This window comes from Bartonella taylorii 8TBB, assembly GCF_902825155.1.
Taxonomy (GTDB): Bacteria; Pseudomonadota; Alphaproteobacteria; order Rhizobiales; family Rhizobiaceae; genus Bartonella; species Bartonella taylorii_A.
In genome coordinates, this window is sequence record NZ_CADEAG010000001.1 from 115344 (window position 1) to 173014 (window position 57671).

Here is a 57671-nt window from a genome sequence, read left to right on the forward strand (position 1 = left end):
GGAAAGAAAGCCCTAAAACTGGAAAGAAAACTATGGCAGGCCATTCACAATTTAAAAATATTATGCACCGTAAAGGGCGCCAAGATGCGATGCGCTCGAAAATATTTTCTAAGCTTGCGCGCGAAATTACAGTTGCAGCCAAACAAGGTGCTCCTGATCCAGCCATGAATCCGCGCCTAAGGCTCGCTGTCCAAAATGCGAAAGCGCAATCGATGCCGAAGGACAACATTGAACGCGCAATTAAGAAAGCTTCAGGGGGTGATGTCGAACATTATGATGAAGTACGCTATGAAGGATATGGTCCAGGCGGTGTTGCAGTTATTGTCGAAGCTTTAACAGATAACCGCAACCGCACCGCTTCAAACGTGCGCGCTGCTTTTACCAAATCTGGTGGTGCATTAGGGGAAACAGGTTCTGTAAGCTTCATGTTTAATCGAATTGGTGAAATAATCTATAAGCCAGAAGCAGGAACAGCAGACAGCATCATGGATGCAGCAATTGAAGCCGGTGCTGAAGATGTACAATCAGAAGAGACTGGACACCATATTACTTGTGCATTTGAAGATATTGGCGAAGTTTCTAAAATGCTCGAAGCAAAACTTGGCGAAGCAGAATCCATCAAAACAGTTTGGAAAGCCGCTACCCTGGCACCAATAGATGAAGAAAAAGCTTTATCCGTTTTACGGCTTATTTCAACATTAGAAGAAGATGATGACGTGCAAAATGTTTATGCCAATTTTGATGTCAGTGATGAAATTTTGGCGAAACTATCTGGTTAATCTCCACGCAGTCATTCCTCTGTGCGCTTTGTTTTCCATGAAAGCTTACTCCCGACACAACAAGGTAATCACCTCTGATTTTACCACAATAGATACAAAGCCCCGCTTCAAGAGCGGGGCATCTCGTAAAGGCTCTAAAATATTTTCAATAAAAAGCACAAAAGATTTCTGTCAATTTTTTTTTCAAAGAGTTCGTGTCGCAAAGAAATCTCACCACCCACAAACCATAAAAAATGCAGTGTAAAATTTTAAAACACATTCAGAAAAATCGAATGCAAATAGAGTAAACCACCGCTCTTAATCCGCAAAAAACATTGTCGTTTCACAAATTTCATGGACTTTCGCACGTTTTTTATCCAGCAACACATTTTACTGTAGAGTAAGTAAGGGCGACCATGCTGGATCAGAGGCATCATTGGGTGTAGGCAACTGGCGTTCATTGCGTCCAGTAATGTCAATTGTATAAATTTTGGGACCCATGCCTGGATCTTTACGAAAGAACATCAACACGCGACCATTGGGCGCCCAAGTCGGCCCTTCATTATGAAAACCCGTAGTTAAAATTCGTTCTCCTTTTCCATCAGGGCGCATAACACCGATAGAAAATTGTCCCTCCGATTGTTTTGTAAAGGCGATATAATCACCACGTGGAGACCAAATGGGTGTAGAATAACTTCCTTCGTTTGAAGAAATACGTTGGACATTGCTACCATCTGCATTCATCGTATAGATTTGTGGTTTTCCGCTGCGGTCTGATGAAAAGACGATTTGTGTTCCATCAGGCGAATAAGAAGCGGATGTATCAATAGCTGAAGTTGTTGTAAGCCTAGTCATTGTACGGGTGCGTAAATCCATGGTGTAAAGGTTTGCACTTCCATCATTTTGCAACAAACTCATGATAACTTTTTGTCCATCGGAAGAAAAACGCGGGGCAATTGTCATATTGTTAAAAGTTCCTATCAACTCCCTTTGCCCCATTTCAATTTGTTGAAGATAAACGTGGGGCACTTGCTTGTACTCGTAAGCCATATAGGTAATTTCTTGTCGTTTGGGTGAAAAGCGAGGTGTTAGAACCAACTCACTGCCATCAGACATATAGATCAAATTTGCTCCATCTTGATCCATAATTGCTAAGCGTTTGATACGTGCATTTTGGGGACCTGTTTCATCGATAAAAACAATCCGTGTATCAAAATACCCACTTTCTCCTGTCATCTCTCTATAGATCTCATCTGCAATCATATGCGCAACACGTCTCCAACGTTCTGTTGCGGTATAAAAACGCCGTCCTTTGAGTTGTCGCTGTCCAAAGACATCCCACAAACGAAAATCAACCCTCAAGCGCCCATCGGTTTCTCGTAAAACTTGCCCAGTAACCAAACCTTGCGCTTTTATTTGTTTCCAATGAGAAAAATGTGGTTGCCTGTTGGGATTGGCAATTTTTTCAGAAAAAGATGCCTTATCAAGCGGTAAAAAAAGACCCGACCGTTCAAGATCAGCTGTAATTACAGCCGCTATTTTCAACCCAATAGAATCATTAGAAATAAAATCTGTAATTGCAATGGGAATGGGGTTAAAGTCAGCACTCGAAATAGTGCCTTTTAGTTGTGCATGAACCGATGAAAAATCTGAAAACCACAAACCACAAGTGACAATAAACCAAGAAAAAAATTTATGTCTCGTTATAGTCATCATGGAGTGTATCCTTTCATTGAGAGCAAAATATCTCTGTATTTTATCGTGTTATTTCTTGAAGGGGATCAACATTAAAATCGAAGCCCTGCCCCCACAAATCATATTGATCGCGTGGAAGATCTGCATAAGGTTGACATGAAAAAACGGCCGCATATACTTGTCTTATCATAATGGCTTGCTGACTCTGTGCACCCCCTAAGGGATCAATGATCGGATCTCCTATAACCATTCCTTCACGGTTTAGATAAAATCGCAAACGCACAACCGGACGGTTTTTTAAATCGCCACCAAGCGCCACAAGTTTAAGCTTCTGTTGAATACATCTCCCCGCGATACTGACCAACGTTTGTGCCATTTTTGTGATATCGCCGATATTTTTTCTTGCTCCCAAAGCTTCTAGTGAATCAGAGCGTTTTGCCCCGCCTCCTTGGGTGTGTGCACGATTAAGCAGATTATTTTTTTCCATTGCCAAAATATCTTCAATGGATTTTTCAACTCTTTGGTGATTGTTCTTTTTATCGGCTTGCACATTTTGTGGAGCAGATTTTGGTTTAAACTGCGGAAAAGGAGATTTATCTGGTAACATAATTTGAGAAACTTGTTGATGTGCTGGTGCTGGCTCTACAGGCACTTTTTCTACCCTAGGAGCCAATTTTTGTGGCGATACCACTTCTTCATTTTTGTGTGACTCTAAAAGCACCTTGGGCACAATCTCTGAAACAGCCTCTGGTGTCTTCTCTAAAAGCACCTCAGGAACAACCTCTGAAACAGCCTCTGGTGTCTTCTCTAAAGGCACCTCAGGCACAACCTCTGAAGCAGCCTCTGGTGCCTTCTCTAAAGGTATCTCAGGCACAACCTCTGAAGCAGCCTCTGGTGCCTTCTCTAAAGGTATCTCAGGCACAACCTCTGAAACAGCCTCTGGTGCCTTCTCTAAAGGTATCTCTATTTTTGCTGCTGTTAACTCTTGTTCTGTAAGTTCTGGTGTTTTCTCTTCTTCTGATGGCGAAGGTGTTGTTTCAATGGGCCGCGGTTTTTCTTTTGGTTTAAAAGGCGCAGAACTATCTATCTGTCCCTCTCCCACATGGTGTGCATCTTCTTTTTCTTGTGGTTTAACCGTTGGCTTCACCGCTGGAATTTCACGCAAAGGGGCATTCACTGCACCTTGTTGAGAGGAAAGCTCTTGAGTCAGAGGAGCAAGAGTGATCGGAATTGCTTCTAGTTGTTGTGGTAAAGAAACAGGATTGATGAAGTAAACAGCCCCCCAGCTAAGAAAAATCACATGTGCTACAAGGGATAAAGCCAAGCCTCGTTTCATACTATGATAAGAGTCTTTGTTCATCTCCATGCCTTGCGTTTTTCATTTTTAGTGACTCTATGTAGTTTTGCATACAACATGTGACAGTTTATCATACTTTTATTGTGCCAAACTTGCCAAAGCAACTTGTGAAAAACCTGCCTTTTGAAGTGCAGCAAGCAGTTGTAAAACTTGTTGATATTCAACAGTTTTAGCAGCACGCACAAAAATACGTTGGTCTTTTTGTGTAGGATCATTTTCTCCTTGGGCTTTGAGCTGTGCAATCAGAGCTTCAGATGTATCATAATAATCTTGATTAATGGCTAGACGCCCTTGTGCATCAAGTGAAACGGTGAGTGGAGTGTGCTGCGTCTGCACAGGCCCGGCTTGACTACGCGGCAAATCAAGAGGAACACCATTGACCAAAAGTGGAGCAGAGACCATAAAGATAATCAACAACACCAGCATAACATCAACAAATGGTGTCACATTGATTTCGCTCATTAGTCGGCTCTGTGAATGACTCCGCCTACGTGTCTTTTTCCGAGAAGAAGAAGCAACAGAAACACCCATAAACAATCCCCCTTATAATGCTGAATGCGGCGTGCGTGTCTCATCAATACGCCGCGAGACAATTGTTGAAAATTCATCGGCAAAATTTTCTATTTGTGCGATGATCCGAGCACTTTCATGGACCAATTTATTATAAGCAATAACGGCTGGAATTGCTGCAAACAAACCAATAGCGGTAGCCAAAAGTGCTTCTGCAATGCCTGGCGCAACAATTGCAAGCGAAGTATTTTGAGAGGCCGAAATAGAAAGAAAGGAACTCATAATACCAATAACCGTTCCAAAAAGGCCAATAAAAGGACCAGCCGATCCAAGTGTTGCGAGAAAGCTTAATTTTGATTCTATTTTTGCACTTTCGCGCCCCAAGGTGAGATCCATAGCCTTATCAATCCTACTCTGTAGGCTTATGGAGGTATGAATGCCTTTTTCGAGGGATTTCTTCCATTCTACCATTGCTGCCATAAAAACGGCTGATATACTATTGGTGCGCTGAATTTTACACTCTGCATAAAGATCTTCAAGCGCTTTTCCTGACCAAAATTTGCGTTCAAATTTTTTTATTTCACGCCGAATTCTCCGATAGGTCAAAATTTTATCAAAAATAATTGCCCAACTCCACACGGAAGCCAAAAGCAAGCCAATCATAACAGCTTTAACGACGAAACCCGCTTGCATAAACAAATGCAAGATTCCAATCACTTCTGGATTCGTGAGTTCTACATGCGGCATAATTTTTGTCCCTCTAAATGAAAGGTGCATTTTTTAAATTTAATAAAGCAGATTGTTTTACAGTTTCTAAATTTAAGAAAACAATCTCATTTTCTTTTCAATCAAAGAGCCAATACAATATCACAGTTTTAACAGATTACATTTTAAACAACAATTGACGAAAAAAGCCCTTTGGGTAAACGGCGCGGTTTTCCTGTTTCGTTAATAAGAGCAATTTCAACCTTTGCTGTTACCAACACCTCATCCTCACGCAGAATATATTGTTCCATGAAAAAGCGTGCTCCTTGAATACGATTAATGCGTGTTCTTATGGTTAAAAAATTATCGATTTGTGCTGATCGTGAAAATTTAATTTCCATATGACGTACAACAAAAAAGAGCTTTTCCCCCTCCACACCTGCTGCTAACATCTTGTTATTAAAACCTGTGTCCCGTAAGAATTCTGAACGTCCCCGTTCAAAAAATTCTAGATAGCGCGCATGGTAAACCACACCAGAAAAATCTGTATCAGCAACGTACACACGCGCTTGAAAATCATGAAAAACATTTGTAGAATTACTTTTAAGAGAGTTTGTTTTGGCCATATGCTCCATCCCATAAAATTGTTTGTTGTGGTAAATACTCTTGTATATGGAGCAGTTGAATGCATTTTTGTGTTGAAGTCGTGGAAACCAAAGCACAAAATTTTAAATACCCCCAAGCTTTTTTTCATAAAGTTTTTTTCGTAAAAATTCCCCTCCAAACAGTGCATTTGTTATAAAAAAGTATTTTATGGTTGCACTTAAAAGAAGATATTTTAATCATCTTCTCTATCCCATAAAGTTGTTTGTTGTGGTGAATCCTCCTGATCGAGCAGTTGAGCACGCCTTTGTGTTGAAATCTGAGCAGCCGGAGGACAAAGACCTAAATGGCTCCAAGATTTTTCTGTAAGAATACGTCCACGAGCCGTGCGTTGTATAAAGCCTTGTTGGAGAAGATAGGGTTCAACAATATCTTCAATAGCATCACGCGGTTCTGAAAGAGCAGCAGAAATGGTTTCAATTCCCACTGGCCCCCCTAAAAAAGTTTCCGCAATCAACCGCAAATAACGATGGTCAAGTGGATCAAGACCAAGGTGATCAACTTCAAGACGAGAAAGTGCTTCATCAGCGACTTTGCGGTCAATTTTTTCCGCCCGTTTGACCAGAGCAAAATCACAAACCCGCCGTAAAAGTCGCCCTGCAATCCGCGGGGTCCCTCGTGCACGGCGTGCAATTTCATGGGCACCATCATCACTAATCTGCACTGAAAACAAACGTGCATTGCGCCGAACGATATATTCTAATTCCTCTATGGTATAAAAATTGAGACGGATTGGTATACCAAAACGGTCCCGCAATGGTGTCGTTAACAGCCCCAAACGCGTGGTTGCTGCCACCAAGGTGAATTTAGCAAGGTCAATTTTAACCGAACGCGCTGCGGGTCCTTCACCAATGATAAGGTCCAGCTGATAATCTTCCATAGCTGGATAAAGAATTTCTTCAATTGCCGGACTTAAACGGTGAATTTCATCAATAAAAAGAACATCGCGTTCTTCTAGATTTGTTAAAAGAGCTGCTAAATCTCCCGCTTTAGCAATGACCGGACCTGAGGTAGAACGAAAATTAACCCCCAATTCTTTTGCCATAATCTGTGAAAGCGTTGTTTTGCCCAAACCAGGGGGCCCTACAAATAAAACATGGTCGAGTGCTTCCTGACGTGCTTTTGCCGCTTCAATAAATATTTTTAAATTTGCCCGTGCTGCTTCTTGACCAATAAAATCGTCGAGTACTTGTGGTCTTAAAGAACGATCTGGGTCATTGGGAAGGGAGACACTACCAAGAAGGCGTTGATCTTCATCTTTATGCATTGTTACCTTTTACTCAAGTAGGAGGAGAAAGCAATTTGAGGCTATGGCGAATAAGCAGTGCAGAGGAAACGGTTTCCCCTTCAAGAGCCTTCATCGCTAAAGCAAGAGCACGGGCTGCTTGATCACGTTCAAAACCAAGTTTGATCAAAGCAGAGAGTGCTTCATTCGTTGGTTGATTGGTCTCCTCCAGATGAGGGAGTGGAGCGCTACGAATCGCATGTTCATTAAAGGGGAGTGCTTTACTTTTCAGTTCGCGGACAATTCTTTCACTAACTTTTTTACCAACCCCTGGAGCACGGCTCATCATTGCAACATCGTTTAAGGCAATTGCTTGTGCGAGTTCATCTGGTGATAAAGTGCCTAAAATTGCCAAGGCAACCTTTGCCCCCACACCAGGAACATTTTGCAAAAGACAAAACCACTCTTGTTCAGCTCTTGTAGCAAAACCAAAAAGGCGAAGTGCGTCTTCCCGAACATGTGTTTCAATAAAGAGGCTTATACCCTCACCAAGAGCTGGTAAAGAAGGACGCAACCGGTTTGACACAAACACCACATAACCGACCCCTTGAACATCTACAAGGATATGATCATCAAAGATATGCTCAAGGATACCTTTTAATTTACCAATCATACCATACCCTTAAACGATGAAAGATGTTGCTACAGTGCGTAGGGTGGCAAAGACAAGAGCAAGCTCATCAACAGCAATATTGCTATCAAATTCAGCACTAGGAAGCAGAACTTTTACCAACATAATATAAGCATCAAAAATGTATTCGGAAATATCTTTTAACTTACCAATCATGCCATAATCCTTGAACGATGAGAAATACTACTACGATGCGTGCTATGACAAAGAGCAAGAGCAAGTGCATCAGCCGCATCACTGCTGTCAAATTCCGCACGGGGAAGAAGAACTTTTACCATCATATGAATTTGTTCTTTAGCGCCATGGCCAACACCAATAACCGATTTTTTTACTTTATTTGGAGCATATTCAAAAACGGGCAGATTTGCTTGCGCTGGAGCAAGAAGCGCAATGGCACGCGCTTGACCAAGCTTTAAAGTTGCCGTAGCATCTTTGTTGACAAAAACATGTTCCACAGCAGCTTCATGGGGCATAAATTGATGCAAAATCTCCGAAAGTCCTTTGTAAAGTTGGCATAATCTGGAAGCAAGATCACACCGTACGTCAGAACAAATCGTTCCTGCTGCGATAAATTGAAGGCGATTACCGGAGAGATCAATAACACCCCATCCTGTACGACGTAGTCCGGGATCAATGCCTATAATACGAATCGTCTCTGCCATAAATTTGAAGTCTATACACTTTTTTCCCCCTTGAACAGAGGTTAACAGCCAAGACAACAAAGGAAAAATATATTTTCCTCAACGATGCACATAGACTCCATACGGGCTTCAAAATACAGCAAATTACCACACTTCAATATCAACTATCTCTGCCATAAGTTTCAAGTCTATACACTTTTTCTCCCCTTGAACAAACTAAGCAGCAAAAAGTACAGAACAATAAAGAAGAATATTGAGCGAAATCTGTTTTGAAAAAGGAGGCACACCAATAGAAATAAAGGGAAGCGAGGTACAAAAGCTTCTAAGAATGCCCAAATGCTGTTTTAAGCAATTCGATTTGTTTGCCCACTGGATTGTCCTCTTCCAAGATATCAGAAGATCCGTGTTCTCTACCAGCACGCATATATTGCATACGTGCTTCAAGACGCAATGAACGGGTGACAAAGTAACGGAAGACCTCTGGTAACTCTTGCCAATGAGGATTTTCTAGTTTCAGCGTCGGTGTATGAAGCGATACTTTTGCAATCTCTTTTTGTATTTGTTCTGGTGTCATTTCCCCTTCGCGCTCTGCACGGAAAAGGAGGAGTTGAGAGGCGATTTGCATAAGCCGTGTGCTTAGATACATCGCCTCTTTGGCATACATTGCAGACATTTCTGCTGAAAGAGAACGTGCAGCTAATTTCCCTTCCGTATCAATATAAGTTGCGGTTTCTTCAATGAGTTTCATTGTCTCTTCATAGAGGCGATTGAAAGCATTATCAAAAGCATTATGCTCAATCATGATAATGGGTTCATCATGGGGAATTTTATGTGCACTCACGCTTTTATACTCCAAATACCAGCACAAAAATTATGACACTCAACGATTAGAGAGTTAAAAAGTTTCTTTTCCTGCTGCGGTGAATGTCTTTTTTTATTGAGTACCTCTTTTCAAATTTTTGCGCAATGTGCTTCTTATTCTAAGGTTAACGCGTTAATGAGCAGCGTTATAAACTGATAGGTTTCCCTGACAATGAACTTTGGAAAGATCGATGTTTTTCACAACAATAGGCAACCCCAAACTGCAGCGCAATGCCAATAATAATCAAGAGAGTATCGGAAAAAAGCGTTGCTGTCATCACTGTTTTTAAAATTTGTCCCAACATGGCAAAAACAGTGCCGGTTACAAAGACGGGTAAACTGTGTTTTCCTAAAATTGCTAAGGGGTTTTTTGGCGAGACATGAAACCACTTATTCAAGACAGGCAAACATAAGATAAGCGTTGATAACGCAAGTATATGGAGCAGACGCGGTAAACTTAAAAAGGTTTTATTAAAATTAAACAATGGAGAAGACCAGCCAAGCCACCCCAAAATGCTCCACCAGTTTAAGCGAACCCATAACAGCGAAAGCAAAAGATATAGAGCTGCTAAAACAGCTAAAAAAGGTTTAAAAGGGATTGTTTTTCCTTGTTGAAGAGATAAAGTAGCGGTCAACCCTATAATAAACAAGAATTGCCAAGACAAAGGGTTCAAAAACCATTTCCCCTCTAAAGGATAAGAATGGGGAGCAATTTCATAAAAACCGCAGACCAAGTACAGTATGAACGAGCTCAAAAGCAAAAGCCCTTTGTGTTTACAACTTAAATAAAGCGCAAAAGGTGCAAAAAGCATCAGAACAATATAAAGCGGAAGAATATTATTATATCCTAATTGGTGCCCAAAACTTAAGGTGCTAAACAACGCAACAAAAGGCTTTGTGAGAAAGAGACCCACATTATTCATTGATAAAAGTTTTTCTGAACGCCACAATAAAAAGCCTGCAAAAAAAAGGCTGATAGTTACAAAAGTAGTAAAAAGATATGCCCCATAAAGCTGAAAAGCTCTTTGCCAAAGTTTGCGAACAATGAAAGTAAAAGGCTTCTGATGTAACCGCACATGAAAACTTAATCCAAGAGAAACCCCTGAAATTAAAACAAAGGCTTCTGCTGCATCAGAAAAACCGAAGTTTCTATGTGTGAAAGACTCATAAAGAGTTCCAGGAATATGGTTGATGAAAATCGTCAATAAGGCTAAAGAACGAAAAACATCAATGCGTGTATCACGATGAGAAGGATGTGTATTATGATTAAGAACACCTTGGTATCCCATAAGTGGACCCCCATAAGCAATAAAAGTGATAATCACCTTTTAGCAAAGCGCGATTGTAAGATGTAATTTTATTTTTAAAAGTCAAGTTTATTTTTAAAAATCAAGGACTTTGTATGACAAAAGAAAAAAATAAACCGATTGATCCCCATCCTTGTCCACAATTGGTTTTGACATTGGATGTTCGACGGACCATAGAGCCTAGCTTTTTGCGCCAAATCTTGCAAACCCAAACCCCGCAACCCCAAACCTCACAAAAAAAATCTTTTGCATGCGCTATTCTCTATGACTCTCAGAGTGATGAAGCTTTTTTACAAAAACAAGCACAACTTTACGCAGAGGATATTCAACAAAATGACACCGCCCTTCTCATCGCTGGTGACAGCCGAATTGCGGGACGAATAAAGGCTGATGGTGTGCATATAGAGGGTGATCTTAACGCTCTCGAAAGCCTCGACAATCAAAAAAGGGAACAAAAAATCATAGGTTTTGGAAATTTACGCAATCGCCATAGCGCTATGGTTGCTGGAGAAGCCGGCGTCGATTACCTATTCTTTGGAAAACTCGGTGCTGATAAAAAACCCGACGCTCACCCCCGCAATGTCCAACTAGCAGAGTGGTGGGCAGAGATTATGGAAATCCCTGCTATCCTTCAAGCAGGAAGCGATTTTGCAACTTTTGATGAAGTCTTAAAAACCGCCTGTGAATTCATCGCTGTTGAGGAAGTCATTTTTGGGAACGATAATCCTTTGATGATACTAGAAAAAATAAAAGAAAAATGTGAAACTACATCCTTGTAATAAAGGGAGAATATCATTGACGACTGATAAAACAAGACGTTGAAATCCCTTCAGATGCTCATGGAATGATATACATTCCTTTCAAGAACAACGTAAAAGAAACAGCTCCAAAACTTGCCGATCAATTAATAGACGCTGGATTCACTCTAGATGCAAAGAAGGTGACTTATGCATCAAAGTAAACTTGAACAACGCTCAAAAAGGATTTAAAATAACTTCTTGAATATTAAAATGGGAGAGATTTTTTCAATTTTTAGAATGGAGAAAGAAGTTATATTGGGATATTCCTATGGAGAACATCGAACCTCTAGAGAGCAACCTACTTGCTAATTTACCGTTTAAACCAAAAGAGTATTGAAAAATTTATGGATAAATATAGGGTGTATGTATTAATAATCATAAGCCTAATAGAGAAAAATGGAAAGGAAATACTATCATGAAAAGTGTCCTTTCTCCGTTAGTCTCAGAGTTTGAAACCATTGAACAGGAAATCAACTATACTGCGTGGCTACGTGACAAAGTAGCAAAGAGCCTTGCAGATCCACATCCTGCGCTTCCGCATGATGAAGTTATGGCTGAAATGGAAACTCTAATAGAGCAACTTGAAACCGAACAGAAGAAGTCCTAATGCTACCAGTTGTCTGGTTGCCTTCAGCGCGCAATGATTTACGTCAGATTTTAACTTACATTGCCCACAAAAATCCACCCGCTGCACGGCGAATGAAAAGACTTCTGGAAGCTTGTGTACTACCATTATCCGAGCATCCGTACCTGTATCGTCAAAGTGAGAGAGTGCTAGGGTTGCGGGAAATCATAGCGCATCCAAATTATCTTATATTGTATCGAGTAGCTACAAAACAAATTGAGATTGTAACCGTAGTACACGCCCGCCGTGAATTTCCTAACTCCATTTGATTTGATAAGAAACGCAGCACCTCTCATGAGAAAAATTGTACGTTAAGAAAGACTATTTTCATTTTTATTGTAAATCCCTTGAAATTACTTTATAGTTTAAAAGGTGATTTTGGTTGTATACGCAACGACCAATAGGGACTTGAAAACCCGAAACTCAAACATAAAATGAACCCACTCTATGGGTGTCCCGGGATTCCGGGAGATTTTGCTATGTCCAGGTGCTCTCAGCACTAAAAGCAAAATGCTGATTTGAGTTCAGTGTTTTCAAGCTCCCGGAATACCAATGCGAGGGCGCTCGCAACCGGCGGGGGGCTCTCAAGTGCAAGTAAAAACTCTCAACGACATTTTTGTAGGCAAGAGAATTCGTTTTAGGCGAAAAATGTTGAAAATGTCTCAAAAACAATTAGCGCATGCTTTAAGCGTAAGCTACCAACAAGTTCAAAAATATGAAACAGGCTTAAATCGTGTAAGTGCGGGGCGTTTGAAAGATATTGCCGATATCCTGAGCGTTCCACTTACCTTTTTTTACGCTGATGTCTTAACAAAACAAGAGACCCCATACCAACATGACGAGCTAATATCGAGCAGAGAGGAATATCTGCTTTTAAAAAGATTTAGAATTCTAACCTCTGTAAAACAAAGAGCAATTCTACAGTTGCTCTCTGACCAGAATGAGAGCTTTTAACATCATGGAGAGATCTACACTTTCTGTTCATTAAAAAACACTGTTTTCATTTTTATTGTAAATCCCCTGAAATTACTTTATGACTTAAAAGGTGATTTTGGTCGTATACGCAACGACCAATAGGGAAAACAAGCCCTAAGCTCTAGCGTAAAAATGAACCCACTCTGTGGGTGTCCCGGGATTCCGGGAGATTTTGCTATGTCCAGGTGCTCTCAGCACTAAAAGCAGAATGCTGACTAGAGCTCAGTACTTGTTACTCCCGGAATACCAATGCGAGGGCGCTCGCAACCGGCGGGGGGCTCTAAAGTGCAAACCAAAACTCTCAACGACACTTTTGTAGGCAAGAGAATTCGTTTTAGGCGAAAAATGCTAAAAATGTCTCAAAAAGAATTAGCGCATGCTTTAAGTGTAAGCTACCAACAAGTTCAAAAATATGAAACAGGCTTAAATCGTGTAAGCGCAGGACGCCTGAAAGATATTGCCGATATCCTGAGCGTTCCACTTACCTTTTTTTACACTGATGTCTTAAAAAAACAAGAAGCCCCGTACCAACATGATGAGCTAATATCAAGCAAAGAAGAATATCTGCTGTTAAAAAGATTTAGAATTCTAACCTCTGTAAAACAAAGAGCAATTTTACAGTTGCTCTCTGATCAGAATGAAAACTTTTAATATATATTTCGTATGTTAAGTATAAACTTTAAGTGCTCTTGAAGATGATAATAGTTTTTAAAAAACGAATAAAAAAATTACCGCTTGATTGGAAATCAACATGTTGTTAACACAGCCATGAGCAAAGTTGCTCTTATTTCGATGTAAGAGCTTCCCAAGAAAGCCTAACAATAAATAGGGGAAATTAAGATGTTAAAATATTTATTACTGCCACCGCTTGTATTGGCAGCTGGTTGTGCGTCTGTGAATGGTGATCTCTCATCAAGTTATGTTGGTCCAGGTCTTACAAAGAATGCTGCAAAATTAATCGCTAATGATTATATTAGCGATATCAAAAGACCTTTACCACCAGCGACAACAACACTTATTATCAAGAAAAATAACACTGAAGATAACTTTACTCCTTTATTTGTTAGTCTGTTGCGACAGAAGGGATATCGCGTGATCTATACAGATCAACCCCAAAAACAACAAAACATGGGTGTGAATTTGATTTACAGAATAACACCACAGGATAATGGACGTATAATGTCTGTTCTTCAGTATGATTGGGCTGGAGAACCAAGTTATCATATAAGTACTTTCCAGAATAGATAACCCCCCTATTTAATATAGACGTTCTCTATATTTGAGATGTAAAGATCTAAAAGCTCTCGCTAAAGAAAAGAGATTCACATCTCAAGAGAAATCCTTGTTTTAAACCAGAATGAACAGTTCTACCATACCTTGTAGCGATACAAGGTATGGTGAGCTATAACTTCAGAATTTAAACATGAGCCCCCATACGCATCCACTGCATCATCCAATTGGCATAATAAGCCGACGGACTATACCCCACACACTTGATCAAGTAAGAAGCGATTTTGCAACCTTTGATGAAGTGGTACAAACCGCATATGCATGTATTACCGTTGAATAAAGTATTTTTTCACATGATAATCCCTTGACCCTTCTTGAAATGATGCAAAAAAAATGTGAAAACTCTTAAACTGTGATGAGGAGAAAACATCCATGATTGAGAGAAGCATCAAACTGCTTATCGTGGGAGGAGCGGTTTGGCTTGCAAGTGCTATCACTGTTGCAAATTCTACTGGAACTGCTCAAGAATCCTCAAATCTTGAAAACTCTTTGAATACTATTCAAGACAACACCAACACGCAAGAACCTTTCCAACCGTTAAAAGCTGGAGAATATGATCAAGCTTATGACTATTACACCCAAGGCTATTATTTAAAAGCCTTTCGTGAAGCACTCAGACGAGCAGAACAAAATGATCCCATCGCACAGACTCTGGTTGCTCGGATTTATATGGAAGGATGCGCTGTTTCTCGTGATGGTGCGCGCGCTGCTTTGTGGTTTGGACGTGCAGCAAAACAAGGCGAACCACAAGCGCAACTGCGCTACGGTCTTATGTTGTTTGATGGACATTTCATTGCACAAAATCAAGAACTTGGTGAAGAGTTTATCCGAAAAGCCGTAGATGCTGAGGTAAAGGAAGCCTATTTTTATTATGGACAATTGCTTCTTTATAAAGCCTCGCGTGAAAAGCAAAATCTTCCTGGTGTTTTTTCACAAAGCCGTGAAAATGAGGTGATAGAACAAGCATTAAAATGGTTCTTAAAAGGCGCTGCCCTTGGAGATTCTGAAGCCGCTTTTGCTGCGTCAAAAATTCTTGCCTCAGGAACACTAACACGCCCAAGGGATGAGCGTAACGCCCGCAGATTAATGGAAGCAGCCGCCCAAAACAACCACTCTACAGCACAAATCCTTTTAGCACAATGGCTTGTGAAAGGTCGTGGTGGAGAAACTGATTTTCAACGTGCTTTTCATTTGCTTATGAGCAATGCCATCAATATGGTCCCACCAGCACAGGTTTCCCTTGCAAGGCTCTATCGCGATGGAATAGGCACAAAAGGCGATATCATCATGGCAGCGGCATGGTATATGCTTGCAAAGCAGGCAAAAATTCAAGCGCCAGACCTTGAAATGATGCTTGAAGGAATGGACAATACACAATTGGAAAAAGCACGCAAAGAAGCAATAAAGCTCCTTCCTGTTTTCTAAAACATACTGAACAAACCGGAACAAATCCACCTTGCAAAGCTTTATCAATATGGCATAAGAACAAAAAGCAATACAATAATGGCAGCGGCATAGTATATGCTTGCAAAGCAGGCAAAAATTCAAGCACCAGACCTTGAAATGATGCTTGAAGGGATGGACAATACACAATTGGAAAAAGCACGCAAAGAAGCAATAAAGCTCCTTCCTGTTTTTTAAGCAACACTAAAAAAGGAGAGCCTTTAGTTTAAAGAGATAAATTTAAGAAATAAATCTCCATAAAAATCCTCTTAAAAAACTTTGTGCAAACTGTTAAAAGGCTTGCGTCTGAGTATTTTTTATGGTCTTGCAAAGAGTTGAAAAGCAAGAATACATAAAAGTTCTTTATTTTGGAGTACTTATCCAGGCTTTTTTCTCTAACAAAAACGTGAGAAAGCCCACCACAAGGACTACGAGAGAGCCTACCGCAAGGAAGACAAGAGGCCTCACCATAAAAACAACAAAAGAGCTCGCTGCAAAAACAATGAGGGGGATAACCGTAAGGACAAAAAGAGAGCTCTTTTTGCAAGAATGGAATTGGATAGAAACGATGAAAATTAATGGCAATGAAATTCGCCCTGGCAATGTAATCGAGCATCAAGGAAGCTTATGGGTCGCTGTAAAATGCAACGCCGTAAAACCAGGAAAAGGTGGCGCATTTAACCAGGTTGAAATGAAAAATTTGATCGATGGTACAAAACTCAATGAACGATTTCGTGCCGCCGAAACCGTTGAACGCGTACGCCTTGAACAAAAAGATTTTACATTCCTTTATCAACAAGGTGATGCTCTCGTTTTTATGGATTCAGAATCTTATGAACAACTTGAATTACAAAAGGATTTTGTTGGTGAACGCGCTGCTTTTCTCCAAGATGGGATGACCGTGACCGTTGAGCTCTATCAAGAAAAGCCTATTGGCATATCACTTCCTGATCAGGTCACTGTAGCAATTGCTGAAGCAGATCCTGCCATCAAAGGGCAAACCGTCACATCTTCTTATAAACCTGCTATTCTTGAAAATGGTATTCGCATCCTTGTCCCACCTTTTATTAATGCCGGTGAACGTGTCATTGTCGACACCAACGAGTTAACTTATTTACGTCGTGCAAGTGATAAATAAAGGAATAAAAGATGGCCCATTCTGCAATCATGAATGTCATGGTGCAAGCTGCAATGAAAGCTGGACGCTCGCTCGTGCGTGATTACGGTGAAGTGCAAAATTTGCAAGTGTCTTTGAAAGGGCCAGCGGATTATGTAAGCCAAGCAGATCGTAAGGCTGAAAAGATTATTTTCAATGACTTAAGCAAAGCACGACCAAAATTTGGTTTTCTCATGGAAGAGTCTGAGGAAATCATTGGAGAAGATTCACAGCATCGTTTCATTATTGATCCTTTGGATGGCACAACAAATTTTCTCCATGGCATTCCTTTTTTTGCGGTTTCTATCGCCTTAGAAAGCCAAGGAAAAATCGTTGCTGGTGTGATTTATAATCCCGTGAATGATGAGTTATTTACCGCTGAACGCGGTGGCGGTGCCTTTTTTAATGACCGGCGCTGTCGCGTTTCTGCACGACGCAGATTAGAAGATTGTGTCATTGCAACGGGCATGCCGCATTTTGGTCGTCCAAATCATGGGGCATATCTTATCGAATTGCGCAATGTCATGGCTGAAGTTGCTGGACTCCGTCGTTTTGGCGCTGCCGCCCTTGATTTGGCTTATGTCGCTGCTGGTCGAACAGATGGCTTTTGGGAAGACAATCTGCAAATTTGGGATATGGCTGCTGGAATACTGATGGTTCGTGAAGCCGGTGGTTTTGTCACCGATAAAGACGGAGGCGACGCTATATTTCACAAAAAAAATATTATTGCTGGCAATGAACTTATTCGCATGAGATTAGAAAAAACTCTCAAAAAAGGTATTTAAACCTCAAAACAAAAGTCTTTAGAGAGCAACGGAGAAGGAGCGGTCTTTTGGGTTCATAAAGACCAACAACAATAACCAGAAAAGATATCAATCTTTCTGCCAAGCCCTTATTCAGGTGAAAATTGCAATTTGGCTAAGTACGCATAAACCCCGTTTTGTGCGACAAGTTCGGCATGTGTTCCCTCTTCAACGAGAGCACCTTTATCCATCACAAGAATGCGATCTGCTTTTAAAATCGTTGCTAAACGGTGTGCAATCACCAATGTTGTTCTATTTTGCATCAACCCTTCTAAGGCTTCTTGTACTAGCTTTTCACTGTTTGCATCTAAAGCAGATGTTGCTTCATCAAGCAGCAAAAGGGGTGCATTTCTTAAAATCGCACGTGCAATGCCAATGCGTTGTTTTTGTCCACCAGAAAGCATAGTACCGCGTTCTCCCACTTGCGTATCAAAGCCGTTTGGTAAGGCTTCAATAAATTCAAGTGCATTAGCTGCTTTAGCGGCGGCAATAATTTCCTCTTCATGAGTATTTTCTGTACCGAAAGTAATATTATCGCGCAGAGTGCCATCAAAAATAGCAACATCTTGTGGAACATAAGAGATTGCACTGCGTAAATCTTGCAGAGAGAGGCGATTGGTCTCCACACCATCAAAGCGAATTTGACCACTTGTCGGATCATAAAAACGAAGAATCAAAGAAAAAAGTGTACTTTTACCCGCGCCAGAAGCACCAACAAAAGCAACCGTTTCACCTGCTTTGATCGAAAAAGAAAGAGCATGCAAAATTTTGTCTTCTGGTCTGGAAGGATAAGTAAAATCAACCTGATCAAAAACAATTGCACCTTGAACAGGCTGGGCCAATGGTAAAGGAACTGTAGGTGTTAAAACCGTAGGCTTTTCTTGCAACAATTCGGAAAGCCGTTCAGCAGCACCTACTGCTTGGATTAATTCTGCACCCAGTTCCGATAATTGCGCAAAGGTTGAAGCACCAAAAACTGCATAGAGAACAAATTGACCCAAAGTTCCCGCCGTCATAGTGCCATTTAAAACATCCCGAGACCCAATCCATAAAACAGCAACCACACTGCTAAAAACCAGAAAAATTGCAAATCCCGTAAAAAAGGAACGCAAAATGACAGAAGCACGTGCCGTTTGAAAAGCACGTTCTATCAACTGTGAAAAACGTGTCGAAACAAGTTTTTCAGCGGTAAAAGCTTGCACAGTACGAATAGCACTTACCTGTTCGGTTGCCAAAGCATTGGCATCTGCAACACGGTCTTGTGCCGCACGTGTCCGTGTACGAACTCTGCGCCCAAAAACAACTAACGGAATAGCAACAAAGGGAATAGCGAGCAGCACCAGTGCAGACAATTTAGCATTGGTAATAACCATCATCACGATTGCACCAATTACCACAATCAGATGACGCAAAGCGGTAGAAGCTGTTGAACCAACAGCCAATTTTATTTGCGTTGTATCTGTTAGGAGCCGCGATACCAGTTCACCAGAATGAGACTTATCAAAAAAAGCAGGCGAAAGCTTCATAATATGGACAAAAACATCACGCCGTAAATCAGCAACAATCCGTTCCCCCAAGGTGATAACACAATAATAACGGCAAGCTGAAGCAAGCGCGAGCAGCAAGGCTAAAGCGAATAAAATAAAGAAATAAAAATTGATATGCCCGTGGCTTGAAGTGGAAAAACCATGATCAAACATTTTGCCAATAAAAACGGGCAAAGCCAGTGTAACAAGGGCAGCAACAGTCAAAGCAAAAAAGGCAAAGATAAACAACCAGCGATAGCGTATAAAATAAGGACCAAAAGTTGCAAGCGAAGAGAATGAAGACTTTTTTGTAGAGAACTGTGTAGATTTTTCTGAATGATTGAGGAGATTCATAAGGTTTCGCTCACTATATTAGGTTGTCTATAACACTTGATACAATGATGTATCTTGAACACTTGTTTTTTGATGCGTGCTCGGTTATAGGAATGGTACTTTAATTCATTTATCAAAAAGACAAAGGAAGCGCACTTAAAAAAAGTGAAAAAGTGCCATTTCGTTTTATAAATACAAAAGGTTTTACCCATGAAAGCGAATATTCATCCCGACTATCACAAAATTACCGTCGTTATGACGGATGGTAGCCAATACACAACGCGCTCCACTTGGGGAAAAGAGGGGGATACCCTTAATTTGGATATCGACCCAAGAACCCATCCAGCGTGGACAGGTGGATCTCAAACACTTGTCGATCGTGGTGGTCGTGTTTCTAAATTCAAAAATCGTTTTGGTAACCTCGGCATGTAAAAACCTAGTGCTGGTTGTGAAAAGCAAAAAACGACCCGTAAAGTCCCACTAAAGTTGTCTGTGCCTAGTGGAATTATTTGTGCCCAATAAAGTCATTTGTATATTGCAAACAATGAAGCTGCTTCTGGGCCGTCAAAGGGCGCAATTTGAGCGCTCTGACAAATTAAGGTTTTTATAGAAAACCACGTCAGTCAAAACTACCAATGAGGTCCCCCGCTTCAAAGCGGGGTTTTTTGCATCTGATGAAGAATGAATAAAAAGTAATTACGATTGCACAGCATATAATGCTACAGAAAAAAAGAGAAAACGCTCTTAATCTGACATCGATCCCAAATGTATCCAGCGTAGACAAGATGAATCTCAAACATGAGAAGATCATGGCAGATGCGTATCTTTATTCGGAAATCGTTTTGGATATCTCAGCATGCCAATGTTTCCTTGCCTCTAAGAAGCAAGACTTTTTAGCCTTCTCAATAAACGCAAGTCTGATGTCATGATTTTGATGCGTAAGCATAAGAGCTTGAGAAGCGGATAACCTCTCATTTTGATTACGTTATGTGCAAACGAATTTCACTCTATTTATTCAGGGAGAATAAGAACATACCCAGGAGGTGCTAAACGGAATAAGAGAGCATCATAACCCCAACTAGCAGACATGCAGCAAAGAGAAAAAACGCCTTCACCAATTGTTAAGAGTAATGCGGACGATATAGCGGCTTCATCTGCTGTTGCGTCACGGCGTTCTAAGAGGTATCCGAAAAAAAATAAAAAGCACGCTAACATACTCGCTCCCGCAAAGAAATTTAACACGGCATGAACCGGTCCCCGTATGTTGAGCAGAATAATAAAAATTATGAAACCAAACACTACAAATATTCCAGCGAATACTCTACGCACCATATGGCACAAATCTCGCATCATAATTTCAGAAATGCTCTGTTCTGCGTATCGATTTTTTCTTTTGGTGCTTATATTCTTAGAAGATAGGTCGTCCACAACTCCCCCCATATTTTAAGCTAAGATGCTATAAAACCCGCGATTTGTAATTATATCATTACAAAATACAAGAAAAATTTATTCATTTTCACTCAAAAAACAAGTGTTTTATTGAGTGCAAGTCTATTTTCTTTCGCAAGAACTCTTCAATCCGTTTGTCTAAAATACAAAAAAACCGTCCACCTTGAAGAATAGGCTCTCCTTACGCACAAAAGGTTGACAAACTGCATATTTTACCTGCCCCGAAATTTCCAATCACCCCGCTCATCCCCCTTTTCAACTGCAATCAAAGGGATTCTACCAATGACAAAAGAGTGTCAAAAAACGAAAAATATTGCACTATCAAACTCTTCAAGACAGTATCAGCTTTATGATTTTTACTCAAAAAGTAAGTGCGCACCTCATGAACAACAACACACTATAATGCTGTCCAATTCACAAATTGATGAGCATCATCGCCCTTCCCCGCTCTCACCTCTCGACGTCCCCCACAAAAGTTTAAAAAAGGCACGAGAAAACTTTTAACCCTAAAAAGCGCACCCCACCATTTTATCACGATGAGGGCTTTCTAAATCACGCAAAAACATGCAAAATCTCCCCACACTCAGACAGAGAACTTGTTCTTCAAGCACAAGAGTGTTCGTTGTCTTTTGTCCATTGCCCCAAAGCTGCCAAATGATTCATCCGAGCACGATGACAAAAAGCCTTTTGTGCAACAGCAATATTTTCATGTTTTCCACCCCATGCCTTCAAAGCCGCCGCTTGCAATGCCCGTCCATAAGAAAAGGTCAATTTCCAAGGCAATGTACCCGAAGCATTCCCCAAAGCATTCATGGCGGATAAATGGGCCGTTGCTTCTTCATCAGATTGTCCCCCAGAGAGAAAAGCAATCCCTGGAACAGCAGCAGGAACAGTCCGTTTAAGCACCTGAACCGTCTTTTCCGCCACTTCTTCCACAGAGGCATTGCGTGCATCTTTTCCATCAATCACCATATTGGGCTTTAAAATCATACCCTCTAAAAGAACGCGCGCCTCAGACAACTCTTTAAACACCGCAGTTAAAACAGCTTGTGTCACCTCAAAGCAGCGCGCAATTGAATGCCCACGTGATGGCCCATCCATCAACACTTCTGGTTCAACAATCGGCACAATCTTTATCTCCTGACACAAAGCAGCATAACGCGCGAGAGCTTGTGCATTTTGGTTGATTGCCCCTCTGGTTGGGAGAGTGTGTGCATCAATTGCAATCACCGCACGCCATTTAGCAAAACGGGCTCCCAAAGCATAATAATCTTTTAAACGCTCTCGAAGCCCATCCAATCCTTCTGTAATCGTCTCGCAAGGAAAAGCCGCCAATGGTTTAGCACCGGTATCGACTTTAATCCCTGGCAAAGCACCCGCCTCACGAATAAGATCCGTCAACATTTTCCCAGATGATGCTTTTTGACGAATGGTTTCATCAAATAAGATAACACCAGAAATAGCACTTTCCATGGCTTCTTTTGCGCTAAAAAGCATTTCACGATAAGCACGACGATTATCTTCGGTGCATTCAACACCAATAGTTTCAAAACGCTTTCCAATCGTAGCAGTACTTTCATCTGCCGCCAAAATACCTTTACCCGTACAAACCAGAGCCAGTGCTCTATCTTCAAGACGTTCATTCATAAAAAATTCCTCTTTGTTCTGTCTTTATTTCTAAAAGTATGCAACACGACCAGCATACCCTACACGACCCCATAACCATACGGCTTTTCTTCAAGTCTAAAACCCTTTAAGCCTGCATGAGGGCGAAAATACCAGGCAAAACCTTACCTTCCATCCATTCCAAAAAAGCACCACCTGCCGTTGAAAGATACGTAAAATCATTGGCAACACCAGCGTGGTTAAGCGCAAAAACCGTATCTCCCCCTCCAGCAATTGAAACCAATTTCCCCTTTTGACTACGTTGTGCGGCATAGCGTGCAACTGCAATTGTTCCCTGATCAAAGGGAGGCATCTCAAAAACACCAAGAGGTCCATTCCACACAAGGGTAGCTGCTTCATCAATCACACCTTTAACATGCGCAATGGAGCGCGTACCAATATCTAGAATCATGCCACTCTCAGGAATATCTCCCATATCATAAAGACGATGCGGCGTATCTTTTTCAAAGCGAAATCCAACAATCGCATCCACAGGAAGTAGAAGTGCGCACTGGCATTCTTGCGCTTTTTGAATAACTTTCTTAACCGTTTCCATGAGTGCATGTTCACACAGTGACTTTCCAACATGCATGCCTTGCGCCGCTAAAAAACTGTTGGCCATACCACCACCAATCACTAAATGATCAACCTTTTCCACCAAATGATTGAGTACAAAAAGCTTACTGGAAACCTTAGCACCGCCCACAATAGCAACCACTGGACGCGTTGGGTTACCAAGTCCCTTTTCTAGCGCCTGCAATTCAGCCTGCAGAGAGCGCCCTGCATAAGAAGGCAACAAATGTGTTATTCCCTCCACCGAAGCATGGGCACGATGAGAAACTGAAAAAGCATCATTGACATAGAGATCACCATTATGCGCTAAAGCCTCAGCAAAAGAACAATCATTTTTTTCTTCACCTAAATGAAAACGAACATTTTCAAGCAATAAAACACCACCATTTTGCAACGCCTCAACCGCCATCTGCGCTGCTGCTCCAATACAATCTGAGGCAAAAGCTACCGGATGGTTGATTATTTTTTCCAACGTTTGTACAACAGGGTGCAACGAAAATTCTGGCTCCACCTGCCCTTTTGGGCGACCACAATGGGAAAGAAGAATAAGCTTAGCTCCACGCTTTTGAAGCTCAACAAGGGTCTCTTTATGTCGTTTGAGACGCGTTTCATCGCATACTTTGCCTTGCGCCATTGGAACATTAAAATCGACCCGCACAAGAACACGTTTCCCAGCAACATCAACATCATCAAGTGTACGAAAACCCATCACTGCTCCCTCTTCACTTTCTGTTGTTTCAAACAAAAACGCACCTGCTCAACTCTCCCCACACAATCTTTTCTTTGCTTTTTCGCAAAGAAACCCGTATTTGTGTTTTTTCGAACTTTATCTCGTTTAAAAACGCACTTTTAAAATTCTGCCTTTGCATGCGGCTTTAAACATCACGCATTACTATACCGAAACAGAACACAGCATAAATCACTTAGGCAACATCTTCTCTCTAGCGCACAAAGAACAATCTTTACTCGTTTTTTTCAAAAAGAATACACCTTAATTTTCATTATAAAAATTTGACTTTTTTATAAAAAGAGAACCGAAAAGCCCTCTTTTTATATTGTTTTGGCGAAGGCCACAGCAGTATCGCTCATGCGGTTAGAAAAACCCCATTCATTATCGTACCAAACCAGAACACGACAAAATCTGCCATCGATCACCTTGGTTTGATCATTATGGAAAATAGCTGAATGTGGATTATGATTAAAATCACAACTCACAAGCTTTTCCTCCGTATAATCCAAAATACCTGCAAGTGCACCGCGTGCAGCAGAACAAATGGCAGTGTTTATTTCTTCAACTGTTGTGGAACGCTTAGCGGTAAATGTCAAATCAACAACGGAAACATTGGGGGTTGGAACGCGAATTGATACACCATCGAGCAACCCTTTTAATTCTGGCAATACCAACCCTACAGCCTTCGCCGCACCTGTTGACGTAGGAATCATAGAAAGAGCGGCCGCACGTGCACGATAAAGATCACGATGCATTGTATCCAACACAGGTTGATCACCCGTATAAGAATGGATTGTTGTCATAAATCCCTTTTCAATTCCAACCGTGTTATGCAAAACTTGCGCAACAGGCGCCAAGCAATTGGTTGTGCAAGAAGCATTAGAAACAACCCTATGCTCTTTGCTCAAAGACTGGTGATTCACCCCATAAACCACTGTAAGATCTGCGCCTTCTGACGGCGCAGAAACAAGAACGCGCTTTGCCCCCGCATCCAAATGCGCACTTGCTTTATCTCGCGTAGTAAAAATGCCCGTACATTCTAGAGCAATATCGATATCCAAAGCCTTCCAAGGCAATTGTGCTGGATCACGCTCTGCGTATACCTTTATCAAACCACACCCGACATCAATGGAATCACCCACAACCTTGACGGGTCCAGGAAAACGCCCGTGGACTGAATCATAGCGCAACAAATGGGCATTAGTTTCCACTGCTCCCAAATCATTAACAGCCACAACTTCAATATCGTGTCGTCCACTTTCCACAATGGCACGCAAAATATTGCGTCCGATACGCCCAAACCCATTAATTGCAACGCGAACAGTCATTTCACATTTTCCTTATCAATTTTTATAGCGCAACAAATGGGCATTGGTCTCCACCAACCCCAAATTATCAACGACAACAGCCTTCAATCTCTTTATCAGCCATTTGTCCACCATAGCGTATAATATTTTACGCCCGACACAATAAAATCCATTAATTGCAACGCGAACAGTCATTTTGCATTTTCTTTATGGATCTTTCCAAGCTCTTTTTCAACGGCAGCCACCACATTCTCACAAGTGATACCGAAATGCGTATAAAGCGCATCAATCGTCCCGCTTGCACCAAACCCATCCATACCAATAAACACACCATCACTGCCAATAAAACGGTCCCACCCTTGCCGAACAGCAGCTTCAATAGCAACTTTAATTGGAGCATCCCCAATGAGGGCACGCTGATAGGAGAGAGATTGCTGCGCAAAGAGTTCAAAACAAGGCACAGAAACCACCCGCGTTGGAATACCTTTTTCCTCTAAAACAGCATGCACCTTCACCGCAATTTGCAATTCTGAACCGGAAGCAAACAGAGTCACCTGCGCATCATCACTAGCTGTTAGTAATTCATAAGCGCCAAGCATACAAAGATTTTCTTCTTCATACTCTTGCCGCAAAAGTGGTAAATTTTGTCGGCTCAAAGCCAAAGTAGAAGGTGTCTTTCGTGCTTTCAAAGCCAATTGCCAACACTCAACTGTCTCCATAGCATCAGCAGGGCGAAAAACCAGATGATTGGGCATTGCGCGCAAGGAAGCCAAATGCTCCACGGGCTGATGTGTAGGACCATCTTCACCAAGACCAATGGAATCATGGGTCATGACATAAATCACCCGCAAACCCATGAGAGAGGAAAGACGCATAGCAGGACGCATATAGTCAGAAAAGCATAAAAAGGTTCCCCCATAAGGAATAAAGCCTCCATAAAGGGCAAGACCATTCATCACAGCTCCCATAACATGTTCGCGAATTCCATAATGCAGATAGCGCCCTGAAAAATCTTCAGCAGAAATACTTTTCATCTGGCTGCTTTTGGTATTATTGGACCCAGTCAAATCAGCAGAACCACCAATGGTTTCACTAACGACTTCATTGATAACTTCAAGAGCCATTTCTGAAGCTTTACGCGTAGCAACAAAAGGACGCTCTTCACTGAGGCGCTGTTTATAATCATCAATAGCGCCATCAAATCCACCTAGGAGATCACCCCGCATCAACCTTTCAAACTCCACCCGCTCTGACACAGGAAGATCAGCTAATTTTTCTTCCCATTTCTGCCTTTTTTTAGCAGCATTGAGGCCGGCCAAACGCCAATCATCAAGAATATCAGCTGGAATAACGAAAGGCTCAACATCCCACCCCAAAGCGATACGGGTTTCAGCAATTTCTCGTGCTCCTAAAGGAGCTCCATGGACTTTATTGCTTCCCGCTTTATTTGGTGCTCCAAAGCCTATAGTTGTTTTGCAAGCAATCAAAGTTGGTTTATCACAATTTCGAGCAGCCTCAATGGCACGTGCCAGTGCTGCTTGATCATGCCCATTGACTTTATGTGCCTCCCAACCAGACGCTTTAAAACGCGCTATCTGATCTGTACTGTCAGCAAGAGAAATCTCTCCATCAATGGAAATATTATTATCATCCCACAACACAATAAGTTTATTAAGTTTTAAATGTCCAGCAAGAGAAAGTGCTTCTTGGGAAATCCCTTCCATAAGACACCCATCCCCCACCAATGCGTAAGTGTAATGATTGATGAGATCACCAAAACGCGCATTCTGCAAGCGCTCACCAAGCGCCATCCCTACAGCATTAGCCAATCCCTGTCCAAGGGGGCCAGTGGTTGTTTCGATTCCTGCAACATGCCCATATTCTGGATGCCCAGCAAGCTTTGACCCTAATTGGCGAAAATTTTTGAGATCCTCAAGGGAGATATCCTCATAACCAGACAGATACAGTAAGGCATAAAGCAACATAGACCCATGTCCAGCCGACAGCACAAAACGATCACGGTTGGGCCAATGAGGATTTTTAGGATCATGTGCAAGAAACTTTGTATAAAGAACGGTAGCAATATCGGCTGCCCCCATTGGCAAACCAGGATGACCAGAATTTGCTTTTTCAATCGCGTCAATAGCAAGAAAACGGATAGCATTGGCCATCTGATTTTGTTGTTCAGTATTTGTCATGAATGATAGACCATTTCGTTAACCACTTTATTTGATTGCTTCTTCCATATTCTCTTAAATTTTTGAGAAATACTGTTTTTAATCCTCAGCGTGAGACTTTTTGTCATCACTTAAGATAACATGAATAACATTCCCCTCACACATCCTTTATACACAGTACATTTATGCCAATACTCTCAAAAAATCCAGCTTTTAATTAACATGTATCCCCTGCTTTGCTTGCTAAAATGTCCTACATACTTAAAAATAAAATTCACGCAAGAAAAGAAAATGAGTGATTCGTTTTTGCATAAAGGACTGATAAAGGATACAATCACCCAAAGGATAAGAGCATCATGAGCCAAGAAACTACGGTTCTGCCACAAGCTTTAGAGCAACTGGAAAAAGCATTAAGAACCTTAGAATTCACCATTATAAACCGCAATGCCGTTATTGATAAAAACAACGAATGGGAAGAAGAAATTCAACGAATGAACGCTGATCGTAGCCATCTTGCCCAAGCGCTTGACAAAGCTGAAGCCCAAGTCGAGCGACTAGAAGCAGTAAATAAAGAAGTTTCCAAACGTTTAATTAAAGCGATGGAAACGATTCGTGTCGTAATTGATAGATAAAGGTTTAAAGACATGGAAACCGTTTCGGTCACAATTGATGGTAAAAATTATCGCATGGCTTGCAATAAAGGACAAGAAAGCCATCTTATTGAACTTGCAGCTCGGTTGGATCAATATATCGCACATTTGAAGAAAAGTTTTGGTGAAATTGGTGACCATCGTTTATCCGTTATGGCAGGCATTATGATTATCGATGAAATGGAAGAAATAAAACGAGAAAATAAAAAACTACAAGAAGATTACGAGACTCTTTTGCGTCTCCATAATGAAAGGGATCGTACCATGGGAAAAATTGTAAGAAACACAACGGAGCGAATTGAAAAGCTCACCAATCAATTGCTCAAAGATGAACAAAACAATATCGATTTTCAAAAACAAGAAGACTTATGAACACGCATCAGTGTTCTTACCAACAAACGAAATAACGCTCAAAGACCAGCATGGTTATCCCAGCATGATTGTACCAATATAATTATATGGGTGAAAAAATCGTGCAAATTGCAAAAGCAGTAGATACACAAACTGCTCTCTCAAGAAAGAGCAAAACAGAACAAGTAAATGTTGCTGCTAAATGCCTTTCGTTCCATCTTGAGAAACAGAAGCGATACGCAATAAGTTAGTAGCACCGGGTGTACCAAGGGGAACACCTGCTGTCACAAGGAAGCGATCTCCTGCCTGGCAAAAGCCTTCTTGAAAAGCAATCGCCGCCGCCCGATCAACCATATCCTCCAAATCACATGCATCTTCAGTGACGACGCAATGCAACCCCCAAACCAAAGCCAATCGCCGCGCAGTTTCCACGATAGGAGATAAAGCAATAATGGGCCTATTCGGGCGCTCACGTGATGCACGCACACCCGTGGTCCCTGAAGCGGTATAAGCAATGATGGCTGCTAATGCAAGTGTTTCAGCAATCTGGCGCGCCGCAAGAGAAATCGCATCTGTACCTGTTGTCTCTGGAGCAGGATGCTGTGCCCCAACCTGAGCTGCATAAGTGTGATCTTGTTCAATTTGCCGAGCAATCCGATCCATCATAAGAACAGCCTCTTCAGGATAAAGACCAGACGCAGATTCAGCAGACAACATCACAGCATCGCTTCCGGCATAAACAGCTGTAGCGACATCAGAGACTTCCGCACGTGTTGGAACAGAGGATGTAATCATTGATTCGAGCATTTGTGTAGCCACCACAACAGGCTTTCCAGCTAAACGACAAGCCTTTATTAGCTCCATTTGAATGGCAGGCACTTTTTCCAACGGCATTTCCACCCCTAGATCTCCCCGTGCAATCATAACACCATCGGAAATCTCAATAATTTTTTCTATATGTTCCAAAGCTTGCGGTTTTTCGATCTTAGCCATCAAAGCCACTTTGCTTTTCGTTAACCGGCGCACCTCTAGTATATCTTCGGGACGTTGAATAAAAGAAAGTGCAACCCAATCAACCGGTTGTTCTAAAAGAGCTTGAAGATCAGCCTTATCCTTTGATGTCATCGAACCAAAAGGCAAAACTGTATCAGGAAGACTCACGCCTTTTCGATCAGAAATATGCGTTCCAGCAATCACACGACACTGAACAGAATGTCCATCACAAACTTGCACATACAATTCCAACTTTCCATCATCAATCAACAGCCGATCCCCCGGTTTAACAGCCGTAAGAATATCTGCGTGCGGAAAAAAAACACGTTGTGCATCACCAAGCACATCATGATTATCTAAAGTAAAGTTCTGCCCAACACGCAAATCCTCTTGACCTTTAGCAAAACAGCCAATCCGCAATTTCGGCCCCTGTAGATCCACTAAAATGCCGATTGGTCGTTGCGTATTTTTTTCAACCTGCCGTATGCGCTTTACCAAATCACACATTGTTTTACGGTCCGTGTGACTCATATTCAGGCGAAAAACATCCGCTCCAGCCATAAAAAGCTTTTCAATCATCTCAATGGAAAAAGAAGAAGGGCCAAGAGTAGCAATAATTTTTACCTTACGTGCACGCTTCATGGTGAAGAATCTCCTGAAAGACGAGAAGAATGTACAACCGAATCACCAAACAAAGACTCATCAGTCAACTGCACCATCCAACTTATTTGATTGCCTGTATCAATTTCTTTAAACTCAGCCTTTTGATAACCTCGTGGGAAACAATCATGAACCCCTTGAATGGTAAACTGACTATCTTGCACACACATAGTTACAGAACCTGGCCAGTTCCCTTTTTTCTGTGCACCCTCGGCATAAAAATAATAAAACCGCGAAGCAAGAGGGCCATCGATTAAGGTTTTACACTCTGTTACGGGCACCATCCACCACCCTTCGCTTACCCACCCTGAAAGCGTACGATAGCCAAGGGCGACACCAACAGCCTGTTGGGTCATATTACAAACTCTAAAATCAGCTTTTGCAAGACTAACAGGCAGAAAAAAGAGCAGAACACTCAAGAGAAAAATTTTCAGTCTTTTCTGCAATACGCATTGCTGCTTTCTGGTCTGTTTTTTACCAACCATAAAACTCCCTTTATGACACAAGTCCTTAAAACGAAACATACATCCCTTCTCTTCTTTTTTTCCAAGAACTTTTCAAATGTACACAGAGATATTTTTATTCTTTTCTTGTTCTTCTTACCCTTTTGTCAATGCACATTTTCAAACTTTTACAAAATATTTAAAGACAATTTGTAAAAAAAGTGTACAGCTTGATTCACTTTCTGTTTTTCAGGCTTTTCCAACACAAATTTATCGTTGATAAAAAATAGTTTAACATAGACAATCCGGAGAAACATGCAATGAACACAGTAACTGATCAAACACACGCTATATCCGTAAACCAATTACGTGCTTTTATTGAACGTATAGAACGTCTAGAAGAAGAAAAAAAAACCATTTCTGAAGATATTAAAGAAGTTTATGCCGAACTGAAAGGATCTGGTTTTGATAGTAAAGCTGTTCGGAGCATTATACGGTTGCGTAAAAAAGAAGAGCATGAACGCATGGAAGAAGAAGCAGTGATCCAACTTTATAAAAACGCGCTTGGGATGAGTTAGCACAGGCGCGTGTCTTTTTTATCTTTTTACATAAAAATTCAAGTTCCAACATGTATCATCTTTTGCACACAAGAACTTCTCTTCCAGCGCTGTCAACAGACACTCAAAACGCGCTTTATCGCAGCAATCCAGCGCTGGCTCCGAGAACCTTTGTTGAGTTTTTTCATTTCATTCTGCAAAGCAGCAATTTGTTCAAGAAATTTTCCAACATAACAACCCTGCCTGTGAAATAATTTGCAAAGCGCTGTTCTTTCCCCCAAAAGCTGATAAACGAGCGAAAGAAGAGAATGTAAAAAATGAATAATCCCCATAAATTTTTACCAGAAGTTTTCGCAATTCATGCAACTTGCGACAAGAATATCAGCAATATGTAGCACAATTTAGAAATAAATCCCTAAAACGGCATAGAAGATCACATACGTTCTCTTACACTCAGAAGAGTTCTTACATTTCAATCGGTCGCCAAAACGCGAAATGAGGAAATAAGGGAGGGGGAAACGGGGTTAGAACAAAAGCATTGTGCTATACTATATTGTATTTTGCACAAATCGAATGGCAAGAGCTGATACAAAAACCAGCATGGGACGCAAAAAATTGCACGAGAAATATGCGGGGTCATACACTTTTATGAGGAGAAGACCATGGAAATCAAAACAAAACGAACAATTTCCACATTGATCAGTTTAGAAGATGCGGGTGAATTGTCTTCCTATTACCTTCGCAATGCAAACTATTTACGTCCCTTTGAACCAGTAAAATCTGATGATTACAACACTCTAACAGCTTGGAAAATACGAGCAAATGCGTTCGCTTGTAAGAGCATTCAAGAACGAGCATACCGATATGCTATACGATTAAAAAATGAAAACACAATCATCGCCGTCGTTAACTTTACAAATGTGGTTCGTGGTGTTTTTCAAGCCTGTCATCTTGGTTTTTCTCTTGATGAACAACAACAAGGTAAAGGCCCCATGTTCGAGATTTTATCTACCCTAATCGTTCATGTCTTTCGTGTCTATAGCTTGCATAGAATTATGGCAAACACTATGCCCGAGAATATTAAAAGTGGAATTTTATAAGTAGCACCTTTGTTTTGAGAAAGAAGGTTGCGCCAGAGATTATCTGATGATTGCCGGAAAATGGAGAGATCACATTCTAACCTCTCGGATTAATGATTCTTACGTTTGCGTTAATTAGTCGGGATAAGGTATTTTTACAAAATATTAAAATAAGATAATATTCAGGCCTCACGAGATCCCGAAGACTTTTCTTTTTCTACGTCTTCGCGCAAAAGTTCAAGTTCCAACCATTCTTCTTCCTTTTGCATACAAAGCATTTGTTTTTCTTGAAGCATTGTAGAGAGACGCTCAAAACGAGCTTTATCACAGCTATAGAGCGCTGGATCAGAAAGTTCTTGTTCAATTTTTTTTATTTCATCCTGCAAAGAAGCAATTTGTTCAGGCAATTTTTCCAGTGCATAAACTTGCTTATAAGACAATTTGCGGGATACCGCTTTTTCCCTCGATGTTCCCTGTTTTGAGTGATTTTGCACATAAGGCTTTGATAACTCTTTACGCGCTAACACAGCTTGCTTGCTCTGCGCCATCATATCACTATAACCACCAGCGTACAAAATCCAGCGGCCATCGCCTTGGGGCGCCAACACATGCGTTACAGTTCGATCTAAAAAATCTCTGTCATGGCTGATCAACAATACTGTCCCCGCAAAATCAGCAATAAACTCTTGTAACAAATCCAATGTTTCCATATCCAAATCATTGGTCGGTTCATCGAGAATCAAAAAATTTGCTGGACGCGAAAGCAGCCTTGCAAGCATGAGTCGCGCTCTTTCTCCACCTGAAAATTCTTTGAGGGGGGTGCGCGCTTGTTCGGGTAAAAATAAAAAGTCTTTCATATAAGAAACAACATGCCGCTCTTGCCCATTGATCACAAGAGTATCACCCCTCCCTCCTGTGAGATAATGCGCTAAAGTTTCTTCTCCATTTAAAGTACGCTGTTGATCAAGCAACGCCATGGAAAGGTTATATCCATGCCTCACCGTCCCACTATCGGCCGCTTCTTTGCCGATCAGAATGGAAAGTAATGTTGTTTTTCCAATACCATTTGGACCCACCAAACCAATTCGATCACCACGTTGAATCCGCAAAGAGAAATCTTTTACAACAACGTGATCACCATAAGATTTTGAAATTCGTTTTGCTTCAAGCACCAATTGACCGGAATTATGGCTTTTAGCAGCTGTCAAAAGTGCATTTCCCGGTTGCCCTTTATAGGTTTGATGCTGCTGTCTCAATTCTTTTAACGCCCCCAAACGGCGCACATTACGTTTACGCCGCGCTGTTACCCCATAGCGCAACCATTGTTCTTCACGTGCAATCTGTCGCCCCAATTTATGTTGTTCTAAAGCTTCCTCTTCAAGAGCCTTATCACGCCAATTCTCAAACTCCGAAAAACGCTTCTCCAACCTCTTTGTGGTTCCTCGATCAAGCCACACCGTTGAACGCGTAACATTTTCTAAAAATCGCCGATCATGCGAAATCACCACAATGGCGGAACGCAAAGAACACAAAACACCCTCAAGCCATTCAATAGTTGGTAAATCAAGATGATTGGTTGGTTCATCCAACAAAAGAATATCTGGTTTCGCTGCAATAGCCTGCAACAATGAAACACGGCGCTTTTCCCCACCAGAAAGCGTTTCCAACCTCTCAGTTCCTGAAAAACCAAGATTTGCCAGAAGTGTGTTTATCCATTGCACATCAGGCACATCATCCAGGCCAGCTTCCACAAAGGCGTGAATATTTTCAAAGCCTGAACAATCAGGATTTTGTGAGACATAACGAACAGTGACCCGAGGATGGCGAAAAATTTCCCCACCACTTGGCTCACTCATCCCAGCCGCAATTTTTAGCAGCGTAGACTTTCCACAACCATTACGGCCCACCAATGCAATACGAGCCCCTTGCTCAACCGACAAGCAAGCTTGGTTGAGCAAAGGAGCTGATCCAAAAGTTAGGAAAATGCGGTCAAGCCGCAGCAGCGGCACAGCCATTAATGAGCGCGTTTATGACAAGGTGCATGATACATGACACCTCTTCCATCGCGGTAAGTGCACAATTTTGGTGTATGTGGCGCCCGTACTTTGTGAGCACAAGGTGCTTGATAAACCTGACCTCTATGGGTACGATATATGCACATTTGTGGCTGCGGAACAACAATCTGTCTTTGCTGTCTTCTTTGATTTGCTGCAGCACCTGTTACTGTTCCTGCAATCGCACCAAATGCTGCACCGGTCAGCGCCGCTTCAGGACTAGCACCAGCAATTGCCGTTCCAGCTAAAGCGCCTATTGCTGCGCCGCCCACACCGTAACGTGCAACACGTTGATCATTAACAGAACAAGCCACCGTACTTAAACCCATGGCTGAAACAACTGCCACTTTTAAAATTGACTTTAACATATAAAAAACTCTCCTTCTCGAGATTAATACATAAATATATTATTCATGCCGGCACTTAATCACCATGCCCCCCTCTGCCTTATTCAAATATACCGGAAGAGCTCTATGGAATAGGTACAGACGCCAATAATATAGCTTTTCCAGAACCTAATTGGCAAGAAAAGGTTCCACAAATACGGTTAGAAAGTGTTAAAGAAGACCCAAATGACACATTTTTATCACAAAGCGGCCATTTGACACCTGAGAGGGTTAATCCTTGTAAATCAGAAAAACCGATAATACTAAACAAACAACCCTCAGGTAAATCACATGAAAAAGACTTTGGCAAAACCGGCCAACCTTCTTCAAAACCGCTCGTCAATAACACTGCAATGCCCTTTTCAGCCATCACCAATGCTTGTGTCATATGAGAAAGACTATGATCACTTCTTTCACCACCAAAAGCACCACACAAAATAAGCTGTTTGGCACCATTTTGTAGAGCTCTTTCACATGCCAGAGCACTATCGGTCATATCTTTATCAGAAGGAAAAACCTCACGTGGAACATGAGGATATTTGTCTATGAGAGACTGATCAGATGAATCGAAATCTCCCAACCACAACTCAGGATTCACATTCAGCGCTGCTGCATGACGCATTCCACCATCGGCAGCAATCACCCGACTGTTGCGAATTTGGCTACGCAAACGGTCAGTGATACAAACATTCCCATTTAACAATACTGTAAATGTTGTCATGCAACACTGTGCCTTTCGTAAGATTTCCTTTTATAACGTTTCTTATAAAAATAGACGTTTTTTATAGATAACAACCGTGATAAAATCAAAAGAATCCTTATCCTAAAAGCTTCTTTCCAAAAAGCTCCTTTATTGTAAAAAACACATATTTAAAGATACAAATGAAATTTGCCAAAATACAATCAGAAAACACGACGCACCCAGAAAACACAGTACACAACGATCAAAAGTGCCCAATTTTTCAACGAAATTTTCCTTTTCGCAATAGACTGTATAAAGCAACTCTCATAAGCTTAATGCTTCTCCTTTCTGCTTGTCATACGCGCCTCTCCCCCAACAATATGCTTTCTTCTTCAGGTTCTAAACGTACCAGCAAAAACAATATCTATGTCACATTAAGCGCACTACAACACCCCCGTATTTTACAAATATATGGCGGTGCATACTCTGATGCAAAACTTGAGCGCCTCTTAGCAAATATTGTGCGTAAACTCACTGTTGTGTCACAAGGCCACCAAAGCTATTCTGTAACAATTTTAGACTCCGAGAGTATCAATGCCTTTGCTCTCCCAAGTGGCACCATCTACATAACGCGCGGTATGCTAGCGTTGGCCAATGACTCTTCAGAAGTTGCAGCAATTTTAGCCCATGAAATAGCCCATATTACTGCCAATCACGGCATTTTACGCCTGAAAAAAGAAGCCGAATTGAAGATGACAAGTCATATGTCACCACACCTGCTTTCTTACAAAGGAAGAAAACTTCACAACTCCATTAACAACAAACAACAACTCGCACAATTTTCACGCAATCAGGAACTGGAAGCCGATTCAATTGCACTCGAAATGCTCAAACGAGCAGGATATGATCCATTTGCATTGCCGCGTTTTTTACAATCACTAGAAGCCTATAATGCCTTTCGCAATAGCTCTGGAACCTCAAATACTTCCTTAGACTTTTTAGCAACACATCCAACCACTCCGCAACGGATTCGCCGTGCGATAGAAAAGGCACGGAAAATAAGTAGAGTGAACATAAAAAACACTGATCGCGATTCTTTTCTCAAAAGCATTGATGGCATGATTTTTGGTGGCAACTCTCATACAGGTTTTGTACGAGAAAATCAATTTATCCACCCGCAATTGCGTATAACTTTTTCCGTTCCACACAATTTCACAATAGAGACTTCAGGGCATACTGTTTGGGCCAGCGGGATGGGCAAAACTGCTATTCGTTTTGATGCACTACCGCATCCCAATGAAATCTCTGCGAGCGATTATTTAAAAAGTGGCTGGATTGTAGGACTTGATGAATCCTCTATCCGCCCAACAACAATCCAAGGTCTTCCTGGAGCGCACGCCCATGCGGCCAATAAGCAATGGCAATTTGATGTAGCTGTCATTTTATTCAACAAGCACCTCTTTCGTTTCCTTAGCGCGTTCCCACATGATTCTCAAAATTTTAAAGCGGTTGCCGAAAGAACGGTACAAAGTTTTCATCCCCTTACATCATCACAGTTAAAAAAGCTAAAACCTTTGAGAATCCGTGTTGTGCGCGTTAAACAGGGAGACAGTATTGCAAGCGTTGCCAATAAAATGCAAAATACAAGGCATAAAGAAAAACTTTTTCGCATTCTTAACGCACTTTCCCCAACCCAAACTTTACGGGTAGGTACAAACGTTAAAATTGTCACAGAATAATCCCTCATACTTTTCTCCCCTTTATGATTCCCTCCTATCCCTTACATTCTGAGATATTTTTCCCACGCCAATCTCGTTAACTTTGAAACTGACTTCCCGATAGCGCACCTCTTATTGCACAACCTCACTTCAGATTGTTTTCTTGAGAAATCTTCAATGCTTATATCTCATAAGCATCTGCTGAATGAACCGTAAGGAGAGCAGAACGCAGCTTTTGCAAAGCGCGTGCTTCAATTTGGCGCACCCGCTCTTTCGAAATTCCCAACTTTTCACCCAAAACTTCTAAAGTGGCTCCCTCTTCATTCAAACGACGAAAACGAATAATTTCAAGCTCCCGTTCATTAAGAATTTGCAACGCATCATAAAGCCATTGTGTCCGCCGTTGTCCGTCAATCGCTTGCTCAATTAAAGCATCAGGAAGAGGGCTATCATCCACGAGGGCATCCATTTTTGCAACAGGATTATCACTATTCTCAGAAACAGAAACGCTCAAAGAATTATCAGAACTCGAAAAACGAAAATCCATTGTTTCAACATCATTAACTGAAACGCCGAGTTTTTCAGCGATTGTGCGAAAGATATCTTGTTTTGAAAGAGCACTATCATCTTGCACCAATTTCGCCCGCAAGCGCCGAAGATTAAAGAAAAGCGCTTTTTGTGAAGAACTGGTTCCTCCTCGAACGATAGACCAATTTCGTAAAATATAATCTTGAATAGAGGCGCGTATCCACCATGTTGCATAAGTCGAAAAACGGACCTCCCGATCAGGTTCGAAACGCGCAGCAGCTTCTAGCAACCCCACATATCCTTCTTGTACCAGATCCCCCAATGGCATTTTAAAACGTTTAAAACGGTTAGCAATCGCAATCACCAAACGCATATGCGCCGCTGCAATTTGATGCATAGCCTCATCATCGCGTTTATCTTTCCAGCGCAAAGCCAAATCATGCTCCTTTTGTCGTTCAAGATAAGGCGCTTGCATAGCAGAACGCATCATATTACGTCCCAAGCTTTTATCCGCGTCGCTATAATTTTTGCTGTTCTTGTAAACAGCATTTGAAAGATTACCCATAATAACCCCTTGCGATTAAAATTATCAAAATTGATTTGGCAACGACACCATTGTTCTTTCTCAAAAAGAACGCAAAAGTTGTTTGTTTTAATGGCACTACTTTAGCGTGTAAATTTATAATCGCAATTGTTTTTTTATTACAATTTTAAAACTTATCGTCATAGAACACAGTTTTGCCTACAAAACGGCAATATGATGTACGCCGTTCCTCGGCACAAAATATATGGAAAAGCTTTCTCTGTAATATTTTTGTAACAGACTAGAAAAAAATAAAAATGACAGGCAAAATAAATGCTGTTTTGTTTGATGATTGGCTAACTTGCCTTTTAAGCGAAGAGTTTATTTATGCTTCCAGCTTTACAATACAACCATTACGTGTAATGAACATCTATGAAATATCCAAGGTAAATAAAAAAGGAAATACCCAAAGTTAAAGAAAAAAGATGCATCAAAAAACGACAAGAATTATTGAAGCAAATACAACAAACGTGTTAAAGGGAGCAACACAATGATGGAATTGTCGGAAATAAGCTTTTTACCAGTCTAGCGCTGAGAAAGAAAATGATCATGGATATTAAGATTGTTCAACAGAATGAGATTTTTCAGGATGATATTCTTATTGAAAAAGAGGGAAGTGGCAAATTTGAAGGCTTTCGTTTTTATGCGAACAAAACTAGTGTCGATCAAAGCGCTGAAACACAAAACTTCATAGAGAATGAAAGTTTGATTCTTGCTTTTTCCAAACGTGCAACCCGCCTTTGTGCTTGTGCCAATAAAGATTTTACACTCAGTTCTGATGGAATTGTGCGCTGGATTGGTCAACCGGTAGGGCAACTTGTTGCAACAGAGGAATTTTTAAAACCCAAACTGATTATTTTGGCAGATGCGCAATTAACGGGGGAAGCTCGCGATAACGTAGTAAAACGCCTGGAGCGTTTTGTTGCTTTTCATTTTGAAACGGCTTTAAAACCACTGTTTGATTTGCAAAATGCTGAGTGTTTGACGGATTCAACAAGCGGCCTTGCCGCACAACTTGTCCACTCTTTAGGAATCTTGCCCCGTCGAGAAGTTGCTGAAATCGTCAAAGGTCTGGACCAAGAATCACGGGCCGTGCTCCGGCGGCTAGGTGTGCGTTTTGGAGCTTTTCATATCTATGTTATAGGAATACTTAAACCAGCCCCTGTCCAAGCCATTACTCTGCTATGGAACCTTCAAAATGAGGGTCATGACCAAACTGGTTTGAGTGAAATTTTTGCAGCTTTGTCTGCAGGGCGGACTTCTCTTGTTGTTGATCCTACATACAACCGCCAATTTTATCAGTTAGCCGGTTATCGAATCTTAGGGCAACGTGCTGTGCGCGTTGATATTTTAGAACGGCTTGCAAACCTCATCCGCCCCGCACTTCATTGGAAACAAGGGGGTGAACCAAAACCCGAAGGCGCCTATGATGGTAAAAGTTTTTTTGTCACATCCACAATGATGTCTATTCTTGGAGCCAATGGAACCGATATGGAAGAAATTCTTAAAGGACTTGGTTATCAAGCGCATGCCGTGAGCAGCACTGTTTTTGAACAAAATCTCCTCGCATACGAAGCTTCTTCCCATGCATGTACAACAACGCAGGATGTTCCTGCGGCAGAATTCGTCGGTGATCAATGGCAAACAATGAAAGCCTCACAAACAACACAAGGAGAAAAAAGTGTCTTAACCACTTGTGTTAAAACACGACCCAATATCGTAACCAACACCATAGATTGTTTACCAGCGGCTGAACCTGTGGGCGACTTTGCCAAGCAAAAACGTATCGCAGCAGAAGATAAAGTTGTTTTACTATGGCGTTATCATCATCATTCACACAACCACGCGCATAAAAAACATGATAAATCTCATCACAGGCGGCAAAATAAACCGAAAAAAGCATTTAAAAAAGGGGTAAGCGCGAACGAAAACACCACCCAAGAAGCCACACCATACACAAGGTATTCTGATAAGTCTCAAAAACCTTATACTAAACGTGCGAATAATAAATCATTTCAAAAAGAAAAACCCCTTAATCCTGATTCACCTTTTGCAAAATTAGCTGTGCTACGGAATAAACTTGTAAAGAACAAAGACACAGATACACTCTCCTCCAAAGATCACTAAAATAACAAATGGAGCTAGATCTTGGCTTATGTAGTAACAGACAATTGCATTCACTGCAAATATACTGATTGCGTTGAAGTTTGCCCTGTCGATTGTTTTTATGAAGGTGAAAATATGCTTGTCATTCACCCCGATGAGTGTATAGACTGTGGTGTGTGCGAGCCAGAATGTCCAGCAGAAGCCATTAAACCTGACACTGAACCGGGGCTCGAACAGTGGTTAGAACTTAATCTTCAATATGCAAACAAATGGCCTAATTTAACTACCCGCAAGGACCCTCTTCCTCAAGCAAAAGAAATGGATGGCGTTCCAAATAAATTAGAAAAATATTTTTCAGAAAATCCAGGAAGTGGTGAATAATAATGATACAACACACACCATACGCCTTCAACAATGAAGAAAATTCTCTTGTAAAAATAAAAATTCTTCAGCGAAATGATTGATTCTTTTGAACTTTGATGTTAATGTTATTTTAATACGATCATCTTTCTAAGTATTGTTCATTGCTTTTTTTGTAAAGCAATGTATTTTTGTTGAATTTAAAAGTACTCAACTTTTATGCTCATTAAATTCGTGTAATATACTTGGTTAAGAATACTCAAAATTCAGGTTTATAGCCTGTTTTCCGATACGTTTGTTGGTCATAAAGGGAGTAAATTAAAATATGGCATCCCAGCACGGAACGTCCTCCAGTATCAAAGGATTTGCAACCTCTGAATATATCGTTTACCCTACCCATGGAGTGGGTCAAATTATAGCGATCGAAGATCAAGAAGTTGCGGGACATAAATTAAAACTCTTTGTTATTCATTTTGCAAAAGATAAAATGGATGTCAAGGTGCCAATTGCAAAAGCCCTTTCCGTTGGAATGCGCAAATTATCTGCTGTTGACTCTGTTGAACGCGCATTGAAAACTCTACACGGGAAAGCACGCGTTAAACGAACCATGTGGTCACGACGTGCTCAAGAGTATGATGCTAAAATCAATTCGGGAGATCTTATTTGTATTGCTGAAGTGGTGCGCGATCTTTTTCGCTCAAACCTACAGCCCGAGCAATCTTATTCTGAGCGTCAGCTTTATACTGCTGCACTTGAAAGAATGGCCCGTGAAATTGCTGTTATTAATAATCTCTCTGAAACAGAAGCCATAAATCTCATAGAAATGCATCTCTCAAAAAAAACAAAGCACGAATTTAAAGCTGAGAGAGATGAAGCAAACACAAACAGTGAAGCTGTCTACGCTGCATAAGAAACTAAGCTAAAATATTTTGATAAAAAACAAAACCAGCATATCGCTGGTTTTATTTTATTTATGAATTTTCATAAACAAAAGAATCTTTGACACGAAATCCGCTAAGTTACTTCATCTCAAAATAATTTAGTGGAGTTGTCCACGATATAAATAACATTACAGAGTTATCTTATATCAAAAAAAGATCTTTTAATCTTCCTGTAACCCTCTTTATCGAATGCATCTAAGATGTATTCCATCACTAAGCTTATTAATAGCGATCAAGGATTTTGATTCTTCACAAAGGACATAAGCCTCATAAATTGGTACGCACAACCTTCCAAATCATTCTGTCAAAATGACAAGCAAATCAACATTCTCCACACCGATAAAAACAAGAGAATTCTTCCCTAACCCCACACAGAGCACCCTTCCTTCATACAAAGTGTACGCACAAAAAACCATGCTCCTTGCCAAGATAACAAGAAAGCCGCAAAACTACCACGCAATGAGGAGACCCTATTTCCAATACCCTTTTAACAAGAAAACCGAAAAGCACATGACCTGTACAAGCGCTCGCCTACAATAAAAATAAGCCTTAACCTAATAGGGAAATAAAATCTCAATCTTTAGGGGGTAAAACTGAACGTCCGCGATACATCCCAGTCTTCAAATCGATGTGATGAGGGCGACGTAATTCACCAGAATTTTTATCTTCGATATAAGTTGGCGCCTTCAAGGCATCAGCCGAACGGCGCATACCTCGCTTCGAAGGAGAGGTTTTTCGTTTAGGTACAGCCATAAAGAGACACTCCAAATCCACTAAAAAAGAAGAGGCAATGTCAAAAACGACAAAGCCTTTGTCAAAAAATTAGAAAATCTGATAGCCTTATACACTGATTAAAAAGAAGAGGCAATGTCAAAAATGGTAATACTATTATCAAAAATGATAGTTTCATACACCGATTGAAACCTTCTCATGAGATTTTTATTCAATTTTTGTTTGGCTTTAACAGAGACTTCCGCTTACAGTGGGTATAAATTTTTAATAAAAAAGCCTCTCTTGAAATTCCAGAACCCCATTTTCAAAAATAAAGGAAGCACAAATGCATGAATTTACCACCCTTCTTGCAGAACATGCGCACACCGTTGAAAAGCGACTTGATACACTGTTAAGTAATCAAGTTCAAACTGGTGAAATTGCCCGTCCTGAAACCCTCATCAAAGCCATGCGCTACGGTGTGCTGAATGGTGGAAAACGCCTACGTCCTTTTCTTGTTATGCAAAGTGCGGCACTTTTTGATATCCCTGCTGAACACTCTCTTGATATTGCATGTGCCTTAGAATGTGTCCACTGTTACTCACTCATCCATGATGATCTTCCCGCCATGGATAACGACACACTCCGACGCGGACAACCCACAGTTCATAGAGCATTTGATGAAGCAACAGCAATTCTAGCAGGCAATGCTCTCTTAACATTTGCCTTTGAAATCATAGCCGATAAAGCCAGCACACTCCCCTTTGACACCAGAATAAAACTGGTCACAGCTCTTGCACAAGCATCAGGAGTTGGTGGTATGGTAGGCGGACAAATACTTGACCTTGAAGCGGAAAAAAAACCGCAAGAGAGCACCAACATTATCACTCTACAACGCATGAAAACAGCCGCTCTGATAAGCTTTGCTTGCCAAGCAGGCGCAATTATCGGCAATGCATCCAAAGAATTCACAGAAAAACTTGCTGCTTTTGGAACATATCTTGGTTTAGCCTTTCAATTGACGGATGACCTTCTCGATGTCACGGCCAAAAGTGAAGTCCTAGGAAAAACAGCAGGTAAAGATAAAACAGCGCATAAAGCAACCTTTGTTCGTCTTTATGGCATTGAAGAAACACAAAAAAAGCGGGACGAACTCATCACTAAAGCAGAAGCACTTTTACACCCTTTTGGCGCTAAAGCAAAACCACTTCAACAAGCAGCCCGCTTTAGTGCAACACGCGAGAATTAAAAGTTCGCCAGCGCGCACAACAGAAAAATACAAGGAGAAAACTATACAAAATAAAAGATTTTCTTTGTTTTAATCCTCTTCAATGGTTTCTTCAACCTTGTCCAAAGCGTGTATGAATATAATCACTCAAGAGAGATTCAAACTCCTCGGCAATATGGTTACCCCGCAAAGTCTTTACCTTCTGCCCCTCAATAAAAACAGGTGCCGCAGGACTTTCTCCTACTCCAGGCAAAGAGATTCCAATATCAGCATGTTTTGATTCCCCTGGTCCATTGACGATACATCCCATCACTGCCACCTTCAAACTTTCAACACCAGGGTATTTTTCACGCCAGATAGGCATATTTTTGTACAAACCCGCTTCAATTTTTTGCGCCAACTGCTGAAAGACTGTCGAAGTTGTACGACCACAACCAGGACAAGCGGCAACAACAGGCAAAAATTGCCGAAACCCCATCACTTGCAAAAGCTCTTGAGCAACCCTCACTTCTCGTGTTCGATCTCCACCAGGTTCAGGTGTTAATGAAATACGGAGTGTGTCTCCAATTCCTTGCTGTAACAAAATTCCCAAAGCCACAGAAGAAGCAACGACACCCTTTGTTCCCATTCCCGCTTCTGTCAAACCCAAATGGAGCGCATAATCACAACGCCCAGCCAAACTACTGTAAACAGCAATGAGATCTTGAACATCACTGACTTTAGCAGAAAGAATAATTTTATCACGTCCCAATCCCAGCTCTTCAGCTAAAGCGGCCGAATGCAAAGCCGACTGAACAACAGTTTCCCGCATGACTTCAGCCACAGATAAGGGATTTTCCTGCTGTGCATTTTCATTCATAAGCCGTGTCAACAACACATTATCAAGGGATCCCCAATTCACACCAATACGAATAGGTTTACGGTACTGACAAGCAATCTCGATAATTTCCGCAAATTGGCGATCTTTTTTTGCACCAAAACCAACATTTCCAGGATTGATCCGATATTTTGCAAGCGCCTGCGCACACGCAGGATGTTCTGATAAAAGCTTATGACCAATATAATGAAAATCTCCCACCAATGGTACAGAAAAACCCAACCTCTCCAATCGTTCCCGTATTTTGGGCACAGCAGCAGCAGCTTCATCACGATCAACGGTGATGCGAACCAATTGGGAACCAGCCTGCCAAAGAGCAGCAATTTGTGCAACGGTTGAATCAACATCGGCAGTATCGGTATTGGTCATCGACTGAACAACAATCGGATTATTGCCACCAACCATCACATCGCCAACAGCAACACCAACAGACCGGCGACGCTCAAGAGGTTTAGATAAAGAATACGCTGTGTTCATCAAGTCCTCAAATTTTCAAAACTTGGCATCTATCGACCATCATTTATGATCATGTTTTGCCAAAATACAATTTAAAAACGAATGAAAGGCAGTGCTTCATTAAGCCAAAACTCTTGATTTTTACCTCATAGATAAGCAGCACCATCAATGCAACCTTTCAATTTTTAAGCCGTTATAGCAAAACCCCAAACACAATTCCCACTGTCGTAAAACAGTATAACACATGAAGGAGGAAACCCATGAGTCTATTTTCAACGCGCGCCAAGAATGCTAAAATTAAAAAACGCATCGCACAATTAAAAAATCAACTCGTCCCAGCGAGTCCTTGGCGTTCTTATAATGACGGCTTTGAAAACATCTCTGACATGTTTGACACATGGAAACAAAAAAGCCGTCACGCACTTTACCATCTCAACGAGCATGCTACACAATTAAAGCAAAAAGCCAAAGAAAACCCAAAAACAACCCTCGCATTAACTGCAGGATTAATTTTAGCTGGTTTCTTGCTGATACGTAAAAATTAAAAACACAATCAACAGTAAAAACCTTTCAATGCCCGCCTCAAAGTGGGCATTCTTCTACATCTGGGAAAAAACAACGTACAAAACATCAGGGTTACTTTTATACATAAATAAGAATTTTATGAATTGAAAAAGCTCAAATATAACAAACCAAATCAAATCTTCTAAAGTAAATGCCCACTTGCTAGAAGTAAAGGACATAGAAATCAAACTCAAAAAACCCAAAATCTTAACCTCCAGGAGTATTTTGTGAAGTATCTACATAGGTAACTACAGACATCCCAGGGATGAGTTTTTCAATCCCCTCCTGTCCAGGATCTAAAGCAATACGCACCGAAATACGTTGCGCAATTTTAATGAAATTACCAATTGTAGTATCTGTTTTTAACAGTGAAAATTCTGAACCTGTCGCAGGTGCGAAACGGACCACACGCCCTTTTAATTTCTTATTATTCAATGCATCAACAGAAAAAATAACTGGTTGCCCAACACGCATCTGAGAAAGTTGTGTTTCCTTATAATTGGCTATAATCCAAATGTCATCAGAAATAACGGATACCAATTGCGTACCAGGCACGACATATTGCCCTACCCGTGCACTCACCAATCCAACAGACCCCGTTCTAGGAGATAAAATCTTGGTGTGGTCCAGATTGAGTTTAGCCAATTCAACGCTAACCTTTGCTCCTGCAACATCTGACTGTAAACTTTGCCGTTCAAGATCTAATTGTTTTTGCAATTGGCGTTTTGTTTCAAGTGTTGTCAACAATTGCGAAAGAGGGCGAGAAACAGAACTCGTAAGATCACTAAAGTTTAGCTTCTTGTTTTCAGGAAGAACGTTAGAGAATGCTCGTGAACGCGACAGTTCAGCTTCTACTGTATTAATTTCTCCCTGCAAAATCTGAGCCTGCAACATAACGCTTGCAAGTTTTGCATTTTTTGAATCCAGAACAGCCTGTGCTCTTGCAAGCTGTTGGCGAAAAAGAGAATCATCGAGTTCAAATAAAAGCATTCCCTTTTCAACTCTCTGATAATCTTGCACATAAATCCGTGCAATCATCCCAGAAATCTGTGAACTGACCAAGGTAACATTGCCTTTAATGGAAGCATTATCGGTTATCTGAATCGTACTCACAAAAGGGGGAAGTTTCCAAGCCCATAAAATGAGCAAAACACCTGTAATCCCTGAGAGGAATGCAACAAGCGTTGCTCTTGACCGTAATGCTTTTATCATTTTTTATTCCCCTCTTCACTGACATGATCCCGATTGTCAAATGCAGTCAAAGAGTATGACTTGACAAATATTTTGACAAGAAAAATAGCAAAAACAACCATTGCTATATAAAAATAAAGACGAAAAACATCATCATAAGCAAAAACATTTGCTGTTAACCTAAACTTTTCAATCAATTTAGACACGTCTTGCTCATCCCCTAAGATAGGTGGAACAGCAACACTAGAAGAAGGCGAAAATAAGGCAGACATCTCAACCGAAATACGTGGATCCGTAACAACAACATTTTGTGTTAAAAATTCAAAATTCTTATGGGCGAAAAAAACCTGCAGGCTGCCAAAAAAAGCCGATCCCATCAAACCACCCGTCACTTGCGTCAACAAAAAAACAGCAATAAAACTTAAAACGTAACGCGGTCCTCGCTCACCAGATGTCACAAATCCCTTGAAAAGAGTAGGAGGCAAAAAAAGTGCGTAACTAAAACTAACCAACCCTTGACTCAACATCATATCTTGTGGACGCGTTAAGTGGTTCACATGACTATCCAAATAAGCCCCAAGCGCCAAACAGCCTAAAGATAAAAGATAAAAATAATCCTCACGTCCAGCACGTAAAAAAAACACACAAGTCGCTCCCCCTAAAAGGGTCCCCAATATAACCGCGAGATACATGGGTGCCATCTCACGATTTAACAAACCAAAAAGATTAAAAAACCCTACTGCTAAAGTTGACCGCTCTAACAAAAAAACATGAAAGACCAATAAAATGAGAACAGATTGCACCATTTCTTTACTGAAAAGCCAGCGTAAATCAATCAACGGACTCTTTCTATTAAGCTCAAGAATGATCGCAATGACCAAAGAGGAAACAGCAAGCGCAAGCCCCCAACCAATCCACGGTGCCTCATACCACCAATACAACTTACCAACAGACATAATAACCGCATTGAGTCCAAGACCAAGCGCAATCAAACTATAACTCACCCAGTCTAACTTCTGAATAACCTTATTACGTACCACAGGAGTCAGGGGAAGAGCATAGATACATCCCAAACTCATGAGAACCAATCCCATTTCCATCGCTGAAAGACTCAAAAATCCACCATTTTCTAACAAATCAGGCGAAATCAACCGCGATAAGGGCGCTGCTAAAGCCGCATTCGTATAATTCAAACTAAGAGCAACAGTAAACTTCTTTGCTGGTGCAAAAGCCTCCATCATATAAAGAAGCGCTAAGGAAGCTAATGGTGCCGCAGCAATACCAGCAAAAAAACGAATAATCAGTGCAGAACGCAAATCCGTAACAAAGAGCTGTAAAATGCAAACCAGAACGAAGCTAAGAATTGATAATTCAGCAAAAGCACGAAGCCCAAACTGATAACGAATTTTGATCAACATAATCGCAACACTCACATTTGGTGCCATATAGGCAGCAACCAACCATGTGGTTTCTGTTAGAGTTGCATGAAAATCGCCCGTAAGATAAAAAATGTTAGACTGAACAATATTCGCCCCTAAGCCATAAGCCCATTGCAAAATAAAAGAAGCGAAAATATAAACAAAACATTTTGGCAAAGGCCCTGCAAAAACACGACCTGGATGGGGAAATGGTTTTCCTCCTCTTTTAGCAGACATAACCGTACTCTTCTTTCCGCTCATGTCCGCCTTTTCCCGTATAATCTGTTACGCCTCTGTCAATACAGTATCAACAGCTGTCAGTTGATGAAAAAATTCTTCTACCTTACGCTTTGCCTCATCATTTGCATCCCCTTCCAACGTCGCCCGAACTTGCAAAATCTGCTGTTCCAACGTACTAAAAGAAAGATGTTCAACAGCCACAACCTTCTCTACCAGAAGCGAGCATCCCGAAGAGGTAACATTAGCAACGCCCCCATAAACAGCAAAGAGCTTTTCCCCCGAAGAAGTGAGAACGCGGACACTCCCCAATACAATGCTAGCCACCAATGGTGCATGATGCGCCATCACTGTGAGTGCACCCGACTCTGAAGGAAGAACAACAGATACCACCTGTTCTGAAAACACAAATTTCTCAGGTGATACAATCTCAAACAAAAAACACTCTACCTTATTGTTCTCCACAAAAACCTCCACGAGGTTCAATACTAAGACCTCTTGTGCTCTTTACAACAAGCATTCGTTACAGATTTCCTCTTATGAAGAAGCTTCTGCAATGAGACGCTTTCCTTTTTCAATGGCTTCCTCAATCGATCCAACCATGTAAAAAGCTGCTTCCGGCAAATCATCATAATCGCCAGCGCAAAGACCTTTAAACCCTTTGATTGTATCCTCTAAAGACACGAGTTTTCCAGGCGAGCCAGTAAAGGCTTCAGCCACATGGAAAGGTTGCGAAAGGAAACGTTCAATTTTACGCGCCCGCCCCACTAACAACTTGTCATCTTCAGAAAGTTCATCCATTCCAAGAATAGCAATAATATCCTGTAGCGCTCTATAGCGTTGCAAAATAGTTTGAACTTGACAAGCAACAGTATAATGCTCTTCACCTACAATCAGTGGATCCAACATGCGTGAGAAAGAATCAAGCGGATCAACAGCGGGATAAATCCCCTTTTCAGCAATCGAACGCGAAAGAACCGTGGTTGCATCCAAATGGGCAAAAGATGTTGCAGGTGCTGGATCCGTTAAGTCATCGGCTGGAACATAAATAGCCTGAACAGAAGTAATAGATCCCGTTTTTGTGCTGGTAATACGTTCTTGCAAAGCCCCCATATCCGTTGCCAAAGTTGGCTGATAGCCCACAGCAGAAGGAATACGCCCTAAAAGCGCTGATACTTCAGCCCCTGCTTGGGTAAAACGAAAAATATTATCCACGAAAAAAAGAACATCTTGGCCCTCATCACGGAAACTTTCTGCTATGGTCAATCCTGAAAGGGCAACACGGGCCCGCGCTCCTGGTGGTTCATTCATCTGCCCATAGACAAGCGCGCATTTTGAGCCCTCTGTTGAACCATTATTGTCTTTTGGATTCACATTCACACGGCTTTCGATCATTTCATAATAAAGATCATTTCCCTCACGTGTACGTTCTCCAACACCGGCAAATACAGAATATCCCCCATGCGCTTTTGCAATATTATTGATAAGCTCCATAATGAGAACGGTTTTACCAACACCAGCTCCCCCGAACAAACCAATTTTACCACCTTTAGAATAAGGTGCTAACAAATCAACGACTTTAATACCCGTGACAAGAATTTCCGATACCGTTGATTGCTCAACATATGCAGGAGCGTCTTGGTGAATAGAACGTGTTTTAGTCGCAAGAATTGGGCCAACATTGTCAACCGGCTCTCCAATCACATTCATAATACGACCAAGTGTTGCTTCTCCAACAGGAACACTAATCTGCGTTCCTGTATCAAAAACCTTTTGACCACGCGTCAACCCATCCGTCGTATCCATGGCAATGGTACGCACGGTATTTTCACCCAAATGCTGCGCAACTTCTAAAACCAGCCGATTGCCTAAATTATCTGTTTCTAACGCGTTAAGGATATTTGGCAACGCACCTTCAAACTGCACATCAACAACAGCACCGATAACCTGCCTAATCTCACCAACAGCTCCTTTTGCCTGTACAACTTCTTTTGCACGGGTCTCTTTAGAAGAAGACCGCACAGAACTAGAAGAATTCTTTATGCCAGCTTGAGATTTTGAGGCGGTTTTTTGCGCGCCTGAACGAGCAGTTGTCTTCTTTTTCTCAACTTTTTCTGCTCCTTTGCTTGACGTCACTGCTTTTACCATTAATCCTTACCTTTTCAATTTAAAGCGCTTCAGCGCCCGCAATAATTTCGATCAATTCTGTCGTGATTTGTGCTTGACGCTGGCGATTATAAGCCACTGTCAATTTATTAATCATTTCACCGGCATTGCGCGATGCATTATCCATAGCACTCATCTTCGCCCCCATTTCACCGGCAACATTTTCAAGCAAAGCTCGAAAGATTTGCACAGAAAGATTGCGCGGCACAAGCTCTTCCAAAAGAGAAACAGCATCGGGCTCATACTCATAAACAACTGATTGTGAACCTTTACTTTTGTCATTTTTTTCAACGATAACCTCTCCTTCGACAGCTTCTTTGGGAGAGAGTGTTGGAATCAAGCCAAAAGCTGTTGGACGCTGATTGATCACGGAAACAAATTCAGAATAGAATAGCGTACACACATCAAATGCTCCCTCATTGAATAAATCAATGATCCGCTGACTGATCATCGCAGCCTCTGCAAAACTAATCCGCTTTACAGAATGCAAATCAATGTGACCAATCATCAAAGCCTTGTAATCACGCGCTAAAATATCAGCGCCCTTTTTTCCCACGGTTAAAATCTTAACAATTTTACCAGCAGAAAGCAGTGTCTTAATTTGTTCACGCGCACGACGGGCGATTTGTACATTAAAAGCACCACAAAGACCACGCTCCGCAGTACATACCACCAAAAGATGCACATCATCTCGACCCGTACCCCGCATGAGAGGAGGCGCATCAACCCCATCAACATCAGCCGCAACATTGGCTAAAATAGCAGCCATCCTCTGAGCATAAGGACGCGCAGACTCCGCCGCCTCTTGCGCACGGTGCAACCTTGCCGCCGCAACCATTTGCATGGCTTTGGTAATCTTTTGTGTTGCCTTAACCGAGGCGATACGGTCTCTAAGATCCTTCAACGACGCCATTCAAGCATTCCATCAATTCATCACGAAAAATTCTTTGCATAAGTCTTAAGCACAGTTATCAATTTATCCTTAATTTCATCGGTTATCTGTTTTTGATCAGCAATCGCCTTCAAAAGACTTTGGTGATCATTGCGCAGAAGCGTTAAAAGCCCCTGTTCAAAGCGCGCAACATCAGAAACAGCTAAGGAATCCAGGTAACCATTCACACCAGCAAAAATAACAACAACCTGTTCTTCTGTCTTCAATGGAGAAAATTGTGGCTGCTTCAAAAGCTCTGTTAAACGCGCACCACGGTTTAAAAGACGCTGCGTTGAAGCATCCAAATCAGAACCAAATTGTGCAAAAGCAGCCATTTCGCGATATTGTGCCAATTCACCTTTGATCGAACCAGCAACTTGCTTCATCGCCTTAATTTGCGCAGCGGAACCAACACGCGACACAGAAAGACCAACATTCACAGCAGGGCGAATTCCTTGATAAAATAAATTGGTTTCCAGAAAAATTTGCCCGTCAGTGATTGAAATCACATTTGTAGGAATATAAGCAGAAACGTCATTTGCTTGAGTTTCAATGACGGGTAAAGCCGTCAAAGATCCAGAACCATTTTCAGCATTCAGTTTAGCAGCACGCTCTAAAAGACGCGAATGAAGATAGAAAACATCACCAGGATAAGCTTCACGACCAGGTGGACGACGAAGCAAAAGAGACATTTGACGATAAGCAACAGCCTGTTTTGAAAGATCATCATAACCGATCAAAGCATGTTGCCCATTGTCGCGGAAATATTCACCCATCGCACATCCAGCAAGAGGCGCAATAAATTGCAATGGAGCAGGATCAGAAGCGGTAGCTGCTACAATAATGGAATACTCGAGCGCTCCACGCTCTTCCAAAATTTTAACAAATTGCGCTACCGTTGAACGTTTTTGACCAATGGCGACATAAATACAATACACTTTGTCCTGATCGTTTCCAGCACCTTTTTCGTGAAACGGTTTCTGGTTTAAAAATGTATCGAGCAAAACTGCTGTTTTTCCTGTCTGCCGGTCACCAATCACCAATTCACGCTGTCCGCGTCCAATAGGAATAAGCGCATCAATGGCTTTTAATCCCGTCGCCATGGGTTCATGCACAGATTGACGCGGAATAATCCCTGGAGCCTTAACATCAACACGACGACGCTCTGTTGCCTTAAGCGGTCCTTTACCATCTATAGGATTTCCCAATGCATCAACAACACGCCCAAGCAAAGCTGGTCCCACAGGGACATCCACAATAGACCCAAGCCGTTTAACGGTATCCCCTTCACGAATATCACGATCTGACCCAAAAATCACAACCCCAACATTATCGATTTCCAGATTCAAAGCCATACCACGCACGCCATTTGAAAAGGAAACCATTTCCCCTGCTTGGACATTATCCAAACCATAAACACGGGCAATACCATCACCCACAGAGAGAACCCAACCAATTTCTGAAACTTCAGCCTTTTGGTCAAAGTTTCTGATTTGCTCTTTGAGAATTTTTGAAATTTCAGATGGTCTAATATCCATCAGCTGACCTCTTTTTTCAATGCAAGCTTAAGCGAAGATAATTTTGTTTCAAGAGACGTATCAATCTGAGACGACCCCACACGAATGATTAATCCACCGAGAATTGTTGGATCAACAAGGATATGTAGCAAAATTTTTCCCCCAACGACACCTTCCAAAGCCACGCGCAACTCTTGTTCTTGTTGAGAACTCAGTGAGCGCGCAGAAACAATCTGAGCCGAAATTTCCCTACGAGAGAGAGCAACACGACGTTGAAAAGCATGTAAAATACCAGTCAAGGCACAAAGCCGACGGTTTAGTGCAATAACACGCAAAAAATTACCAACAATCTGACCAGCGCCCTCATCAGCAAATTTGATACGCTCACAAACAGAACACATTACCTTAACCTGTTCTTTTACTGAAAAGAATGGGCTCTGCACAAAGCGTTTCAAATCTTCATTTTGATCCAAAACAAGCAAAAAAGATGCTACTGCTTTTTCAACCTTTTCCACAGCCCCTGCTTCTTGAACGAGATCAAAAAGCGCTTGCGCATAGCGTTGGTCCACCAATGGCAACGGTATAAGAGAAAATGAATCCGACACGAAATACCGCCTCTTTCCCTTGAGCGAATCTCTGATAGTTACCAGACGAAGATAGTTATCAGATGAAATAAATCAGACATCCTAAATTCTAAGAATAATCTTCTTAAAACCTAGAACAAAAAACTTCTCGGTTTCTAGCATAGACATAACCGACTCGCAACACTCCAAATCGTTGCTTTTTGAAAATTTTAAATAAAATATTCAAAATATTTTTTTATAATACACAAATCAGCACCACAGTTTTTTTGTGTTTCTTTTTGGCATCCCCTCATAGATTTTAAAATATCTTTCTCTATCATTGCATAATCACTCTGAAAACAGAAACAAAATGCTCTCTTTCAGTTTTTAATGCTCTTCCACCAAAAGAGTTAACAAAAAATGTATCATTTCAAACTTATAAGCAAGCAATAATAACCGACGTTCCCTTAAAATAAAGAGGAAACGCATCTTTTTGCTTAAAATTATCCCTCCTAGAACATCTTTTAAGCAAATAAGCCTCCTCGTTACTTCCCTTCCCCATTACTTCCCTTGTGTTTTCTAAAGAAAATTTTGCGGATCAATATCAATCTGAACCCGAACCGAAGAAGGTATTTTGGGTGCACTTGAAAGCATTGCACGAATAAACCCTTGTATATCAAAAGAACGTTGCCCTTGCAGTAAAAGCCGAAAACGATAACGCCCACGAATGAGAGCCAATGGAGCTTCCGCAGGTCCCATTACCGAGATATTTTTTTCCCTCGGTGCAACTTGACGCAACGCACGCGCATAATGTTCTGCTGCTTGGCGCTTTTCTGAAGACACAATCAAAGAGGCAAGTCGCCCATAAGGTGGCAGATGATAGTGCTGACGCATAGCGATCTCATGAGTGTAAAAATCCTCACCTTGCCGAGAAATCAGGGCTTGTATTACTGGATGATCGGGTTGATAAGTTTGCAATAATCCTAAACTCTCTAACCCCATACGCCCTGCCCTGCCTGTAACCTGAGATAAGAGCTGAAAGGTACGCTCAGCAGCACGTAAATCGCCATTAGCAAGACCAAGATCCGCATCAATGACCCCGACCAGAGAAAGTCCTGGAAAATGGTGTCCTTTCGCAACCAACTGCGTTCCAATAATAATGTCAACATCCCCATTCGCCACCGCTTCCAATTCGCGCCGCAACTGGCTAATCCCGCCTTTGAGATCCGTTGAGAGAATCAATAACCGCGCCTGTGGAAAAAGCCCCCGTGTTTCTTCAGCAATTCTTTCTACCCCTGGACCACAAGCGACAAGATGGTCTAATGTCCCACATTCGGGGCATGCTTCTGGAAGCGGCTGATGGTATCCACAATGATGGCATTTAAGCTGTCCTTGTAATCGATGCTCTACCAACCAACTTGAACAATCGCTACAATGAAAACGATGCCCACAAACCCGACACAAAGTGAGAGGTGCATAACCACGCCGATTAAGAAAAAGCAGTGCCTGTTCACCTTTTTCAAGCGTTTGTTTTAAAGCCGCTTCAAGAGCAGAGGAAATAAAACGCCCCTTTTGCACACCTCCCTTTTGCACGCCTCCTTGACGCATATCAACCACCCGCAATTGCGGAAGTGCGGCCGCTTTAAAACGCGATGGCAAATGGACCCGTTGATAACGCCCCCACAAGACATTTGTCTGACTTTCAATCGAAGGAGTCGCTGAGGATAAAATAACAGGAAAATGCCCAAAAGAACCCCGTGCAACTGCCATATCACGCGCATGATAAAAAATGCGCTCTTCTTGTTTGTAAGCACTATCATGTTCTTCATCAACAACAATCAACCCAAGCTCTGGAAAGGGGAGGAAAAGCGCGGACCGCGCTCCAGCTACAACCCGCACAAGCCCTTCTGCAACCTGTCGCCACACACGTTCTCGACGACGTGGTGACAAATCTGAATGCCATTCCGCCGCCGCTGCTCCAAAGCGTGCATGAAAGCGATCTAAAAATTGTTGTGTTAAAGCAATTTCCGGCAATAAAATCAAAACCTGCTTACCACCTGTAAGCGCTTGAGCAACCGCTTCAAAATAAACTTCTGTCTTTCCCGACCCAGTAACACCATCAAGCAGAAAAACTTGAAATTGAGAAGATAAAACACCTTCCCGCAAAAGGCGCGCTGCTTTGCTCTGTTCTCCCTCCAATTGAGGGCAACAAAAATCAGGATTAGGCATCGCCACAAGAGCAGGAACAGGTACCATAACCTCTTCAAAAACCCCAAGTGTCTTTAGCCCCTCAACAACGGAAACAGAAGTTCCTGCCGCATGAGCAAGACCAGAACGTGTCCAAATTTCACCATCGCGGGCCAATTCTAAAACACGTGATCGTGCTGGTGTTAGGCGCCCGATCTCTCCTCCACAATACCGCAAACCCAGCATCTGTTCTTCGGGTTCTAAAGCAGACGGAACCGACAAAACCAATCGTGCAACAAGACCCAAAGGAGTCATCGTATACCGACCAACAAAATGCAAGAATGTAATCATCTCCGCTTTTAACGGCGGGCAATTAAAAACATGGAGGAGAGAGCGTAGTTTTTTACGCGCCACAGGTGGAGCACTTTGCCCATCCTTTGCGGATTGTTCTCCAACATCCACCACAAAACCACAAACTTCCCGCCCCATTACCGGAACACGAACAAAAGAACCAACCTCTACCTCCATTGAAGATGGAACCTCATAACTATAAGCATGTGCAATAGGCAGAGGTACCAAAATAGAAACAATATTTCTCTCGCACACACCCTCATTTGACTTCATCTTTTGTCCCAACTTTTATACAATCTTTTTTATACCACTACCGTCCTTGCACTTTGACATATTATCCGTCATGAAGAATAATCACTTTGTATGATCTCCCCCTCATCAACAATATCTTATCAACGATAAAAACTCCAATACGCATCTGATATTGATACCAGCAGTGCTAACGCTATAAACAAACTATAAGTACGCATTTTTATCCTTCATATCTTAACTTACCATAGGCAACACGTATCCTCCCTCTTGCTTTTGCGATAAACAATAACGCATAACAAAAATAGGGTGAAACATCAGAAGCTTTAAATAAAGAGCTAAAAACCAAGGAGATTTGGCAATGAAATTTTTTGTGGATAGCGCCAATATTGAAGAGATCCGAGAATTACAAAATTTAAACCTCGTTGATGGTGTTACCACCAATCCTTCTCTTATTCTTAAATCAGGACGTAATATTCTTGAGGTTACAAAAGAAATTTGTACCCTCGTCAAAGGACCCGTGTCTGCCGAAGTTGTAGCAACCGAATTTGAAAACATGATGAAAGAAGCGGCTGTTTTAGCAAAAATTGCCGACAATATTTGCATCAAACTTCCCTTAACGCTTGATGGCTTAAAAGCCTGTAAAGCTCTTACAATACAGGGACTAAAAACAAATCTCACACTTTGTTTTTCTGCTAACCAAGCTTTACTAGCCGCCAAAGCAGGCGCAACATTTATTTCACCTTTTATAGGCAGGCTAGATGATTGCGCAAGCGATGGTGTGGAACTGCTTCATGAAATTCGCACAATTTACGATAACTACAACTTTGAAACGCAAATTTTGGCAGCTTCAATTCGTACCGTTAATCATGTTAAAGAAGCAGCACTAAGCGGTGCAGATGTTGCAACCGTTCCACCAACAGTTTTAAAAGCACTCGTCAAACATCCTTTAACTGATAAAGGCTTGCAAATCTTCTCAAGTGATTGGAAAAAAACTGGACAAAATATCGCCTAATGACTTGAAAGATCTTTTGAAAGCAGCAGTAAAATTTGTTCAGCCAATTCTTCAGCCACGCGCTTTTGCGCATCTTGCTCTGCTTGCAAAGTTGCATATTCTTGACGAAGCCGTTCAAAAGATGTGCTCATGCTTACTGTGGTTTCGGCAATAAGAACATTTTTCATATCTTGCAAGATATAGGAAACTTTACCCATCACAGTTCCAACGGAAGGCCGCCCCTCTCTTTTCCTATCCAGGTCCATCTCTATCTGTACAGAATTTCGTGTAAACGTAGATGTTTGCAATACCAATTGATAAGCTGGAGTAGAAGGTTTCCGCCCATTTCCATAAAGCAAAAACAGCAAATGGTTGCGTACCATTTGACCAAAACGATCTGACGGTTCTGCAACGACAATGGAAGCTAGTTTTTCGGAAAGATTCAAAGATTTTTGTTTTGGAGATGAATCATCAAAAACAGAATCTACAGAACCTATTTTTGTGGAAATCCCAGATGCGTGATGATAAAGCGGTTCAACTATACACCCACACAAAAGCGTGGACAAACAAAATAAGCCCACAAGAACAAAATTTTTAAACAACAACATTCACAATCCTTTTTGGAACAATAATTATTTTTTTAACGGTTTTTTCGACCAGATGTGCCTTTACAAA

At 41.4% G+C, this 57671-nt stretch carries 58 protein-coding genes and 2 pseudogenes (1 of these 60 only partly in view); 23 read left to right on the forward strand and 37 right to left on the reverse strand.

The genetic code is table 11. The annotated features are described in order from the left end of the window. The first annotated feature begins 32 nt into the window (after window positions 1-32). Window positions 33-779, forward strand: a complete 747-nt coding sequence (locus J7R13_RS00575) for a YebC/PmpR family DNA-binding transcriptional regulator (protein ID WP_208437004.1) — start codon at window positions 33-35, stop codon at window positions 777-779. 369 nt (window positions 780-1148) lie between these two features. On the opposite strand, the gene tolB is transcribed toward J7R13_RS00575, so the two are convergent. The 11 genes from tolB to J7R13_RS00630 form a co-directional block, all read right to left on the reverse strand. Further along, window positions 1149-2471: a Tol-Pal system beta propeller repeat protein TolB gene (tolB, locus tag J7R13_RS00580; RefSeq protein ID WP_208437270.1), complete on the reverse strand. Its 1323-nt coding sequence runs from the start codon at window positions 2469-2471 to the stop codon at window positions 1149-1151. Between the two features lie 43 nt (window positions 2472-2514). After that, complete coding sequence (locus J7R13_RS00585; protein WP_208437005.1) at window positions 2515-3813, reverse strand: cell envelope biogenesis protein TolA; 1299 nt, start codon at window positions 3811-3813, stop codon at window positions 2515-2517. Between the two features lie 75 nt (window positions 3814-3888). After that, window positions 3889-4341 (reverse strand): protein TolR, encoded by a 453-nt coding sequence (gene tolR / locus J7R13_RS00590; RefSeq protein WP_208437006.1) that lies wholly within the window; start codon window positions 4339-4341, stop codon window positions 3889-3891. A gap of 12 nt (window positions 4342-4353) precedes the next feature. Next, the gene (gene tolQ, locus J7R13_RS00595; protein ID WP_208437007.1) at window positions 4354-5067 is read right to left on the reverse strand and encodes a protein TolQ; all 714 of its coding nucleotides are present in this window, start codon (window positions 5065-5067) and stop codon (window positions 4354-4356) included. A 143-nt stretch (window positions 5068-5210) separates the two neighbouring features. Next, complete coding sequence (ybgC, locus tag J7R13_RS00600; protein ID WP_208437008.1) at window positions 5211-5651, reverse strand: tol-pal system-associated acyl-CoA thioesterase; 441 nt, start codon at window positions 5649-5651, stop codon at window positions 5211-5213. Between the two features lie 212 nt (window positions 5652-5863). Continuing rightward, a complete protein-coding gene (gene ruvB, locus J7R13_RS00605; RefSeq protein WP_208437009.1) occupies window positions 5864-6955 on the reverse strand; it encodes a Holliday junction branch migration DNA helicase RuvB in 1092 nt (363 codons plus the stop codon). 13 nt (window positions 6956-6968) lie between these two features. After that, window positions 6969-7586 carry a Holliday junction branch migration protein RuvA gene (ruvA, locus tag J7R13_RS00610; protein WP_208437010.1) on the reverse strand — a complete coding sequence of 206 codons (618 nt, stop codon included), beginning with the start codon at window positions 7584-7586 and terminating at the stop codon, window positions 6969-6971. Between the two features lie 9 nt (window positions 7587-7595). Further along, window positions 7596-7760, reverse strand: coding sequence for a hypothetical protein (locus J7R13_RS00615; protein WP_004857726.1), 165 nt, complete (start codon window positions 7758-7760; stop codon window positions 7596-7598). Beyond that, window positions 7757-8266 carry a crossover junction endodeoxyribonuclease RuvC gene (ruvC, locus tag J7R13_RS00620; RefSeq protein ID WP_004857728.1) on the reverse strand — a complete coding sequence of 170 codons (510 nt, stop codon included), beginning with the start codon at window positions 8264-8266 and terminating at the stop codon, window positions 7757-7759. Before ruvC ends, J7R13_RS00615 begins: the two co-directional genes overlap by 4 nt. 301 nt (window positions 8267-8567) lie before the next feature. Next, the gene (locus J7R13_RS00625; RefSeq protein ID WP_208437011.1) at window positions 8568-9086 is read right to left on the reverse strand and encodes a DUF1465 family protein; all 519 of its coding nucleotides are present in this window, start codon (window positions 9084-9086) and stop codon (window positions 8568-8570) included. Window positions 9087-9252: 166 nt separating this feature from the next. Continuing rightward, the gene (locus tag J7R13_RS00630) at window positions 9253-10395 is read right to left on the reverse strand and encodes an OpgC family protein (RefSeq protein ID WP_208437012.1); all 1143 of its coding nucleotides are present in this window, start codon (window positions 10393-10395) and stop codon (window positions 9253-9255) included. Between the two features lie 113 nt (window positions 10396-10508). Here J7R13_RS00630 and J7R13_RS00635 point away from each other — a divergent pair, with 113 nt between their 5' ends. From J7R13_RS00635 to J7R13_RS00680, 10 genes and pseudogenes are all read left to right on the forward strand, one after another. Then, a complete protein-coding gene (locus tag J7R13_RS00635; protein ID WP_208437013.1) occupies window positions 10509-11192 on the forward strand; it encodes a thiamine phosphate synthase in 684 nt (227 codons plus the stop codon). Window positions 11193-11628: 436 nt separating this feature from the next. Then, window positions 11629-11820 carry a type II toxin-antitoxin system RelB family antitoxin gene (gene relB, locus J7R13_RS00640; protein WP_208437014.1) on the forward strand — a complete coding sequence of 64 codons (192 nt, stop codon included), beginning with the start codon at window positions 11629-11631 and terminating at the stop codon, window positions 11818-11820. Next, entirely contained in the window at window positions 11820-12107 is a 288-nt protein-coding gene (locus J7R13_RS00645; RefSeq protein WP_208437015.1) for a type II toxin-antitoxin system RelE/ParE family toxin, read from the forward strand. The genes relB and J7R13_RS00645 overlap by 1 nt, the downstream gene beginning before the upstream one ends. A gap of 283 nt (window positions 12108-12390) precedes the next feature. Continuing rightward, the gene (locus J7R13_RS00650; RefSeq protein WP_208437016.1) at window positions 12391-12792 is read left to right on the forward strand and encodes a helix-turn-helix domain-containing protein; all 402 of its coding nucleotides are present in this window, start codon (window positions 12391-12393) and stop codon (window positions 12790-12792) included. Window positions 12793-13062: 270 nt separating this feature from the next. Further along, a complete protein-coding gene (locus J7R13_RS00655; protein WP_208437017.1) occupies window positions 13063-13464 on the forward strand; it encodes a helix-turn-helix domain-containing protein in 402 nt (133 codons plus the stop codon). Between the two features lie 189 nt (window positions 13465-13653). Beyond that, window positions 13654-14061: a hypothetical protein gene (locus J7R13_RS00660; RefSeq protein ID WP_208437018.1), complete on the forward strand. Its 408-nt coding sequence runs from the start codon at window positions 13654-13656 to the stop codon at window positions 14059-14061. Window positions 14062-14475: 414 nt separating this feature from the next. Beyond that, window positions 14476-15528, forward strand: coding sequence for a tetratricopeptide repeat protein (locus J7R13_RS00665; protein ID WP_208437019.1), 1053 nt, complete (start codon window positions 14476-14478; stop codon window positions 15526-15528). Between the two features lie 15 nt (window positions 15529-15543). Beyond that, window positions 15544-15744, forward strand: a pseudogene (locus J7R13_RS00670) (tetratricopeptide repeat protein); the annotation flags it as partial. 370 nt (window positions 15745-16114) lie between these two features. Then, entirely contained in the window at window positions 16115-16684 is a 570-nt protein-coding gene (gene efp / locus J7R13_RS00675) for an elongation factor P (protein ID WP_004857743.1), read from the forward strand. An 11-nt stretch (window positions 16685-16695) separates the two neighbouring features. Further along, the gene (locus J7R13_RS00680) at window positions 16696-17487 is read left to right on the forward strand and encodes an inositol monophosphatase family protein (RefSeq protein ID WP_208437020.1); all 792 of its coding nucleotides are present in this window, start codon (window positions 16696-16698) and stop codon (window positions 17485-17487) included. A 107-nt stretch (window positions 17488-17594) separates the two neighbouring features. On the opposite strand, the gene J7R13_RS00685 is transcribed toward J7R13_RS00680, so the two are convergent. After that, window positions 17595-19385 carry an ABC transporter transmembrane domain-containing protein gene (locus J7R13_RS00685; RefSeq protein WP_208437021.1) on the reverse strand — a complete coding sequence of 597 codons (1791 nt, stop codon included), beginning with the start codon at window positions 19383-19385 and terminating at the stop codon, window positions 17595-17597. 189 nt (window positions 19386-19574) lie between these two features. On the opposite strand from J7R13_RS00685, the gene rpmE reads away from it, so the two are divergent. After that, entirely contained in the window at window positions 19575-19796 is a 222-nt protein-coding gene (rpmE, locus tag J7R13_RS00690; protein ID WP_208437022.1) for a 50S ribosomal protein L31, read from the forward strand. A 579-nt stretch (window positions 19797-20375) separates the two neighbouring features. On the opposite strand, the gene J7R13_RS00695 is transcribed toward rpmE, so the two are convergent. The 6 genes from J7R13_RS00695 to tkt form a co-directional block, all read right to left on the reverse strand. Further along, a complete protein-coding gene (locus tag J7R13_RS00695; protein ID WP_246786248.1) occupies window positions 20376-20579 on the reverse strand; it encodes a hypothetical protein in 204 nt (67 codons plus the stop codon). An 837-nt stretch (window positions 20580-21416) separates the two neighbouring features. Then, on the reverse strand, window positions 21417-22460 hold the full coding sequence (locus tag J7R13_RS00700; RefSeq protein ID WP_208437024.1) for a class I fructose-bisphosphate aldolase: 1044 nt from the start codon (window positions 22458-22460) through the stop codon (window positions 21417-21419). A 106-nt stretch (window positions 22461-22566) separates the two neighbouring features. Beyond that, window positions 22567-23760, reverse strand: coding sequence for a phosphoglycerate kinase (locus J7R13_RS00705; protein ID WP_208437271.1), 1194 nt, complete (start codon window positions 23758-23760; stop codon window positions 22567-22569). Between the two features lie 341 nt (window positions 23761-24101). Next, entirely contained in the window at window positions 24102-25109 is a 1008-nt protein-coding gene (gene gap / locus J7R13_RS00710) for a type I glyceraldehyde-3-phosphate dehydrogenase (protein ID WP_208432974.1), read from the reverse strand. A 15-nt stretch (window positions 25110-25124) separates the two neighbouring features. After that, window positions 25125-25283 (reverse strand): hypothetical protein, encoded by a 159-nt coding sequence (locus J7R13_RS00715; RefSeq protein WP_004857758.1) that lies wholly within the window; start codon window positions 25281-25283, stop codon window positions 25125-25127. After that, entirely contained in the window at window positions 25280-27286 is a 2007-nt protein-coding gene (gene tkt, locus J7R13_RS00720; protein WP_004857759.1) for a transketolase, read from the reverse strand. The genes J7R13_RS00715 and tkt overlap by 4 nt, the downstream gene beginning before the upstream one ends. A gap of 335 nt (window positions 27287-27621) precedes the next feature. Here tkt and J7R13_RS00725 point away from each other — a divergent pair, with 335 nt between their 5' ends. Further along, on the forward strand, window positions 27622-27897 hold the full coding sequence (locus J7R13_RS00725) for a DUF4164 domain-containing protein (protein WP_004857761.1): 276 nt from the start codon (window positions 27622-27624) through the stop codon (window positions 27895-27897). Window positions 27898-27909: 12 nt separating this feature from the next. Beyond that, complete coding sequence (locus J7R13_RS00730) at window positions 27910-28287, forward strand: cell division protein ZapA (RefSeq protein ID WP_004857763.1); 378 nt, start codon at window positions 27910-27912, stop codon at window positions 28285-28287. Between the two features lie 177 nt (window positions 28288-28464). On the opposite strand, the gene pyk is transcribed toward J7R13_RS00730, so the two are convergent. Next, entirely contained in the window at window positions 28465-29901 is a 1437-nt protein-coding gene (gene pyk, locus J7R13_RS00735) for a pyruvate kinase (protein WP_208437025.1), read from the reverse strand. Continuing rightward, the gene (locus J7R13_RS00740) at window positions 29898-30443 is read right to left on the reverse strand and encodes a DUF1036 domain-containing protein (protein ID WP_208437026.1); all 546 of its coding nucleotides are present in this window, start codon (window positions 30441-30443) and stop codon (window positions 29898-29900) included. Before J7R13_RS00740 ends, pyk begins: the two co-directional genes overlap by 4 nt. 239 nt (window positions 30444-30682) lie before the next feature. On the opposite strand from J7R13_RS00740, the gene J7R13_RS00745 reads away from it, so the two are divergent. Beyond that, the gene (locus tag J7R13_RS00745) at window positions 30683-30940 is read left to right on the forward strand and encodes a DUF2312 domain-containing protein (protein ID WP_004857768.1); all 258 of its coding nucleotides are present in this window, start codon (window positions 30683-30685) and stop codon (window positions 30938-30940) included. Window positions 30941-31032: 92 nt separating this feature from the next. Here the strand turns inward: J7R13_RS00745 and J7R13_RS00750 are convergent, their stop codons facing one another. Beyond that, window positions 31033-31251 carry a hypothetical protein gene (locus tag J7R13_RS00750; protein ID WP_004857770.1) on the reverse strand — a complete coding sequence of 73 codons (219 nt, stop codon included), beginning with the start codon at window positions 31249-31251 and terminating at the stop codon, window positions 31033-31035. A 330-nt stretch (window positions 31252-31581) separates the two neighbouring features. Between J7R13_RS00750 and J7R13_RS00755 the strand changes: the two are divergent. Beyond that, window positions 31582-32137, forward strand: a pseudogene (locus J7R13_RS00755) (GNAT family N-acetyltransferase). 43 nt (window positions 32138-32180) lie between these two features. On the opposite strand, the gene J7R13_RS00760 reads toward J7R13_RS00755, so the two are convergent. The 3 genes from J7R13_RS00760 to J7R13_RS00770 all read right to left on the reverse strand — a co-directional run bounded on the left by J7R13_RS00760 (window position 32181) and on the right by J7R13_RS00770 (window position 35159). After that, complete coding sequence (locus J7R13_RS00760; protein ID WP_208437027.1) at window positions 32181-34013, reverse strand: ABC-F family ATP-binding cassette domain-containing protein; 1833 nt, start codon at window positions 34011-34013, stop codon at window positions 32181-32183. After that, window positions 34013-34420 carry a hypothetical protein gene (locus J7R13_RS00765; RefSeq protein ID WP_208437028.1) on the reverse strand — a complete coding sequence of 136 codons (408 nt, stop codon included), beginning with the start codon at window positions 34418-34420 and terminating at the stop codon, window positions 34013-34015. Before J7R13_RS00765 ends, J7R13_RS00760 begins: the two co-directional genes overlap by 1 nt. Window positions 34421-34523: 103 nt before the next feature. Beyond that, complete coding sequence (locus J7R13_RS00770) at window positions 34524-35159, reverse strand: thiamine diphosphokinase (protein WP_208437029.1); 636 nt, start codon at window positions 35157-35159, stop codon at window positions 34524-34526. Window positions 35160-35320: 161 nt separating this feature from the next. Here J7R13_RS00770 and J7R13_RS00775 point away from each other — a divergent pair, with 161 nt between their 5' ends. Next, window positions 35321-36859, forward strand: coding sequence for a M48 family metalloprotease (locus J7R13_RS00775; protein ID WP_208437030.1), 1539 nt, complete (start codon window positions 35321-35323; stop codon window positions 36857-36859). A 160-nt stretch (window positions 36860-37019) separates the two neighbouring features. Here the strand turns inward: J7R13_RS00775 and J7R13_RS00780 are convergent, their stop codons facing one another. Then, window positions 37020-37931 (reverse strand): RNA polymerase factor sigma-32, encoded by a 912-nt coding sequence (locus tag J7R13_RS00780; RefSeq protein WP_208437031.1) that lies wholly within the window; start codon window positions 37929-37931, stop codon window positions 37020-37022. Window positions 37932-38498: 567 nt separating this feature from the next. Between J7R13_RS00780 and J7R13_RS00785 the strand changes: the two genes are divergently transcribed. The 3 genes from J7R13_RS00785 to J7R13_RS00795 all read left to right on the forward strand — a co-directional run bounded on the left by J7R13_RS00785 (window position 38499) and on the right by J7R13_RS00795 (window position 41325). After that, window positions 38499-40076 carry a hypothetical protein gene (locus tag J7R13_RS00785; protein ID WP_208437032.1) on the forward strand — a complete coding sequence of 526 codons (1578 nt, stop codon included), beginning with the start codon at window positions 38499-38501 and terminating at the stop codon, window positions 40074-40076. A gap of 21 nt (window positions 40077-40097) precedes the next feature. Then, entirely contained in the window at window positions 40098-40436 is a 339-nt protein-coding gene (fdxA, locus tag J7R13_RS00790) for a ferredoxin FdxA (RefSeq protein ID WP_208437033.1), read from the forward strand. Between the two features lie 304 nt (window positions 40437-40740). Next, window positions 40741-41325, forward strand: a complete 585-nt coding sequence (locus tag J7R13_RS00795; protein ID WP_208437034.1) for a CarD family transcriptional regulator — start codon at window positions 40741-40743, stop codon at window positions 41323-41325. A gap of 604 nt (window positions 41326-41929) precedes the next feature. Here the strand turns inward: J7R13_RS00795 and rpmF are convergent. Continuing rightward, complete coding sequence (gene rpmF / locus J7R13_RS00800) at window positions 41930-42109, reverse strand: 50S ribosomal protein L32 (RefSeq protein ID WP_004857790.1); 180 nt, start codon at window positions 42107-42109, stop codon at window positions 41930-41932. A 304-nt stretch (window positions 42110-42413) separates the two neighbouring features. Here rpmF and J7R13_RS00805 point away from each other — a divergent pair, with 304 nt between their 5' ends. Then, entirely contained in the window at window positions 42414-43316 is a 903-nt protein-coding gene (locus J7R13_RS00805) for a polyprenyl synthetase family protein (RefSeq protein WP_208437035.1), read from the forward strand. Between the two features lie 91 nt (window positions 43317-43407). Here the strand turns inward: J7R13_RS00805 and ispG are convergent, their stop codons facing one another. Continuing rightward, window positions 43408-44649 carry a flavodoxin-dependent (E)-4-hydroxy-3-methylbut-2-enyl-diphosphate synthase gene (gene ispG / locus J7R13_RS00810; RefSeq protein ID WP_208437036.1) on the reverse strand — a complete coding sequence of 414 codons (1242 nt, stop codon included), beginning with the start codon at window positions 44647-44649 and terminating at the stop codon, window positions 43408-43410. A 239-nt stretch (window positions 44650-44888) separates the two neighbouring features. Between ispG and J7R13_RS00815 the strand changes: the two genes are divergently transcribed. Continuing rightward, on the forward strand, window positions 44889-45173 hold the full coding sequence (locus J7R13_RS00815) for a hypothetical protein (RefSeq protein ID WP_208437037.1): 285 nt from the start codon (window positions 44889-44891) through the stop codon (window positions 45171-45173). A gap of 226 nt (window positions 45174-45399) precedes the next feature. Here J7R13_RS00815 and J7R13_RS00820 read toward each other — a convergent pair whose 3' ends face one another. The 8 genes from J7R13_RS00820 to J7R13_RS00855 form a co-directional block, all read right to left on the reverse strand. Then, complete coding sequence (locus J7R13_RS00820; RefSeq protein ID WP_208437038.1) at window positions 45400-46404, reverse strand: HlyD family secretion protein; 1005 nt, start codon at window positions 46402-46404, stop codon at window positions 45400-45402. Next, the gene (locus J7R13_RS00825; RefSeq protein WP_208437039.1) at window positions 46401-48062 is read right to left on the reverse strand and encodes an MFS transporter; all 1662 of its coding nucleotides are present in this window, start codon (window positions 48060-48062) and stop codon (window positions 46401-46403) included. Before J7R13_RS00825 ends, J7R13_RS00820 begins: the two co-directional genes overlap by 4 nt. A 24-nt stretch (window positions 48063-48086) precedes the next feature. Continuing rightward, the gene (gene atpC, locus J7R13_RS00830) at window positions 48087-48503 is read right to left on the reverse strand and encodes an ATP synthase F1 subunit epsilon (RefSeq protein WP_208437040.1); all 417 of its coding nucleotides are present in this window, start codon (window positions 48501-48503) and stop codon (window positions 48087-48089) included. Window positions 48504-48575: 72 nt separating this feature from the next. Continuing rightward, window positions 48576-50186, reverse strand: a complete 1611-nt coding sequence (atpD, locus tag J7R13_RS00835; RefSeq protein WP_208437041.1) for a F0F1 ATP synthase subunit beta — start codon at window positions 50184-50186, stop codon at window positions 48576-48578. A gap of 19 nt (window positions 50187-50205) precedes the next feature. Continuing rightward, window positions 50206-51117 (reverse strand): F0F1 ATP synthase subunit gamma, encoded by a 912-nt coding sequence (locus J7R13_RS00840; protein WP_208437042.1) that lies wholly within the window; start codon window positions 51115-51117, stop codon window positions 50206-50208. 20 nt (window positions 51118-51137) lie between these two features. Continuing rightward, a complete protein-coding gene (atpA, locus tag J7R13_RS00845; RefSeq protein WP_004857814.1) occupies window positions 51138-52673 on the reverse strand; it encodes a F0F1 ATP synthase subunit alpha in 1536 nt (511 codons plus the stop codon). Continuing rightward, on the reverse strand, window positions 52673-53257 hold the full coding sequence (gene atpH / locus J7R13_RS00850) for an ATP synthase F1 subunit delta (protein WP_078691923.1): 585 nt from the start codon (window positions 53255-53257) through the stop codon (window positions 52673-52675). Before atpH ends, atpA begins: the two co-directional genes overlap by 1 nt. 537 nt (window positions 53258-53794) lie before the next feature. After that, window positions 53795-56026, reverse strand: a complete 2232-nt coding sequence (locus J7R13_RS00855; RefSeq protein WP_208437043.1) for a primosomal protein N' — start codon at window positions 56024-56026, stop codon at window positions 53795-53797. Between the two features lie 337 nt (window positions 56027-56363). Between J7R13_RS00855 and fsa the strand changes: the two genes are divergently transcribed. Next, the gene (fsa, locus tag J7R13_RS00860; RefSeq protein WP_208437044.1) at window positions 56364-57017 is read left to right on the forward strand and encodes a fructose-6-phosphate aldolase; all 654 of its coding nucleotides are present in this window, start codon (window positions 56364-56366) and stop codon (window positions 57015-57017) included. Here the strand turns inward: fsa and lptE are convergent. Both lptE and leuS read right to left on the reverse strand, forming a co-directional pair. Next, entirely contained in the window at window positions 57014-57604 is a 591-nt protein-coding gene (lptE, locus tag J7R13_RS00865; RefSeq protein WP_208437045.1) for an LPS assembly lipoprotein LptE, read from the reverse strand. The genes fsa and lptE overlap by 4 nt on opposite strands. Beyond that, window positions 57591-57671: the final stretch of a leucine--tRNA ligase gene (leuS, locus tag J7R13_RS00870; protein WP_208437046.1), read on the reverse strand. Its footprint extends 2562 nt past the window's final position; the window shows 81 of its 2643 coding nt (coding positions 2563-2643); the start codon falls outside the window, past its right edge — the gene reads right to left on this strand; it ends in the stop codon at window positions 57591-57593. The genes lptE and leuS overlap by 14 nt, the downstream gene beginning before the upstream one ends.

What these genes read in the sequence shown, in the direction of transcription:
- gap (WP_208432974.1), bottom strand. Translation starts at nt 25,109, where the DNA reads ATGACTGTTCGCGTTGCAATTAATGGGTTTGGGCGTATCGGACGCAAT.
- J7R13_RS00760 (WP_208437027.1), bottom strand. Translation starts at nt 34,013, where the DNA reads ATGGCTGTGCCGCTGCTGCGGCTTGACCGCATTTTCCTAACTTTTGGA.
- efp (WP_004857743.1), top strand. Translation starts at nt 16,115, where the DNA reads ATGAAAATTAATGGCAATGAAATTCGCCCTGGCAATGTAATCGAGCAT.
- J7R13_RS00630 (WP_208437012.1), bottom strand. Translation starts at nt 10,395, where the DNA reads ATGGGATACCAAGGTGTTCTTAATCATAATACACATCCTTCTCATCGT.
- ruvA (WP_208437010.1), bottom strand. Translation starts at nt 7,586, where the DNA reads ATGATTGGTAAATTAAAAGGTATCCTTGAGCATATCTTTGATGATCAT.
- J7R13_RS00730 (WP_004857763.1), top strand. Translation starts at nt 27,910, where the DNA reads ATGGAAACCGTTTCGGTCACAATTGATGGTAAAAATTATCGCATGGCT.
- J7R13_RS00825 (WP_208437039.1), bottom strand. Translation starts at nt 48,062, where the DNA reads ATGAGCGGAAAGAAGAGTACGGTTATGTCTGCTAAAAGAGGAGGAAAA.
- J7R13_RS00655 (WP_208437017.1), top strand. Translation starts at nt 13,063, where the DNA reads ATGCGAGGGCGCTCGCAACCGGCGGGGGGCTCTAAAGTGCAAACCAAA.
- fsa (WP_208437044.1), top strand. Translation starts at nt 56,364, where the DNA reads ATGAAATTTTTTGTGGATAGCGCCAATATTGAAGAGATCCGAGAATTA.
- relB (WP_208437014.1), top strand. Translation starts at nt 11,629, where the DNA reads ATGAAAAGTGTCCTTTCTCCGTTAGTCTCAGAGTTTGAAACCATTGAA.
- J7R13_RS00695 (WP_246786248.1), bottom strand. Translation starts at nt 20,579, where the DNA reads ATGTTAGCGTGCTTTTTATTTTTTTTCGGATACCTCTTAGAACGCCGT.
- lptE (WP_208437045.1), bottom strand. Translation starts at nt 57,604, where the DNA reads ATGTTGTTGTTTAAAAATTTTGTTCTTGTGGGCTTATTTTGTTTGTCC.
- J7R13_RS00660 (WP_208437018.1), top strand. Translation starts at nt 13,654, where the DNA reads ATGTTAAAATATTTATTACTGCCACCGCTTGTATTGGCAGCTGGTTGT.
- J7R13_RS00585 (WP_208437005.1), bottom strand. Translation starts at nt 3,813, where the DNA reads ATGAACAAAGACTCTTATCATAGTATGAAACGAGGCTTGGCTTTATCC.
- J7R13_RS00765 (WP_208437028.1), bottom strand. Translation starts at nt 34,420, where the DNA reads ATGTTAAAGTCAATTTTAAAAGTGGCAGTTGTTTCAGCCATGGGTTTA.
- rpmF (WP_004857790.1), bottom strand. Translation starts at nt 42,109, where the DNA reads ATGGCTGTACCTAAACGAAAAACCTCTCCTTCGAAGCGAGGTATGCGC.
- J7R13_RS00715 (WP_004857758.1), bottom strand. Translation starts at nt 25,283, where the DNA reads ATGACTGTTCGCGTTGCAATTAATGGATTTTATTGTGTCGGGCGTAAA.
- J7R13_RS00680 (WP_208437020.1), top strand. Translation starts at nt 16,696, where the DNA reads ATGGCCCATTCTGCAATCATGAATGTCATGGTGCAAGCTGCAATGAAA.
- J7R13_RS00645 (WP_208437015.1), top strand. Translation starts at nt 11,820, where the DNA reads ATGCTACCAGTTGTCTGGTTGCCTTCAGCGCGCAATGATTTACGTCAG.
- ruvC (WP_004857728.1), bottom strand. Translation starts at nt 8,266, where the DNA reads ATGGCAGAGACGATTCGTATTATAGGCATTGATCCCGGACTACGTCGT.
- tolR (WP_208437006.1), bottom strand. Translation starts at nt 4,341, where the DNA reads ATGGGTGTTTCTGTTGCTTCTTCTTCTCGGAAAAAGACACGTAGGCGG.
- J7R13_RS00815 (WP_208437037.1), top strand. Translation starts at nt 44,889, where the DNA reads ATGAGTCTATTTTCAACGCGCGCCAAGAATGCTAAAATTAAAAAACGC.
- J7R13_RS00750 (WP_004857770.1), bottom strand. Translation starts at nt 31,251, where the DNA reads ATGGGGATTATTCATTTTTTACATTCTCTTCTTTCGCTCGTTTATCAG.
- J7R13_RS00700 (WP_208437024.1), bottom strand. Translation starts at nt 22,460, where the DNA reads ATGAATGAACGTCTTGAAGATAGAGCACTGGCTCTGGTTTGTACGGGT.
- rpmE (WP_208437022.1), top strand. Translation starts at nt 19,575, where the DNA reads ATGAAAGCGAATATTCATCCCGACTATCACAAAATTACCGTCGTTATG.
- J7R13_RS00705 (WP_208437271.1), bottom strand. Translation starts at nt 23,760, where the DNA reads ATGGGTTTTCGTACACTTGATGATGTTGATGTTGCTGGGAAACGTGTT.
- J7R13_RS00615 (WP_004857726.1), bottom strand. Translation starts at nt 7,760, where the DNA reads ATGATTGGTAAGTTAAAAGATATTTCCGAATACATTTTTGATGCTTAT.
- tolQ (WP_208437007.1), bottom strand. Translation starts at nt 5,067, where the DNA reads ATGCCGCATGTAGAACTCACGAATCCAGAAGTGATTGGAATCTTGCAT.
- J7R13_RS00725 (WP_004857761.1), top strand. Translation starts at nt 27,622, where the DNA reads ATGAGCCAAGAAACTACGGTTCTGCCACAAGCTTTAGAGCAACTGGAA.
- J7R13_RS00575 (WP_208437004.1), top strand. Translation starts at nt 33, where the DNA reads ATGGCAGGCCATTCACAATTTAAAAATATTATGCACCGTAAAGGGCGC.
- ruvB (WP_208437009.1), bottom strand. Translation starts at nt 6,955, where the DNA reads ATGCATAAAGATGAAGATCAACGCCTTCTTGGTAGTGTCTCCCTTCCC.
- J7R13_RS00780 (WP_208437031.1), bottom strand. Translation starts at nt 37,931, where the DNA reads ATGGGTAATCTTTCAAATGCTGTTTACAAGAACAGCAAAAATTATAGC.
- J7R13_RS00840 (WP_208437042.1), bottom strand. Translation starts at nt 51,117, where the DNA reads ATGGCGTCGTTGAAGGATCTTAGAGACCGTATCGCCTCGGTTAAGGCA.
- J7R13_RS00785 (WP_208437032.1), top strand. Translation starts at nt 38,499, where the DNA reads ATGGATATTAAGATTGTTCAACAGAATGAGATTTTTCAGGATGATATT.
- J7R13_RS00745 (WP_004857768.1), top strand. Translation starts at nt 30,683, where the DNA reads ATGAACACAGTAACTGATCAAACACACGCTATATCCGTAAACCAATTA.
- tolB (WP_208437270.1), bottom strand. Translation starts at nt 2,471, where the DNA reads ATGACTATAACGAGACATAAATTTTTTTCTTGGTTTATTGTCACTTGT.
- J7R13_RS00775 (WP_208437030.1), top strand. Translation starts at nt 35,321, where the DNA reads ATGAAATTTGCCAAAATACAATCAGAAAACACGACGCACCCAGAAAAC.
- atpD (WP_208437041.1), bottom strand. Translation starts at nt 50,186, where the DNA reads ATGGTAAAAGCAGTGACGTCAAGCAAAGGAGCAGAAAAAGTTGAGAAA.
- J7R13_RS00795 (WP_208437034.1), top strand. Translation starts at nt 40,741, where the DNA reads ATGGCATCCCAGCACGGAACGTCCTCCAGTATCAAAGGATTTGCAACC.
- J7R13_RS00685 (WP_208437021.1), bottom strand. Translation starts at nt 19,385, where the DNA reads ATGAATCTCCTCAATCATTCAGAAAAATCTACACAGTTCTCTACAAAA.
- J7R13_RS00820 (WP_208437038.1), bottom strand. Translation starts at nt 46,404, where the DNA reads ATGATAAAAGCATTACGGTCAAGAGCAACGCTTGTTGCATTCCTCTCA.
- J7R13_RS00805 (WP_208437035.1), top strand. Translation starts at nt 42,414, where the DNA reads ATGCATGAATTTACCACCCTTCTTGCAGAACATGCGCACACCGTTGAA.
- ybgC (WP_208437008.1), bottom strand. Translation starts at nt 5,651, where the DNA reads ATGGCCAAAACAAACTCTCTTAAAAGTAATTCTACAAATGTTTTTCAT.
- ispG (WP_208437036.1), bottom strand. Translation starts at nt 44,649, where the DNA reads ATGAACACAGCGTATTCTTTATCTAAACCTCTTGAGCGTCGCCGGTCT.
- J7R13_RS00740 (WP_208437026.1), bottom strand. Translation starts at nt 30,443, where the DNA reads ATGTTTCGTTTTAAGGACTTGTGTCATAAAGGGAGTTTTATGGTTGGT.
- J7R13_RS00635 (WP_208437013.1), top strand. Translation starts at nt 10,509, where the DNA reads ATGACAAAAGAAAAAAATAAACCGATTGATCCCCATCCTTGTCCACAA.
- J7R13_RS00665 (WP_208437019.1), top strand. Translation starts at nt 14,476, where the DNA reads ATGATTGAGAGAAGCATCAAACTGCTTATCGTGGGAGGAGCGGTTTGG.
- tkt (WP_004857759.1), bottom strand. Translation starts at nt 27,286, where the DNA reads ATGACAAATACTGAACAACAAAATCAGATGGCCAATGCTATCCGTTTT.
- J7R13_RS00650 (WP_208437016.1), top strand. Translation starts at nt 12,391, where the DNA reads ATGCGAGGGCGCTCGCAACCGGCGGGGGGCTCTCAAGTGCAAGTAAAA.
- atpA (WP_004857814.1), bottom strand. Translation starts at nt 52,673, where the DNA reads ATGGATATTAGACCATCTGAAATTTCAAAAATTCTCAAAGAGCAAATC.
- J7R13_RS00855 (WP_208437043.1), bottom strand. Translation starts at nt 56,026, where the DNA reads ATGAAGTCAAATGAGGGTGTGTGCGAGAGAAATATTGTTTCTATTTTG.
- pyk (WP_208437025.1), bottom strand. Translation starts at nt 29,901, where the DNA reads ATGAAGCGTGCACGTAAGGTAAAAATTATTGCTACTCTTGGCCCTTCT.
- J7R13_RS00770 (WP_208437029.1), bottom strand. Translation starts at nt 35,159, where the DNA reads ATGACAACATTTACAGTATTGTTAAATGGGAATGTTTGTATCACTGAC.